The organism is Nonomuraea jiangxiensis, assembly GCF_900099965.1.
GTDB lineage: Bacteria > Actinomycetota > Actinomycetes > Streptosporangiales > Streptosporangiaceae > Nonomuraea > Nonomuraea jiangxiensis.
Genome location: NZ_FNDJ01000017.1, coordinates 171,739 through 228,435 on the forward strand (window position 1 = coordinate 171,739; position 56,697 = coordinate 228,435).

Consider the following 56,697-nt stretch of genomic DNA (forward strand, 5'->3'; position numbering starts at 1 on the left):
CGCCCTGCAGCATGAGGAACGTGCCGAGGGTGACGATGAAGCTGGGCAGCCTGGTCCTGGTCACGATCAGGCCGTTGGCGTACCCGACGCCGAGTGCCACGACGAGCCCGACGAGCATCGCCAGCCAGACGTTGAACCCGTAGCGGGTGGCCAGGGTGACGAGGATCAGCCCGCTGGTGCCGGTCAGCACGCCCGCCGACAGATCGAACTCCCCGCCGATCATCAGCAGTGCGACCGCGACCGCCATGATGCCGAGCGTGGCCGCCGGGTCGAGCCAGTTGGCGATGCCGTCCGGCGAGCGGAACACCGGCGACTGCACGGCGAAGAAGGCGAACACCACGACCAGCCCGACCACCGCGCCCAGCTCCGGCCGGATCAGCAGGCGGCGGGCCGGCCCGACGGGGGCGACCCGCTCGTCGGCCGCCAGGGTCATCGCGTGCCCGCCTCGGCGAGCTTGGCCACCTGCTCGGCGTTGTCCTTGGTGACGAAGCCGGGCCCGGTGTTGACCGGCAACCCGCCGCCGACGGTGTTGAGGTTGTTCTTGTACAGGTTGAGGAAGGTGATCGGCAGGTAGCCCTGCAGGTACTGCTGCTGGTCCACGGCGAACAGGATCTCCCCGTCCTGGATCGCGGTCACCACGTCGGCCGACAGGTCGAAGGTGGCCAGCTTGGCCTGCGAGCCCGCGTCCTTGATCGCGTCCCTGGCGGCCACGGCGACCGCCGGGTTGAGCGCCAGCACGCCGTTGACCTGCTGGTCGGACTGGAGCTTGGCGGTGACCTTGGAGGTCACGTCGGCCAGGTTGCTGATGTCCACCTGCAGCCGCTCGACCGTGCCGCCCAGCGTCTCCTCGGCGCCCTTGCAGCGCTGGTCGAGGCCGACGTTGCCGGCCTCGTGGATGACGCACAGCAGCTTGGTGACGCCGGCGGTCTTGAGCTGCTCGCCCGCGCCGCGCCCGGCCACGTCCTCCGACTGGCCGACGTGCGTGATGGCCCCGAACGCCTTCGAGGAGTCGGCGCCGGAGTTGATCGTCACCACCGGAATCTTCGCGGCGACGGCCTTGCCGACGGCCTCCTTCAGCGCGTCGGGGTTGGCCATGGAGACCACGATGCCGTCCACCTTCTGGGAGACGGCCTGGTCGATGAGCTGCGACTGCTTGGCGGGGTCGCCGTCACCCTGGTACGTGACGGTCACGCCGTACTGTTTGCCCGCGGCCTCGGCGCCGTTCTTGACCACGTCCCAGAAGGAGTCACCGGGGGCTCCGTGGGTGATGACGGCGAAACTGGCTCCGCTCGCGGCGGAAGCGGAGCCGGCCGCCGAGGTCTGTGTGCTCTGTCCTCCCGAGGAGGAGCAGCCGGTCATCATCAGCGCGCCGAGCAGGGCCAGCACGATCGGGGTACGTCTCACAGGACACCTCCAGGACCAACGGGCTAGCCCTGGTTGTACCTCAACGTCAACTCTTTGTATAGACATGCGGACCAATGCCCTGCCCCGACCGGGCTGACCAGGGCAGGGACCGCCCGGTCAGGAGCCGGAGGCGAGGCGGTGGGCGAGCTCCACGGTGCGGCGGGCCCTGGCGACCACGGGGGCGTCCACGAACCGGCCGTCGGGCAGCGCGACCGCGCCGGCCCCTGCCCGCTCCGCCGCTTCGGCGGCCACGACGATCTCGGCGGCCCTGGCCGCCTCCTCCTCCGTCGGGCGGAACGCCCGCCTGATCACGGGGATCTGGCGGGGGTGAATCGCGGTCCTGCCGAACAGGCCGAGCGCCCGCCCCGCCCGGCAGGAGGCCAGCAGCCCCTCCTCGTCCTTGACGTTGGGGTGCACGGACATGGGCACCGGCGGCAGGCCCGCCGCGGCGGCGGCCAGCACGACCTGGACCCGGAGCTGGTTCATCGCGCCCTCGTCGGTGATCGCCAGCTCGGCGGCCAGGTCCTGCTCGCCGAGCGCGACCCCGGCGACGTGCGGGTGCGCGGCGATCTCGCGTGCGGCGAGGATCCCGGCCGCCGACTCCAGCAGCGCGTACGCGGGCGCCCCGCGAACGGCGTCGAGCGTCTCCGGCGACTCGACCTTGGGCACCCGTACGCCGTCGGCCAGGTCGCCGACCGCCTCGAGGTCGGCCCGCCCGCGCCCGCCGGCCAGGTCGTTGATCCGCACGTGCACCGTGCCACCGGCGGGGCGCTCGCGCAGGTAGGCGACGGCGTTGGCGCGGGCCTCGTCCTTGCGCGCGGGCACGACCGCGTCCTCCAGGTCGATGATGACCACGTCCGCCCCGGAGGCCGCCGCCTTGGCGAAGCGCTCGGGCCGGTCGCCGGGCACGTACAGCCAGGTCACGGGGAGGTTCATCCGATCACCCCGGCCTCGCGCAGCTCGGCGATCCGCTCGCCGGTGTAGTCGAGCTCGCCGAGCACCTCGTCAGTGTCCCGGCCGAGCGGCCGGCCCGGCCAGCGGATCTCGCCCGGGGTGTCCGACATGCGGAACAGCACGTTCTGCATGGTGACCGAGCCCAGCTCCGCGTCCGGCACCTCCACGAACGTGTCCAGCGCCGCGTACTGCGGGTCTGTGGCCAGGTCGGAGACGTCGTAGATGGGCGCGACCGCGGCCTGCGCCTCCTCGAAGCGGGCGACGACCTCCGCGGCGTCCCGCTCGGCGATCCACCCGGCGACCGCCTCGTCCAGCTCGTCCACGTGCTCGACCCGGCCCGCCCCGCTGCCGAACCACGGCTGCTCGACCAGGTCCGGCCGCCCGACCAGGGTGACCACCCGCTCGGCGATCGCCTGGGCGCTGGTGGAGATCGCCAGCCAGCGGCCGTCCCGGGTGCGGTAGGCGTTGCGCGGCGCGTTGCTGCTCGACCGGTTCCCGGTGCGCCGCGGCACCACCCCGAGCGCCTTGTACGCGCTCATCTGCGGCCCGAGCAGGCCCAGGATGGGCTCGATGATCGCCACGTCGATGACCTGCCCGCGGCCCGTCCGCTCGCGGGCGTGCAGCGCCACCATGATCGCGTACGACAGGGCCAGGCCCGCGATGCCGTCGGCGAGGGCCAGCGGCGGCAGCGTGGGCGGCCCGTCCGGCTCCCCGGTCATGGCCGCGAACCCGCTCATGGCCTCGGCCAGCGTGCCGAACCCCGGCCGCCCGGCCATCGGCCCGAACTGTCCGAACCCGGTCATCCGCGCCACGATCAGCCGCGGGTTGCGCGCCATCAGGTCGGCCGGGTCCAGGTTCCAGCGTTCCAGGGTGCCGGGACGGAAGTTCTCGATCAGCACGTCGGAACGGTCGGCCAGGCGGCGCAGGATCTCCTGGCCCTCCTCGCGCGACAGGTCCACGGCCGCGGCGCGCTTGTTGCGCGAGAGCGTCTTCCACCACAGCCCCACCCCGTCCACGGCGGCCCCGTGGCCGCGCGAGGGGTCGCCGCGCCGCGGGTGTTCGATCTTGATCACGTCGGCGCCGAAGTCGCCCAGCATCATCGCGGCGGAGGGGCCGGCGAACAATGTGGCCGCGTCGATGACCCGCAGGTCGGCGAGGCTCGTCATGGGTATGTAACTTATAAGAAATATGTGATAGGTCAAGACTCAGCCTGATCAACCACGAGATTGCGGGACACTTAGCGACATGTCCACCAGCGGACCGCGGCCGCCCATGAGCAAGGCCGAATACGTCTACAGCGTGCTCCTCGACGAGATCCGCACCTCGCGCATCCCCGGCGGCACGGCGCTGCGGGCCGGGGAGGTGGCCAGGCGGCTCGGGGTGTCGGTCACGCCCGTGCGCGAGGCGCTGCGCAGGCTGGAGAAGGACCGGCTGATCAGTTACGAGGCGCACCACGGCGCGACGGTGGTGGACCTGGGCGAGGAGGCGGTGGCTGAGTACTACGGGCTGCGCGCGGTCGTCGAGGGCCTGGGCGCGCGGCTGGCGGCGGCCCGGATCACCGCCGCCGACCTGGCCTGGCTGCGCGAGCTGCACGCCGCGATGGCCGACGACGCCGCGCGGGGCCGCCACGACCGGCTGGGCGAGCAGAGCAGGCGCTTCCACCTGCGCATCGTGGACATCGGCGGGCCCGCGTTCCTGGGCGGGCACGCCAGGTCGGTACGCGACAACTTCCCGGTGCCCGCCGAGGCGTCGTTGTGGCTGGACGGGGCCCAGGTCGAGATCCAGCTCAAGGCGCACGAGGGCATCCTGGCCGCGCTCGAGTCGGGCGACGCCGACACCGCCGAGCGCATCATGATCGACCACATCCGGCAGGCCGGCGCCTACCGCGCCCGCCACTGACCCATCCCGCCGACCGCCCCGCCAACCGCCGACGACCCCGCCGGCCGGTACCGGCCCGCATGTGCCCGCCACCGGCCGCGCCCGGTCACCCCACCCGGGCGACGCCGCACAGCCAGGCCGTGCGCTCGGGCGGCAGGTCCACCCCGATCCCGTCCGGCCGCCACCGCGGCGCCCACACCAGCCCCGGCTCGACCAGCTCCGTCCCCTCGAACAGGGCCAGCACCTGATCCCGGGTCCGGAAGTGCAGGTCCAACCCCAGGGCCCGGCACATGACCACGGCGGCCGCCCGGGTGCGCCGGTCGTAGGCGTCCAGGCTGAGCGCCGTCAGCCACAGGCGGCTGCCCGCGGCCATGACCCGCCGCAGCCGCGCCACCCAGGAGGCGTCCGCGACCGGGATCTCGTGCACCGCCAGCACACCCACCGCCACGGGCTCGGCCCAGTCCACGAACGTGCGCACGATCGGGTCGTCCAGCACGTCCGCCGGGCGCCGCAGGTCGCAGGGCACGATCCTGACCCGGTCGCCGGCCTTCCCGGTGGTGGCGTGGGCGTGGGCCAGCATGTACGGATCCTGCTCGGCGTAGACGACCCTGGCCGCCGGGGCCACCGCGTGGATGGTCTCGTGGGCCTGGCCGGTGCTCGGCAGGCCGGTGCCGTACAGCACGAACTGGGCCAGGCCGCGCCCGGCCAGGTGCCGCACCACCCGGTGCACGTGCTGGTGGTGGGCGACGAGCGAGGCGGCGGCGTCGGCACGGAGGCGCCCGGTCAGGTGCCGCATCGCCGCGCGGTCGGCGCTGAAGTTCTGCTTGCCGCCCTGCGCGGCGTCGTACATGCGGGCGGTGCTGACGCCCCCGAGGGACGCGACCGGGCTGTCGCTCTCCGGCACCTGGTTACCTCCGTCCCGATCGACCCGGTTCATCCTGTCAGCCGGGGCGGGCCGCCAGAAGCCCTCAGCCCGGAAGCAGCGCGCGGATGCCGTCCAGCACGCCGGGGGTGGCGTCCACGGCGAACGACGTCAGCGACAGTCGCGCGAACGCCTGCTGGTGGTCCTCGACCCGCCGCCGGTCCTCGACCACCATGGGCGCGTGCAGCAGGTGCAGCACCAGCACGTCGGGCCGGGCCGGATCGGCGAAGCGCAGCAGCGTGAACGGCGGCCCCTGGTAGAGGTGGCCGGTTTCGGCGCCCGGCCGGGCGATCTGCACGGCGATGTGCGGCTGCTTGGCGGCCAGCGCGAGCGCGTCGAGCTGGGCCAGCCGGTCGTCCGGGCGGGCCAGCGGCGGGTCGAGCAGCGCCTGCCGGTCGAGCACCGCCCACAGGTGCGGCCCCTCGTGCCGATCGAGCCCCTCCTGCCGGCGCGCCACCAGCTCGACACCGCGCTCCACCTGCTCAAACGGGGTGCCGGGCGGGAGCGCGGAGCGGACGGCCGCCTCGGCGTAGGCCGGGGTCTGCAGCAGCGGGGGCACGGTACGCGGGCCGTAGGTGTAGATCACCTGCGCCCGGCTCTCCAGCTCCAGGAACTCCGACAGCCGGAGCGGCACCCCCGGCGCGTCGTACCACCCGGGCACCCGCTCCTCCCGCAGCAGCGACAGCAGCCGGGGCACGTGCTCGCCCTCGCCGTAGAGGTCCAGCAGGATCCGCACCGTCGACTCGCGCGGCGCCACGAGGCCGTGCTCGATGCGGAAGATCGTGGACGTGTTGAGCCCCGCCGCCTGCGCGGCCGACGCCATCGAAAGCCCGCACTCGGCGCGCAACGCCGCGAGCCGGACCGCCACCACACTCAATTGCATACGTATGTCACAACGCTCGACGATAACGGCGATGACAAAAATCAGCGTTTACACCTGGTCTATTGCAACAGAGTGACGGGTGATGCACGATGGCCACTCTAACGGTTGGACCTTGACGTGCATACGTGATTCCGAAAGGGCCGAAACTGTGGCGGACGCGTGGATCCTGCATCCCGACTACCGAACACCTCAGGTCCCCACAGGCACGTCCGTCGCCCCCGGCCCCTGGCGGCACCCCGACGGCGGCCAGATCATGAACGGCACCTATCGGCGCCCGCTGCCCGAGCACCAGGTCGAGGTCGTCACCGTCTGGTACGGCCACGCGCTGAGCCACTGGTACGGCCCGCGCATGCCCCGCTTCACCAACCCCATGGTCTCGGCCTGGAACCCGGTGCTGGCCCAGGGCCTGACCGTCGATCCCCGCTCCCCCTCGCCCTACCGTGACGAGTTGTGGTGCGACCGGTGGATCGCCGAGGCCCTACTGTACGGGCGCAAGCCGTACGGAACGTTCGCGCTGCCCGCCGAGGACGCGCTGCGCTGGTTCGCCAGGAGCGGCGGCACCGGGCTGGTCTACCACGCGCGGGCGGACGGCGAGCTGATCAGGGTGGTGGCGGGCACGGCGGAGCGCTACGCGCAGCTCTTCGATCTGGACGCGCTGATCTCCGACTACCTGGAGGCGCTGCCGGCCGAGCTGGCCGAACCGCAGGCGGCGGCCCTGGACGCGCACCGGCTCCGCTCCCCCGCGCTGCACTACGTCCTCACCGAGGGCGCCGAGACCCACTTCGCCCAGGCGCCGCTGGCCGTACGCGGTCTCACGCTCGGCTACCCGCCCCACGAGACCGCGGCCCGCATCGCCGCCGAGGCCCGCCCCTCCTGACCGAAGCCACCCCGGAGCCCGGCCCCGCCCCGCGGCCTGACCGGAGCCCGCCTCCTGCGGACGCGGCCTGCCCGGAGACCCCCGCGGAGGCGTCCTGCCCGAGGTCCGCCACGCCCTATCCTGATCGGGACGACCCCCCTTCATCACCACCACCGAGGCGCCGCATGATCAAGGGCATCCTGTTCGACCTCGACGGCACCCTGCTGGACCACCGGGGGGCCGCCGACAGCGCGATCACCGCCTGGTTGTCGGCGCACCATCCGGGCCACCCCCGGCTGGACCGGGCGGCCTCGCTCTGGGCCGAGCTGGAGGACCCCTACCTCGCGATGTGGCGGGCGGGCGAGTGCACGGTCGACGAGCAGCGGCGCCGCCGCCTGCGCGCGTTCTGCCGGGAGCTGGCCGTGTCCGAGCCCGCCGACCTCGACGCCGCCTACACCGACTTCGCCGAGCGCTACCGGCAGAGCTGGGTGCCCTTCCCCGACGCGGCGGGGGCGGTGGCGGCGCTGGCCGGGTTCGCGTTCGGGGTGCTGACGAACGGGGCGCAGCGCATGCAGGAGGCGAAGGTGCGCGCGATCGGCTTCGCCGGCGTGCTCGGGCCGGTGCTGACCGGCGAGGTGCTGGGCGGCCACTTCAAGCCGTCGCCCGCCGCCTACACCGGGGCCGCCGCGGCCCTCGGGCTGACGCCAGAGGAGGTGCTGCTGGTCGGCGACGACGTACTCAACGACGTGACGGGACCGGCGGCGGCGGGGATGCCCTCGGTCTGGCTCGACCGGTTCGGCATCGAGGCGGCGCCCGCGGGCTTTCCCCGCATCACCTCATTGGCCGATCTACCTGCGCTCGTCCGCTGAAACATGCATTTGTCAGGACATTCTGACCTGAGTTAAGCTGATCAGCATGACCGCGAACCTGGCCATCGACCTGGACCGATCCAGCCCCGTGCCACTCTACTTCCAGGTGGCCGAGCAGATCGCCGAGGCGATCCGGCGCGGTGATCTGGCGCCCGGTTCCCGGCTGGACAACGAGATCCTGCTGGCCGACAAGCTGGGCCTGTCGCGGCCGACGATCCGCCAGGCCATCCAGTACCTCGTGGACAAGGGCCTGCTGGTGCGCAAACGCGGCGTCGGCACGCAGGTGGTGCACGGGCAGGTCAAACGCTCGGTCGAGCTGACGAGCCTCTACGACGACCTGCGCCGGGCGGGCCAGGAGCCGGCCACACAGGTGCTGGCCCTGGAGACGCGGCCGGTCGAGGAGGAGGTCGCCGGCATCCTGGGCGTGGAGCCCGGCGCGCAGATGCTCTACCTGGAGCGGCTGCGCTTCGCCGCCGGAGAGCCGCTGGCCGTCCTGCACAACTGGCTGCCGCCGAGCCTGGCCCCGCTCACCGCCGCCGACCTGGAGGGCCGCGGCCTGTACGAGCTGCTGCGCGGCGCGGGCGTACGCATGCGGGTGGCCAACCAGCGCATCGGCGCCCGGGCCGCGACCCAGGCCGAGGCCCGGCTGCTGGCCGAGCGCCGGGGCGCGCCGCTGCTGACCATGGTCCGCACCACCTACGACGACCAGGGCCGGGCCGTCGAGCACGGCTCACACGTCTACCGAGCCTCGCACTACTCCCTCGAGGTCACCCTCATCGAGCGCTGATCCCCCGCGCCCCGCACACCGACACCGCCACATCACGCTCAGCGCCCCGCGACCTACGCCGGGCACCCCCCACACGTTTCCCCGCCACCGGCCCGGCCACCCCCACGGCCGCACTGCCACCGGCCCGGCGACCTCCCCTCCTACCGCTGGCACCGGCCCCCCATCGGCCCGCCAATGGCCGACCTCGATCCGGCACACCGCCGCCGCCGTAGCCGGCCGCGCCCCCTGTCCGGGCCTCGCCTGTCGTGCCTGCGTATCAGCTTGAGTCCCACATTCCGGACACATTACGGTCTTTTTACGTCCGGCCCCAACCCTTGGCAATTCGCCTACCGTGCACCTATGGTTCAGTGCAATGCCACACATTACTGGGAAGGGCCATGACGTCTAAGCAGGTCAAGCCCCGTTTCGGCGCCGTACGCACTGCCTCGGGGGCCGTGCGTCCGCTGTCCGGGGTGCGCATCACCGGCGGATTGCTGCACCACTGGCAGCGCCGGAACAGCCTGGCCACGATCCCGCACACGATCGGGCAACTGCGCGCCGCGGGCAACGTCACGAACCTGAGCCGCCTCCTGGACCAGGACCCCGCTCCCTACCGGGGCCGCTACCCGTTCCTGGACACCGATCTGTACAAGACCCTCGAAGGACTGGCGTACGAACTCGGCGACGACCCCGCCCAGAAGCCGGCCAGGGAGTTCTTCGAGGAGGTCGTCGGCCTGCTGGAGCGGGTGCAGGCCGAGGACGGCTACCTCAACTCCTACTTCCAGGACCCGGCGGCGACCAAACGGCCGTGGGAGGACCCGGCCTGGGGCCACGAGCTCTACACCCTGGGCCACCTCGTCCAGGCCGCCGTCGCCGCCGGCCGGCGGATGGGCGACGACCGGCTGCTCCGCGTGGCCAGGCGCTTCGCCGACCTGGTGGTCCGCACGTTCGCCGCGGACGGCGTGTGCGGGCATCCCGAGGTGGAGATGGCGCTGGTCGAGCTGTACCGGGAGACCGGCGAGCGGGCCTACCTCGACCTGGCGGCGACGTTCGTGGACCGCCGCGGCACGGGCCGGCTCAGGCACAGCATCTTCGCCGGCGACTACTTCCAGGACCACGTCCCGTTCCGGGAGCTGGAGTCGGTGACCGGGCACGCGGTGCGGATGGCGTACCTGGCGGCGGGCGCCGCCGACGTGTTCCTGGAGAACGGCGACCGCTCGCTCCTGGAGACGCTGGAGCGGCTCTGGGACGACATGGTGGCGACCAAGCTGTACATCACCGGCGGGCTCGGCAGCCGCCACGCGGACGAGGCCATCGGCGACCGGTACGAGCTGCCGCCGGAGCGCGCCTACAACGAGACCTGCGCCGCCATCGCCCTCATGCAGTGGGCGTGGCGGATGTTCCTGGCCACCGGCGGCGCCCCCTACCTCGACGTGTTCGAGCGGGTGCTCTACAACGCCTACGCCGTGGGCCTGTCGGCGGACGGCACGGCGTTCTTCTACGACAACCCGCTGCAGCGCCGCCCCGACCACCGGCAGCGCAGCGGCGCGGAGCCGGACGGGGAGCCGCTGCGCCGCGCCTGGTTCGGCTGCGCCTGCTGCCCGCCGAACATCGTGCGCTGGACGGCCCAGCTCGCCGACTACGTGGCGGCCGAGCGGGACGGCGCCGTGCTGGTCGGCCTGTACACCCCGGCCACGATCGAGACGGCCGAGCTGGACCTGGCGATGGAGACCTCCTACCCGTGGGACGGCGAGGTGCGCCTGACGATCGAACGGGCGCCGGACGGCCCGTACGGGCTGGCGCTGCGGGTGCCCGGCTGGGCCCGCGGGGCGACGGTCACCGTCAACGGCGAGCGCCAGGACGTGACGGCCGCCGCCGGCTGGATCACCTTGGAGCGGCGCTGGACGGCCGGCGACACGGTCGTCCTCATCCTGCCCATGCCGGTCCGGGCGCACGGTTCGCACCCCTACCTCGACGCTACCCGGGGCACGGTCAGCCTGGCCCGCGGCCCGCTGGTCTACTGCGTCGAGCAGCAGGACAGCCCGGCCGCCGCCGTGGACGACCTGCTCGTCGCGGTGCCGGACATCGCCGTCGCGCGCACCGGCGGGCTCGACACGCGGCAGGCCCCCGAGGCGGTCCGTACGGCGTTCGGGGAGGCCGTCGTGCTGCACGTGGAGGCCGCCGCGGCGCCCCCTCCGCCCGCCGAGCTCTATCCCAGCATCCCTCCGGAGCAGCCGCTCGAAGAGGCGCTCCCGGAGGCGAGGGTGGCCACGACCTTCGTCCCCTACTTCCTCTGGGGCAACCGCGGCCCCGAAGCCATGCGGGTCTGGGTCAGGACCATGACCCCCCGGAACTGATCGAAAGAAGGCGACATGAGGAGATCGGCGGCGTTCGCGAGCGTCACCATGACCGCCGTACTGGCACTCACCGCGTGCGGCGGGGGCGGTGGCGCGGGACCCGGCTCCGGCGGCGGCCCGGGCGGCCCGTCGGGGACCGCGGCCAAGGGCGGGACCGTGCACTTCCTGAGCAACGCGGACTTCTCCCACCTGGACCCGGCCCGCGGGTGGGACGGCGGCGTGAACAACTTCTACCGGCTCATCTACCGGGGCCTGACGACGGTCGGGGCCGGCCCCGGCGCGGAGAGCACGAAGGTCGTGCCCGACCTGGCCACGGACACCGGCAAACCGTCCGCGGACCACAAGACGTGGACCTACACGCTCAAGGACGGCATCTTCTTCGAGGACGGCACGCCGATCACGAGCGAGGCGGTCAAGTTCGGGTTCTCCCGGTCGTTCGATCCGGAGGCCGGCATCGGCTCGCCCTACGCCAAGCTGCTGCTGGAAGCGCCGAAGGACTACAAGGGCCCGTATCTGTCCGGCGATCTCAACACGATCGAGACGCCCGATGACAAGACGGTCGTCTTCCATCTGAAGAAGTCGTTCCCGGACTTCCCGAGCGCGCTGACGCTGCCGAACTTCGTCCCGTTCCCGAAGGGCACCGGGGCGGCGGCCGCGTTCGACACCAAGCCGATCGCCAGCGGGCCGTACAAGGTGGCGAGCTACCAGCACGGCTCCTCCCTCAAGCTGGTACGCAATCCGTACTGGAAGCCGGAGAGCGACCCCGTGCGGGCGGCCAAGCCGGACGCCTGGGAGTGGACGTTCGGCGTGGACGAGGCCACCATCGACGAGCGCATGCTGGCCGGGCAGGGCACGGACGGCGACGCGATCATGGGCATCATCCAGAGCTCCACCGTGGCGCGGGCGCAGGCGCCGCAGGTCAAGTCGCGCTCACTGAGCGGGCTGACCGGCTGCACCACGTACATGTCCCTGAACACGACCAAGAAGCCCCTGGACGACCTGCGGGTCCGCCAGGCGATCAACTACGCGGTGGACAAGGACACCGTGGTCACGGCGCAGGGCGGCTCGGCGCTGTCCGCCAAGGCCACCGCGATCCAGCCGCCGACGATCGCGGGGCGGGTGGAGTACGACCCGTATCCGCACAACGTCGAGACCGCCAAGAAGCTGCTGGCCGAGGCGGGCCTGTCGGGCGGGTTCTCCCTCACCCTCGACGCCCGCAACGACCCCAAGATGCAGGCGATCGCGGTGGCGATCCAGGAGGCGCTCAAGCAGGTGAACATCGACCTGAAGATCAAGGTCGTCGACGTCTCCACGTTCTACGAGGTGATCGCCACTCCGGCGCAGCAGAACGACGCCGCCGTCACCGGCTGGTGCCCGGACTGGGCGTCCGGGGCGACGTTCCTGCCACCGCTGTTCGACGGGCGGACCATCGTCGACAAGGGCAACCAGAACCTGGCGCAGATCAACGACAAGGCGATCAACGAGCGCATCGACGAGATCGCGGCCATGCCCGACGTGGAGCAGGCCAACGCCGCCTACGGCGAGCTGGACAAGCAGATCATGGAGCAGGCCCCGATCGTGCCGCTCACCTACGAGAAGCACTTCACGATCGCCGGCTCGAACATCGCGGGCGCCTACCTGTCCGACTCGTTCTCCGGTGCCATCGACCTGATCTCGGTCGGCCTGGCGGATCCGAAGAAGTAGATGACCGTCGTAGCTCAGGCAGAGGTGGCGGCCCCGCCCGCCACCTCGGGCCGCCGGATCGCGGGCGTGCTGCTGCACGACAAGGGCGCCGTCATCAGCGCCGCGTTCCTGGCGCTGATCGTGCTCATGGCGATCTGCGCGCCGCTGATCAGCGCGATCACCGGCCACGGCCCGAACGACTTCGATCCCGCCGCGATCGACACCGACCTCGGCGGCCTGCCCCGCGGGGCGCTGGGCGGCATCGGCGCCGAGCACCTGCTGGGCGTCGAACCGCAGAACGGCCGCGACATCCTGGCGCGCGTCGCCTACGGGGCACGCCTGTCGCTGCTCATCGCGGCCGCGGCCACGGTGGTGACGACCCTGCTGGGCGTGGTGCTCGGCATGCTGGCCGGGTTCTACCGGGGCTGGGTGGACCAGGTGATCTGCCGGGTCATGGACTTCCTGATGGCCTTCCCCGCGCTCATCTTCATGATCGCGATCCTGTCCTCGCTGCCGCAGGGCAACAGGCCGGTGCTGCTGGTCGCGGTGATCAGCGGGTTCGGCTGGCCGTACCTGGCCCGGGTGGTGCGCGGGCAGACGATGACCCTGGTCAACCGGGAGTTCGTGGAGGCCGCGCGGGCCTCCGGCGCGTCCACGGGGGCACTGGTGTTCAAGGAGATCCTGCCGAACCTGCGCGGCTCCCTGATCGTCATGACCACCCTGGCCGTGCCCGGATACGTCGGCACCGAGGCGGGCCTGTCCTTCCTCGGGGTGGGCGTGACGCCGCCGACGCCGTCGTGGGGCCAGATGATCGCCGCTTCGGTCGGCTGGTACGCCGTCGACCCGATGTACTTCGTGATCCCCGGCGCCTTCCTGTTCGCGACCGTGCTGTCGCTGACCGTGCTCGGCGACCGGCTGCGCGCCGCCCTCGACGCGGGGGACGCCTCATGATGGCGCGTTACCTGGCCGGACGGCTGGCCGGGATGGTGCTCATCCTCTTCCTGGTGTGCCTGTTCACGTTCCTCATCTTTTTCACGCTGTCGCCGGACCCGGCGGTGCTGATCTGCGGCAAGACGTGCACCCCGGACCGCATCGACCAGATCCGCGGCGTGCTCGGCCTGGACCAGCCGTTCCTGACGCAGTTCTTCGGCTTCCTCGGCGGGATCTTCGCCGGGCGGGACTACGGCCAGGGCGCGAACCTGGTGCACTGCGCGGCCCCGTGCCTGGGCTACAGCTTCCAGACCAACCAGTCCGTGTGGGACATGGTGGTCGAGCGGCTGCCGGTCAGCGCCACCCTGGCGATCGGCGCGGCCGTGCTGTGGCTGCTGTTCGGCATCGCCGCCGGGCTGCTCAGCGCGGTCAAGGAGGGCACCTGGTGGGACCGCGCCGGGATGGGGCTGGCGCTCGGCGGCTCCAGCATCCCCAACTACGTGCTGGCGCTGGCGCTGCAGTACGTGCTGGTGGTGCAGTTGCAGGTGCTGCCGTTCCCGCAGGCCGTGGCGTTCGGCGATGACCCGGTGCTGTGGTTCGAGTCGTACCTGATGCCGTGGATCGTGCTGGCCGCCGGCTACGCCTGCCTGTACGCCCGGCTGACCAGGGCGAACGTGATCGACACGCTGGCGGAGAACTTCATGCGCACGGCCCGGGCCAAGGGCCTGAGCCCGGTGCTGACCATGCGCAGGCACGCCCTGCGCCCGGCGCTGACGCCGATCACCACGATCTTCGGGATGGACTTCGCCGCGCTGCTCGGCGGCGCGCTGATCACCGAGAAGGTCTTCGGGCTGAACGGGGTGGGCAAGATGGCCGCCGACTCGATCGCCAAGAACGACCAGCCGGTGATCATGGCGGTGACGCTGCTGGCGGCGTTCTTCGTGGTGGTCGGGAACCTGGTGGTGGACCTCGTCTACACGGCGCTGGACCCGAGAGTGAGGATCACGGCGAAATGAGCGAGCTGCTGATCGTTGAGGACCTCACCGTCACCTTCCCCACCACGCGCGGCCCGGTGGACGTGGTCAAGGGCGTCTCCTTCACGGTCGGGCGGGACGACACCGTCGGGATCGTCGGCGAGTCGGGCTCCGGCAAGTCGATGACCAGCCTGGCGATCATGGGGCTGCTGCCCAGGGGCGCCAGGACCAGCGGCAGCATCCGGCTGGACGGGGCCGAGCTGCTCGGCGCCGCCGACCGGGACCTGCGCAGGCTGCGCGGTGACCGGATGTCGATGATCTTCCAGGACCCGTTGTCGTCGCTGAACCCGTACTATCCGGTCGGCCTGCAGATCGAGGAGGTCTACCGGGCTCACCGCGGCCGCTCGCGCAGGGCGGCCCGCGAGGTCGCGATCGCGGCCCTGGAGCAGGTGGGGCTGCCGGACGCCGGGCGGCGCGCGGACCACTACCCGCACCAGTTCTCCGGCGGGCAGCGGCAGCGCATCATGATCGCGATGGCGCTGGTGTGCTCGCCCGCGCTGCTCATCGCCGACGAGCCGACGACGGCGCTGGACGTGACCGTGCAGGCGCAGATCCTGCGCCTGCTGGCCGACCTGCGGCGGCAGAGCGGCACCGGGATGATCTTTATCACCCACGACCTGGCCGTGATCAGCTCGATCGCCACCCGGGTGCTGGTGATGCGCCGCGGCGAGCAGGTCGAGTACGGGACCGCCGAGCAGGTCTTCGCCGAGCCGCGCCACGACTACACCCGGATGCTGCTGGAGAGCATCCCGCGCATCGACGATCCCACGAACGACGGGGTGAGCGCATGACCGATCTGCTGCGCGCGAAGGAGCTGACCAAGCACTTCGTCACCCGCGGCCCGCTGGGCGCGAGGACGGAGTTCACCGCGGTGGACCGGGTCAGCTTCGAGGTAGGGCTGGGCGAGACGCTGGCGGTCGTCGGCGAGTCGGGCTCCGGCAAGTCGACGACCGCCCGCATGGCGGCCAAGCTGATGGACCCGAGCGAGGGCACGCTGGAGTTCGACGGCGCGGACGTCACCCACGCCAAGGGCCCGGAGCTGGCCCGCTTCCGCGCCAACGTCCAGGTCGTCTTCCAGGACCCGTTCTCCTCGCTCAACCCCCGGCACACCGTCGAGCGCATTCTCATGGCGCCGCTGGTCTACCAGGGCATCGCGCCCAACGGCAGCCGGCGGGCGCACGCCAAGGAGCTGATGGAGCGGGTCGGGCTGAACCCCGACCACTCGCTGCGCTATCCCGGCCAGTTCTCCGGCGGGCAGGCGCAGCGCATCGGCATCGCCCGCGCGCTGGCCGTCAACCCGAAGCTGGTGATCTGCGACGAGGCGGTCTCCGCGCTGGACGTGTCGGTGCAGGCGCAGGTGATCGAGCTGCTGCGGCGGCTGCAGCGCGAGAGCGGCTTCAGCTACATCTTCATCGCCCACGACCTGGCCGTCGTGCGGCAGATCGCGCACCGGGTCGCGGTGATGAGCAAGGGCAGGATCGTCGAGCTCGGCCCGGTCGAGCAGGTCTTCGACGATCCGCAGGACGAGTACACGCGGACGCTGCTGGCGGCCATCCCCCGGATCAACCCGGAGTGGGACCGCCGCAGGAGGGAACTGCAATGATCACAGCGAGTTACACGATCCCCGGGATGCGGGTGCGTGACCACGTCGTGGAGGTGCCGCTCGACTGGTCCGACCCCGGCTCCGGCGCCACGATCTCGGTGTTCGCCCGGGAGCTGGTCGATCCCGCCCGTGACCGGGACGACCTGCCGTGCCTGCTCTTCCTGCAGGGCGGGCCGGGCGGCAAGGGGCCGCGTCCGGTGGACGCCTCGGGCTGGCTCGGGCAGGCGCTGGAGACGTACCGGGTGATCCTGCTGGACCAGCGGGGCACCGGGCGCAGCTCGCGGATCGACGGGCGGGTGATGAGCGCGCTCGGCCCTGCCGAGGGCGCGGCCTACCTGGCCCGCTTCCGCGCGGACTCGATCGTGGCCGACGCCGAGCACCTGCGCGGGACGGTCTTCGGCGGCAAGCGCTGGTCCACGCTGGGGCAGAGCTACGGCGGCTTCCTCACGCTGACGTACCTGTCCCGTGCGCCCGAGGGGCTGAGCGCCTGCTACGTGGCGGGCGGCCTGCCGTCCCTGGACCCGGACGCGGCCGAGGTCTACCGGCGCACCTATCCGCGGGTCGCCGCCAAGAACGCCGAGTTCTACCGCCGCTACCCGCACCACGAGGAGACCACGGCCCGGCTGGCCGACCGGCTGGCCGAGGGCGACGTACGGCTGCCGGACGGGGACGTGCTGACCGTGCGGCGGCTGCAGTCCCTCGGCATCGACTTCGGCATGAAGCCCGGCTACGAGCGCATGCACTGGCTGCTCGACGAGGCCCTGCCCACGGGGGCGGCCGACCTGTCGGACACGTTCCTGCACCAGGTGCTGGCCCGCTCCTCCTACGCCGACAACCCGCTGTTCGCCGCGCTGCAGGAGAGCATCTACGGCTCCGGCCCCGGCGCGACCGCCTGGGCGGCGCATAGCGAGCGCGCCCGGCATCCGGCCTTCGCCGAGGACGCCAGGCCGCTGCTGTTCACCGGGGAGATGATGTATCCCTGGATGTTCGAGGAGATCCGCGGGCTGCGCCCGTTCCGCGCCGCCGTCGACCTGCTCGCCGAGCGCTCCGACTGGCCGCCGCTCTACGACCTGGACCGGCTGGCGGCCAACGACGTGCCGGTGGCCGCCGCCGTCTACTTCGACGACATGTACGTCGACTCCGGCCTGCAGCTGGACACCGCTTCCCGGGTGGGCAACGCCCAAGCCTGGGTCACCAATGAATATGAGCATGACGGTATAGGCCAGGAACGGGTTTTCGCCCGGCTTACCCGGCTTGTCCGCGACATAGGAGGAGGAATCACCGGTGAGTGACGGCAAGCTGCCCAAGCTGTCGGAGATCCCCGCGTTCACCGAGTTCATCGCCCAGGGCTGGGACTCCCCCACCCGCACCCCCGAGCTGGTGCCGGGGGCGGTCGAGGCCGCCGCCGCGCACCGGGTCCGGCTGGGCGCCGCGCTGCCCGGCCGGACGGTGGTGGTGGCGGCCGGCCGCGCGCCGGTCCGCAGCAACGACACCGCCTACGACTTCCGCGTGGACAGCGACTTCTACTGGCTGACGGGCTGCGCGGTGGAGGAGGCCGTGGTGGTGGTCGGCGATGCCGGCGCCCGCCTGTACCTGCCCGCCCCCGCCCGGCCGGGAGAGACGGGCTTCTTCGCCGACGCCGCCCACGGGGAGTTGTGGGTGGGGCCGTCGCCGTCCCCGGCCGAGTGGTCGGCCGCGCTGGGCATCGAGGTCAGGCCGCTGGCGGACTTCCCCGGCCCGCCTGCCGGCGCCCTGCTGGCCGGGCCGGGCTTCGAGGAGTCCGAGGAGCTGCGGCGGGTGCTGGCCGAGCTGCGCATGATCAAGGACAGGTGGGAGATCGCCCAGCTCCGCGAGGCCGTGGACCGCACGGTCGAGGGCTTCGCCGCGGTGCTGGCCGAGCTGCCCACGGCGATCAAGGGGCCGGGCGAGCGCTGGCTGCAGGGCACGTTCGACCGCTACGCCAGGGCGTACGGCAACGGCCCCGGCTACGCCTCCATCGTGGGCAGCGGCGCGCACGCCCCCACCCTGCACTGGGTGCGCTGCGACGGCCCGGTGCTGCCCGACGAGCTGCTGCTGCTCGACATGGGCGTGGAGACGCGCAGCCACTACACCGCCGACGTCACCCGCACCTTCCCCGCCTCGGGCACCTTCTCCCCCGCCCAGCGGCAGGTGCACGACCTGGTGGAGCGGGCGCACCGGGCCGGGCTGGAGCAGGTCGGCCCCGGCCGCCGCTTCACCGACTTCCACCACGCGGCCATGGAGGTCATCGCCCGCGGGCTGGACGACTGGGGGCTGCTGCCGGTCTCGGTGGACGAGGCCCTGTCCGACCGGGGCCAGCACCACCGCCGCTACCTGATCTGCGGCATCGGCCACCACCTGGGCCTGGACGTGCACGACTGCGCCAAGTCCAGCATGGAGGCCTACCAGGGGGCGCGGATGGCGCCCGGCATGGTGCTGACCGTCGAGCCCGGACTGTACTTCCACGCCCACGACCACACCGTGCCGCCGGAGCTGCGCGGGATCGGCGTACGCATCGAGGACGACCTGCTGGTCACCCAGGACGGCGCCGAGATCCTGTCCGCCGCCCTGCCCATCGACGCGAGCGGGCTGGAGCGCTGGGCCAAGGAGCCCGTCGTGTAGCCCCGGCCCGTGGGATCGCAGGCCACGGGTTACGCCTCATGCGAACCGGGCGGGTTATCGCCGTTCGAGCTGGTTGGGTGCTTTCATGAATATTCTGGTGCTGGGCGGTACGGCCTGGCTGGGACGTGAGGTGGCCAGGCAGGCGGTCGAGCGCGGGCACGCGGTGACCTGCCTGGCGCGCGGCGAGAGCGGGCCGGTGACCGATGGCGCGGTGCTGGTCTCCACCGACCGGTGGGCGTCGGGCGCATATGAGCAGGTGCGGCACCGCGACTGGGACGCGGTGGTCGAGGTGTCGTGGCAGCCGGGAATGGTCCGCGGCGCGCTGGCGGCGCTGGGCGAGCGGGCCGGGCACTGGACGTACGTGTCCTCCATCAACGCCTACGCCTCCTACGGCGTGCCCGGCGCCGACGAGACGACGCCGCTGCTGGCGCCCACCGACCGGGACGAGGTGGACCGGGAGCTCTACGGCGAGGCGAAGGTCGCCTGCGAGCAGTCCTCGGCGGCGGCCGTGGGCGACCGGCTGCTCATCGCGCGGGCCGGGCTGATCGGCGGGCCGGGCGACCACACCGGGCGCTCGGGCTACTGGGTGGCGCGGGCCGCGCGTGATCAGCAGGGACCGCTGCTCGTGCCGGGGCCGCCGGAGGCGCCGTCGCAGGTGATCGACGTCCGCGACCTGGCCGCCTGGGTGCTCGACTGCGCGCAGGACGGGACCGCCGGCACCTTCGACGCGGTGGGTCCGGTGGTGCCGTTCGGCGAGTGGATCGAGCAGTGCCGGGCCGTCGGCTGCCACACCGGGCCGGTCGTCCAGGCGGATTCCGCCTGGCTGCTCGACCAGGGTGTCAGTGAGTGGATGGGCCCCGAGTCGCTGCCGATGTGGCTCGCCGAACCGGGCTGGGAGGGCTGGTCCGCCCGCACGGGGAAGGCGGCGCAGGCCGCGGGGCTGCGCCACCGCCCCCGGGCCGAGCTGCTCACCGACCTGCTGGCCTGGGAACGGGACCAGGGGCTCGACCGGCCCAGGCGGGCCGGCCTCAGCGCCGCCCGCGAGCGCGAACTCCTGGCCCTCCTCGGCTGACCCGCGCCCCGCGCCGGGCCCGTCGCGTCAGCCGGTCACCGCGCGGGCGCAGCCGCGGATGATCTCCAGCGCGGCGCGGGTCTCGGCGGCGTGGGTGCGGTGGCTCGTCGGGTTGATCCGCAGGAAGAACCGCCCCTCGACGACGGTGCTGGACAGGAAGATCCGCTCGCCGGCGTTGACGCGTTCGAGCAGCTCGCGGCCGGCCGCGTCGTCCCCGCGCGGCCGGAAGACCACGACGGTCAGGTCCGGCTCCCAGGGCACCTCGAAGAGCGGGTCGGCGGCCAGCTCCCGGTGGACGAGCGCGGCCAGGTCGAGCTTCTCGTCCAGGGCCGCGCGGAAGGCGGCCACGCCGTGCAGGTGCAGCGGCAGCCACAGCCTCAGCCCGCGGAACTCCCTGGTCAGCTCCACGCCGTAATGGTGGAAGTCCGGCAGCCCGCCCACCGCCCGCCGGTCCTGGAGGTAGTCGCCGCTGTCGGCGTGGGCGGCCGACAGCGTGCCGGGGTCGCGGGCCAGCAGCACCCCGGTCCCGTACGGGAGGAACAGGCTCTTGTGCGGGTCGACGACGACGGAGTCGGCGCGCCCGATCCCGGCCAGCCGCGCCCGGCCGCGCTCGGTCAGCCGCAGCCCGCCCCCGTAGGCGGCGTCCACGTGGAACCACAGGCCCTCCCGCGCGGCCAGCTCGCCCAGCTCCGGCAGCGGGTCCACGGTCCCGGTGCTGGTCGTGCCCGCGGTCGCGGCCAGCAGGAACGGGCGCAGGCCGAGGGCGCGATCCTCCTCGATCATCCGGGCGGCGGCGGCCGGGTCCATGCGCAGCCCGCGGGTCGGCACGATCCGCACCGCCGACGCCGGCAGGCCCGCGATGCGCGCCGACTTGGCCACGCAGTAGTGGGTGTGCTCGGTGACGTACAGCCGGGCGCCGGTCAGGTCCTCGCCGAGCCGGTCGTGGCGGGCGGCGACGACCGCCGTCAGCGTGGCCGCGGACCCGCCCGTGGTGACCAGTCCGCCCGCGCCCTCCGGCAGGTCGAACAGGCCGGCCAGCCAGCGCAGCACGCCGTTCTCCATCGCGACCAGCGCGGGCGCGAGGTCGGCCACGGTGGTGAAGCGGTTGAAGACCTGGGCGAGGGCGTCGGCGAGCGCCGAGGAGACCAGCCCGCCGGCCGGGAAGTAGGCGAGATAGCCGGAGTGGGACGGGTCGAGCCCGTAGGAGGCGGCCTCCTGGAAGTCGTCCAGCAGCCAGTGGAACGTGCCGGGCGTCTCGGGCGGCGGCAGCAGCATGCGCGCCACGGCGTCGCCGGCGCCGCCGAACCGGCTGACGGGCGCCTTGGGCAGGCCCTCGACGTGGTCGGCGATGCGGGAGAGGAGCTCCCGGCCCATCGCCTCGACGGCCTGCCGGTCCGGTTCCAGGCCGTTCCGCTCCATCATGAGACCTCCTCGGGTACGGGTTCGCCCCGCCACCCTACGAAGGCTCCGCCTCCGGCAGCGCCACTCGTGAACAGGGCGTGAATTCTGCCGTACGGTCCGCTTTCCGCTCCTGCGATTCCCACAGGCACCAATCCATAATTTCAGTCATGGGGGTTATTTCGCGAAACGGAGTGCGATGAAGCGGCGGGTCGGCATCATTCTGGCCGTGATTCTCGCCGCGGTGGCGGTGGCGGCGATCGTCCTGGGGAACCGGGAACCCGACCAGCCGCAGGCGACCGTGGTGAGGGGGGTCATCGGCTCGGAGAAGAAGCCGTTCTTCGACGATCCGCGCGTCAAGGCGGCATTCGCCAGGCAAGGGCTGCGGGTCGAGGTGGACACCGCCGGATCGCGGCAGATCGTCACCGATGTGGACCTGAGCCGGTACGCCTTCGCCTTCCCCTCCAGCGTTCCCGCCGCCGAGCAGATCAAGAACGACCGGGGGGCCACGACCACGTACTCGCCGTTCTACTCGCCGATGGCGGTGGCCACCTTCGAGCCGATCGCGGGCCTGCTGGTCAAGGCAGGTCTGCTACGCGACTCCGGCAAAGGCTACCAAATTCTGGATATAAAGAAATATCTCGACATAGTGTCTAAAGGCACTCGATGGGACCAAATTCCGGGTAATTCGGAGTATCCGGCTCGCAAGCGGGTGTTGCTCACCACCACCGACATCCGTACCTCGAACTCCGCCGCCATGTATCTGTCGGCCATCGGCTACGTCGCCAACGGCGACGACGTGCCGACCTCCGACGCGCAGATCTCCAAGATCGCCCCGGTGCTCGCGCCGGCCGTGCTCGACCAGGGCTTCGCCGAGTCCAGCAGCGAGGCGTCGTTCGACGACTACCTGGCGCTCGGCGCGGGCAAGACGCCGATGCTGGTCGTCTACGAGGCGCAGTATCTGGCGCACGTCTTCGCCGGCGACGGCGCGATCAAGCCTGACATGCGGCTGGTCTACCCCTCGCCGACGGTGCTCAGCAAGCACACCCTGGTCCCGCTGGCGGAGCCCGGCAACCGGGTCGGCGAGTTGCTCACGAAGGACCCGGAGCTGCAGGCCCTGGCCGCCGCGTACGGGTTCCGTACCACCGACCCCAAGGCGTTCGACGACCTGGTCGCCAAGACCAAGGCGCCGGCGGCGAGCGGGTTGGTGGACGTGGTCGAGCCGCCCACCTACGAGCGGCTCGACCGGCTCATCACCACGATCGACTCCGCCCGTCCCTGATCCGCCCCGCCCTTTGACAAGGAGAACCCGCACGTGTCCGATCTGGTGCTCACGCCGCCCGAGCCGGTGACCCCGGTCCCGGTCGAGACGGCGGCCACCATGTTGCCGATCGCCGACGAGCGCGCCGCCGAGCTGAACACCAAGGCGCGCGACTTCGCCCGCGAGCTGAGCGGGCTCGACCCGCGTTCCCCGGACTTCTCCCGCAAGGTGCACGACATCGCGTCGATGGGCGACACCGAGATCAGGTCCGCGTCCCAGGTCGCCAACCGCATGCTCAAACGGCCGGTCGCCGCGCTGGACGCGGCCCGGGGTGAGGGCTCCGACGCCCAGGCCAAGGTCGCGAACGAGCTCGTCGCGCTGCGCCGTACGATCGTGGACCTGGATCCGAAGCAGGCCGCGAGCGGCACCCGCAAGCTGCTGGGCCTCATCCCGTTCGGCGACCGGCTGCGCGACTACTTCGCCAAATACCACTCCGCGCAGAAGCACATCGACGACATCATCCGCGCCCTGAAGTCCGGCCAGGACGAGTTGCTGCGCGACAACGCCGCGATCGAGGGCGAGAAGGCCCGCCTGTGGGAGACGATGATCCGGCTGCAGGAGTACGCGGTCATGGCCCAGGCCATGGACGCCGCCCTGGAGGACCGGATCGCCGAGGCCGACGAGCAGCGGGCCACGGCGCTGCGCTCCGACGCCCTGTTCACCGTGCGCCAGCGCCACCAGGACCTGCTCACCCAGCTCGCCGTGTCGGCCCAGGGCTACCTGGCGCTGGACCTGGTCCGCAAGAACAACCTGGAGCTCAGCAAGGGTGTGGACCGCGCCACCACGACCACGGTGGCGGCACTGCGTACGGCGGTGACGGTGGCGCAGGCGCTGGCGAACCAGAAGCTGGTGCTCGACCAGATCACCGCGCTGAACGCCACCACCGGCGACCTGATCCTGGCCACCAGCGAGATGCTGCGCACGCAGGCGGGAGCGATCCAGAACCAGGCGGCGGCCACCACCGTGGACCTGGACACGCTGCGCAAGGCGTTCGACAACGTCTACGCCACGATGGATCTGATCGACTCCTTCCGTGCCAAGGCCGTGGAGAACATGGCGGTCACCGTGGACAGCCTGTCGGCGGAGCTGGGACACGCGCGGACGTACCTGGAGCGGGCCCAGGAGAGCTCCCCATGAGGCGATCACTCGCGGCGGCCTTGCTGGTGCCCGTCCTGCTGCTGGCCGGCTGCGGCTCCGGCGGCGACCCCGGCGGGCAACCCGCCGACGGCCCCGACGTGCTGCGGGTGCTGGCGGGCAGCGAGATCAAGGACCTCGAGCCGCTGCTGCGCCGCGCGGAGGCGGAGGCCGGCGTCAAGGTGCGCCTCACCTACACCGGCACGCTCGACGGCGCCGAGCAGGTCGCCGGGGGCCGCGCCGACGGCAACGTGGACGCGACCTGGTTCTCCTCCAACCGCTACCTGTCCCTGATCGACGGCGCCGCGAGCCGGCTGGCCACCCAGACCAAGATCATGGTCTCGCCCGTGGTGCTGGGGCTGAAGCCCGCCAAGGCGAGCGAGCTCGGCTGGGACGGCAAGCAGGTCACCTGGGCCGACATCGCGCAGGCCGCCAAGGACGGGCGCTTCAGCTTCGGCATGACGAACCCCGCCTCCTCCAACTCCGGCTTCTCCGCGCTGGTGGGCGTGGCCGCGGCGCTGGCGGACGCGGCCGGCGCGCTCACCGCCGAGCAGGTGGAGTCGGTGACGCCGCGGCTGAAGGACTTCTTCTCGGCGCAGCGGCTGACGGCTGGCTCGTCGGGCTGGCTGGCCGACGCCTACGCCCGGGACCAGCGGGTGGACGGCATGGTGAACTACGAGTCGGTCCTGCTCGGCATGCGCGACCCGCTCACGCTGGTCTACCCGGGCGACGGCGTGGTCAGCGCCGACTACCCGCTCACGCTGCTCGCCTCCGCCCCTGACGCCAAGAAGTCCCTGTACGACAAGCTCGCCGCCTGGCTGCGCACCCCCGCCGTGCAGAAGGACATCATGACCGGCACCCACCGGCGGCCGATCGTGCCCGGGATCACCCCCGATTCCCGCTTCGGCGATCACCAGCTGATCGAGCTGCCCTTCCCCAACCGGCGCAGCACCGCGGACGAGCTGATCTCCACCTACCTCAACCGGGTGCGGGTGCCGGCGGAGGCCAGGTTCGTCCTGGACACCTCCGGCTCGATGACGGGCGACCGCATCGCGGGGCTGCGCCAGGCCCTGACCGCGCTGACCGGCGCCGACACCTCCGCCTCCGGCGCGTTCACCCGCTTCAGCAACCGCGAGACGGTCACCATGTTCCCGTTCAACGACACGCCGGGGCGGCCCATCCCGTTCACCGTGCCCGAGCGCGACCCGGCGTCCGTGCTGGCCGACATCAAGCGGTTCGCGCAAGGGCTCGACGCGGCCGGCGGCACCGCGATCTACGACAGCCTGCGCGCCGCCTACGACCTGCCGCCCACGCCCGGCCACTACACCTCGGTCGTCCTCATGACCGACGGCGAGAACACCGACGGCTCCGACTACGCCGCCTTCGAGTCCTACTACCGGGCGCTGCCGCAGGACCGGCGGGCGCCGGCGTTCGTGGTGCTGTTCGGCGAGAGCGACGTCGAGGAGATGCGCCAGGTCGCCGAGCTGACCGGCGGCGCCCTGTTCGACGCCCGGTCCACGTCGTTGAGCAGCGCGTTCAAGGAGATCCGTGGCTATCAGTGAGCGGGTGCTGCGCTACCTGGGCTCGACGAAGAACATCGTCGGGTGCTGTCTGGCGCTGCTCGGCCTGCTGGCCCACTTCCTGGGGCTGGCGGGCACGTTCTGGCCGCTGGTCGTGGTCGCCCTGTACGGGGTGGGCGCGCTGCTCGCCCCGCGCGACCACGTCCGCCTGACGATCTCCCACGCCGAGGTCGAGACCCAGGCGCTGCGCGCCGACCTGGACACGCTGCTGCGGCGCGTCGCCGGGCGGTTCCCCGGCGACGTGCACGCGGCCGTGGACACGCTGGCCGAGGTCCTCAGGGGCGTGCTCGACCGGGCCGAGCAGCTCACCTCCTCCCCCGACCAGCTCCACGTGGTGTCGCAGACGATCCGCCAGTACCTGCCCGCCAGCCTGGAGGCGTACGCGAACCTGCCGCGCGGCTACGCCCTCACCCGCGGCAAGGGGCGCGAGCGCAGCGCGCACGAAGAGCTGCTCGCCCAGCTCGCGCTGCTCGACTCCCAGCTCCGCAAGGTGGCCGAGGCCGTCCACCGGGGCGACGAGCAGGAGCTACGCGATCAGGGACGGTTCCTGCGCGACCGGTTCGGCGGCTCCGAGCTGGATCTCGACTAGCCGGCGCGACCGCCTGGCCGGTCTGAGGCCGCCGCCTGGCCGTCTCAGACCGGCCGGCCGGTGTCAGACCCGCTGGACCCGTTCGACCTCGATCAGCACCACGGACGCGGGCCGCAGCGCCGGGCCCGGCAGGCCCAGCTCGGCCAGTGCCGCGCCGGGCAACCGGATCGGCTCGTCGGCCCAGCCCGGCACCGCGGCGTTCGGGGGCAGCGGGCCCACCCGCCGCACCACGTAGTCGGCCGCCGGGTCCAGGCCGGGCAGCCGCAGCGGCGCCGGACCCGAGTCGACCCGGGTGGTGAGCTGCGCGAACGCGTAGAGCGCGCGCTCGGGCAGCACCACCCCGTGCAGCAGCGCCGTCGGGTCGGGGTGGTCGGCGCGCACCACCCGGCCCGTGTGCAGCAGCGGCCTGAACCGCTTGTGCAGCGCGATCCAGCCGGCCAGCTCCGTCAGCTCGGCCTCGCTCGCCGTGGTCAGGTCCCACTCCACGCCCATGTGCCCGAACATCGCGGTCGCGGCGCGGAAGGCCAGCGGCAGCGACCGTCCGGTGATGTGGTCGTGCGGCGCGCCGACGTGGCTGCCCATCCGCTCCGGCGGCACCAGCAGCCCGGTCCAGCGCTGGATCGATTGCCGGTCGAGGGCGTCGTTGGCGTCGGAGGTCCACACCCGCTCGGTGCGGGCCAGCACGCCGAAGTCGATGCGCGCGCCACCCGACGAGCACGACTCGATCTCCAGCCGGGGGTGACGGCGGTGCAGCTCGTCCAGCAGCCGGTAGGTGGCCAGGGTCTGCGCGTGCACACCGGGCACACCGGCGTGTACGGGCTCGGCGATGTCGCGGTTGTGGTCCCACTTGATGTAGTCCAGCGCGTATTCGGTGACCAGCGCGTCCAGCCGGCCCAGCACATAGTCGTACGCCTCGGGCCGGGCCAGGTCGAGCACCTGCTGGTGGCGCTGCGGCGGCGGCAGGCGTCCGGGCACGCCGAGGATCCAGAAGGGGTGCTCGCGGGCCAGGTCGGAGTCCGGGTTGACCATCTCCGGCTCGAACCACAGACCGAACTGCATGCCCAGCTCGCGCACCCTGTCGGCCAGCGGGTGCAGGCCCCGCGGCCACACGTCCTCGTCGACGTACCAGTCGCCGAGCCCGGCCCGGTCGTCGCGGCGGTGCCGGAACCAGCCGTCGTCCAGCACGAACCGCTCGATCCCGGCCGTCGCCGCCCTGTCGGCCAGGGCGAGCAGCCGGTCGAGGCTGTGGTCGAAGTAGGTGGCCTCCCAGTTGTTCAGCGTGACGGGCCGTACCGGCAGCGGGCGGGTCTCGCGCAGATGGTCGTGCAGCCGGCCGCTCGCCTCGTCGAGCCCGCCGCCCGACCAGGTGAAGTACACCAGCGGCGTCCGGTAGCTCTCCCCCTGCTCCAGGGTGATCTCGCCCGATTCGAGCAGCTCGCCGCCGGCCAGCAGCGCCGTGCCCTCGTGCAGCCGCTCGGCGTAGTGGAGGTGGTCGCCGCTCCACGCTGTGTGCACCGCCCACACCTCGCCGGTGCGGAAGCCGAACCCCTCGGTGCCCGCCACCAGCAGTCCGGTGCCGTCGTGCCCGGTGCGGCCACGCCGGTTCTCCCTGGACCACACGCCGTGCTCGAACACCCTGCGCTGCGGCACCTTCTCCAGCGACCAGCGGCCGGTGAAGTCCAGCAACTCCCGGGCCCGCGCCGGCACCGGGATCGCGCACGTCAGCCCGGCCAGCCGGTAGAGGGTCGCGGCGACGTTGAGCAGCGTGTGCCGCATCGTCACCAGGCCCCGCACGTCCATGGCGATCTCGCTGACCAGCTCCAGCCCCGCCTCCCGGTCGGAGCAGGTGACGGTGACCGTGCCGCCGGAACCGGGCGTCGCCTTCACGACGAGGTCCTCCAGGTTCCATCTTACCGGCCAGTGCTCGCCCGCCCGGCTGCCCGACAGGCCCGGCCTGCCGTACCAGGCGTCGGCCTGCGCCGGCACCAGCCGCGGCACCGCGACCACGGACTCCAGCACGGGCATCAGCTCCGTCACGTCGGCGGGACCGAGGTCGCGGCCGAAGTGACGGATCCGGGGCAGTCCGGGTCCGGAACGGTCGAGCACCAGGGCGACGCCCGCGGCGGAGAGGATAAGGGGGGACAAGAAGGCGCTCCTTACTCGCGCAGGCACGGACCTGCGCCTTTGTCATGGCTCTGCTCGGCGTGGACTTCCTCCCGGCCCCGAGGGACCGGTTCCCGCCGTGACACGAGCGTGCCATGCCGCCGCACCCGCTGCCCCGGTGGTGGACGCCTGCCGCGCCAGTTCCCTCTCATCCTCGCCACCGCCCGTCGGCGGGACCCCCGGTTCCGCCCCACCGCACGACAAGGCCCCTCCGGCGGCAGCCGGAGGGGCCGGTCGGGAGCCACGGGATCAGCCCCGCGGCCTCGTCGGGTCGTCGATCAGACGGAGATCCGTCCCGCGCCCGCGCCCGCGGTCACGATGGACTTGACGCTGGAGGCGGTGTCGAGCTGGTAGGAGTAGGGGATGGAGGCGACGCTGCCGCCGGTCTGGCCGGTGCCGGAGTTGACGAAGTGGTTGCTGCGCGCGACGAGGGTGCCGGGGCCGGAGTCGGCCTCGCCGAGGTGGAACGGGTCCTCGGTGTTCTCGAAGTAGTTGCCCTCGACCAGCACGCCCGCGCCTTCCGTGGAGGCCACGCCGTAGCCGGAGACGCCGCCGTAGAAGTTGTTGAAGACGTGCACCGGGTTGCCGAACCGCACGCGCGGGTGCCGCTGGTTGGTGCCGTCGAACCAGTTGTGGTGGTACGTCACCCGCAGGTGACCGCGGTCCTCGCTGCCGTTGCCGTCGTCGTGGCCGAGCAGCATGGTCTTGTCGTGGTCGTAGACCCTGTTCCAGGAGATGGTGACGTAGTCGCTGGCCCGCTTGACGTCCACGGCGCCGTCATTGCCGTTGCTGAAGGTGTTGTGGTCGATGAACACCCGGGTCGAATACTGGACGTTGATGGCGTCGTCGTTCCAGTTGCGGAACGTGAGGTTGCGGACGATCACGTTGGAGGCCTCGGAGATGTTGAACCCGCAGCCGGTGATGGTCGCGCCCGAGTTGCCCAGCACGGTCTTGTTGGAGCCCACGCGGAGCATGCCGGAGCAGGAGATGTTGCCCGACACCCGGATCACCGAGGCGCCGCTCGCCGACAGGGCGCTGGTCAGCGCGGAGGCGCTGTTGACGGTCACCGGGGAGGCGTTGCCGCCGCCGGTGGTGCCGCCGCCCTGCGTGGCCCAGCCGACCAGGCCGGTGGGGTTGCCGCCAGGAGGCGGCGTGACGGTGGGCGTCACGGTCGGGGTCGGGTCGGGGCCGCCGCCGGCGGGGACGAGCCGCCACTGCTTGGTGGCCACCGAGTCACAGGAGTTCTGCTGCACCAGGGCGCCCGACGAGGTCGCGTTGTCCTGGGTGTTGAGGCACTTGCCGCCGTTGGCGTTGACGATCCGGACGGTGGCGCCCGACTCGGGCAGCGTCCAGTTCTGCGACGACGCGCCGGTGCAGCTCTCCTGCTGTACGGCCTTGCCCGCGGAGGTGCTCGCGTCCCGCACCCCGGCGCACTTGCCGCTGTGGGTCGCCCTGAGCGTGTAGCCGCCGCCACTGGCGGCCAGGGTCCAGGTCTGCGCGGCGCCGCCGCAGCCGGTCTGCGTGAGCTGGACGCCGTCGGACGAGCTGGATCCCGGTACAGTCAGGCACAGGCCGCTGCCGTTGTTGACCACGGAGTAGTTGCCCGGCGCCGGTGCGGCGGCCTGGGCCGCCGAGACGCCGGCCACCGCCGTGGCCGACAGGGCGATGACGCCCGCGATGACCGCAGCCGTTCTGCCGTTGATTCTGAGTCGCACGATTCAAGCTCCTTGCTGGCCCAGGCGGGCCCTGTGCGGGCCTGCGACGTGGTGTCCCCCCAGCGAGCACTCGTTCACATATGTGATCGCCATACGTGTGAGCGAACAGCGCCAACATAGGTAAGCGCTTTCCCGCTGTCAATCAACCGTGAAACTTTCATCACGACCCAGATTTCCCACCGTGCAATCCCCCGCCGACCTGCACATATCCGAAATATCGCATCCACCCGGCAACCCAGAGCAACAATCCACGGCCGACCACCCTCCACCGCCCAAACTGCGGCCGCCACGGTCGATGTGGTGGGCTTTCCAGCGGCACTGTTGGTCGGTGCGACGGTCTGAGGCACCGGCGCCTGGCCCCTGCAAGGTCTGCACACACCGCCCCTCGCCGGGCAGCTCTCGGCTCGGATCAAGTCCGTCCGGCCGGGCGCCGATAGCTGGCGTCGGCGTCGGCGTCGGCGTCGGGGCCGATGTCGGAGGCCCGTGTCGGAGGCTCGTGTCGACGTCGGCGTCGGCGCAGCGGTGACGCTGATGCTGGCCGACGCCTGCTACCTCGACGGGCACGGCGGCTTGGAGTTCCGCCCGCCCGCCGGGACCAGCGCCGGGTGCTGATCGCGGGCGACAAGACCGCCGTGCCCGCGACCCGCGCCGTCCTCCAACGCCTCCCGGCCGACCTGGCAGGGCACGCGCTGATGGAGGTGCCCGGCGCGGACGACGTCCTGCCGGTGGACGGGCGCGGCCCGGTCGAGGTCGCCTGGCCGGCCAGGAACGGCGCGGCACGCGGCAGCCTGCTTGCGCCCGCCGCCCGGGCCACCGCTGGCAGCCTGCTGGTGCCCGCCGTTCGGGCCGCCGCCGGACGCCTGCTGCCGCCGCTGCCCGTGCCCGAGGCGTTCGACGAGGTGGACGTGGACGTCGCGGAGCTATGGGAGGTGCCGAAGGAGGACGCGCCCGAGCCCGGCCCGCTGTATGCGTGGCCGACCGGGGAGGCGTCCGTGATCAGGGCCCTGCGCCGGTTCCTGGTGGCCGAGCGCGGCATTAACCGCCGCGCAGTGGCCTTCATGGCTACTGGCGGCAGGGCCGCTCGGAGCAGAACGCCTGACCCCGCTGTGGGCCCCTTGTCCGCCTGACCCCCTGTGGGCGCCTGTCCCGCCTGCCCCGGCAGCCGGTCAGCGCGGCTGGAGCGAGCCCGTGAGCACCGCCTGCAGTTCCTCCTCCGTGGGGGGTTTTGTCCAGGTCAGGCCCGGGCCGCCGGCCGTGACCAGGGCCGGCGCGACCTCGCGCAGCAGCGCCTCCGCTGCGGCGTCCGGGCTGGCGGCGCGGGCCTCGCGGTAGCGGTCGAGCACCCGGGCCAGGTCCAGCATCAGCGTGGCGGCCTCGGTCGCAGGGCGCGCGCCGGTGACGGTGACGTGCATCGCTCCCACGGCCTCGTCGCCCGCCCAGTCGCCCTCGGCGTACAGGGCCTCGCGTACGGCGGCGGCGAAGCGCGCCCTGTCCAGGCCGTCCACCTCGCCGTCCAGCCAGTCCCCGCGCAGGTGCAGCACGCCGGGCCGCTCGCTTCCGGCCAGGCGTTCCACCACCGCCGCGACCGTGCCCTCGGGATCGTGCAGCGCGGCGTCGCCCCGGGCCGCGAAGGCGTCCGCGAGCAGGTGGAGCGAGATCAGCCGCGGCGGGTCGTACGTCGTGAGCACCCCCCGCTCCGCGCCGGCCGGCAGCGCCTCCCCGGCGCGGGACCAGGCCCGCAGGCCCTCCATGAACGCGGCCCCCACCTCGGGCGTGAGCCCGAGCTCCCAGCCCTGCCGGTCCTCAGCCTCCGGGCCCGGACCGGTCTCCCGCCCCGGCCCCGCCTCCGCCGTGGCCCGGCCCCGGCGGAGCCACCAGATCGCCGCGCCGGCGACGGCGGCGGCCAGCACTGCGACTACGACTGCGATCCACACGATGCGCTGCTTCTCCCTTTCGTTCCTGACAGGCGGTAGCAGCGTAGTGTGATCTCCCCCTGCGAATCCGCATATTTCCGTAAAAAGGCCGTAGCCAACCGCCACCCACCGAAAGTCCCCGGCCCGGCGCACCCTCCCGACGCCCCTTTCGGACGGCCCGGACCGCCGATACCGTGAACCCGCCCGGCTCCCATCGAACGCGGAACACACCGACGCGCTCCGGCCCCCGTCGACGGCAAAGCCACCCCGCCCCCGACCGGCCCGTAGCTCGCGAGACACGCATTTCCAACTACGGGTGTGCTTTTTCCCAACTGCAATTCGGAAATGTTTTCCGGAGTAATCCTCCTGTCTACCGAACAGCTCGCTCACCCTCGGTCACGATCCCGCGGGCGGGTAAACTTCATTTCCAGATGTACACAGGCGCTCAAAGTCCCCGAGCCCGACTTCTGGTGCCCACAGCAAGGGCCGGTTCGCATCGTCGGCAACATGCCCGGCCCCTGCCTCAGCGCGGAGCAGGAATGGACCCACTGCACCTGACCACCACCCACCATGACGGGACCACGACCGTCCGGGTGGCCGGAGAGCTCGACATCGCCACCACCGAGCTGCTCCGCGGCCACCTGCTTGCCCTGTTGCAGGAGGACGGACGCGCCCGCCGCACGCCGACCACGCTGGTCATCGAGGTGAGCCGGCTGTCCTTCATCGACGCTGCCGGCCTCGGCGCCCTGGTCTCCGTGCGGAACCACGCCCTGCGCCAGAGCACCCCGCTGCGGATCTCGGGCGTGCCGCCGCGCATGCGGCTGCTGCTGCGGATCACCGGCCTGGACCGCCACCTCACCTGATTGCGGGCGCCTGTAAGTTGTCAGGCGTGCCCAGGATTCAGGTTCCCGATGAGATACCCCTCAAGCTCGAAGACGGGTTCGCCCGGATCAGGCGGGAGTTCCAGCTCCCCGGTGACTTCCCCCGCCCGGTGCTCGACGAGGCCGCGTGGGTGGCGCTGGTGCCCAAGCTCGACGCCAGGGACCTGACGGACGTGCCGTTCGTGACCATCGACCCGCCCGGCTCGATGGACCTCGACCAGGCCGTGCACCTGGAGCGGCTGCGCGCCGGCTACCGCGTCTGGTACGCCGTCGCCGACGTCGGCGCGTTCGTCCGCCCCGGCGGCGTGATCGACACCGAGGCCCACGCCAGGGGCGCGACCGTCTATCTGCCGGCCGGCAAGGTCCCGCTGCACCCCAGGGTGCTGTCGGAGGACGCGGCCAGCCTGCTGCCCGGCGCGTTGCGGCCCGCCGCGGTGTGGCGCGTCGACCTCGACGCCGACGGCCGCACGGTCGGCGCCGACGTGCAGCGCGGCCTCGTACGCAGCCGCGAGCGCCTCGACTACGCCTACGTGCAGGCGGCCGTCGACACCGGCACCGCCGACGGCGTCCTGGGCCTGCTGGCCGAGATCGGCGAGCTGCGACTGGCCCTCGAACGCGAGCGCGGCGGCGTCACCCTGCCCACGCCGGAGCAGGAGGTGGTGCCCGCCGGCGACGGCGCCTACCGGCTGGAGTTCCGGCTGCCGCTGCCCGCCGAGGCGTGGAACGCGCAGATCTCGCTGCTGACCGGCATGGCCGCGGCCGCGATGATGCTCGACGCCGAGATCGGGGTCCTGCGGGTGCTGCCCCGGCCGCATGCCGACGCCCTGGCGAAGGTGCGCAGGGTGGCGGCGGCGCTGGACGTGCCGTGGCCCGACGGGGCCGGTTACGGCTCGGTGGTGCACGATCTGGACGCGAAGAACCCGCAGCAGGCGGCGTTCCTGCACGAGTCGAAGGTGCTGCTGCGCGGCGCCGGATACGTGGCCTTCGACGGTGCGCCGCCCCGGCTGGCCGAGCACTCCGCGGTGGCGGCCCCGTACACGCACGTCACCGCGCCGCTGCGGCGGCTGGTCGACCGCTACGCGACGGAGGTGTGCCTGGCGATCGCGGCCGGCGAGCCGGTCCCCTCCGACGTGCGGGCCGGGCTGGCGGGCCTGCCGGACATCATGTCCGTGACCGGGCGGCGCGAGAGGGCGGTGGAACGGGCGGCGGTGGATCTGGTGGAGGCGTTCCTGCTGCGGGACCGGATCGGGCAGGCGTTCAAGGCCGTCGTGATCGACGTGGACGAGCACCGCGGCGGCGGGCAGGTGCAGCTCTCCGACCCGGCCGTGATCGCCCGCTGCGACGGCGACCTCCCCCTCGGGGAGCAGGTCACCGTACGCCTGACGCAGGCCGACCCGGCCACCCGCGAGGTCCGCTTCGCCCTCGCCTGACCACCCCCGCACCCTCGCCCAACAGGCGCCCAGCCTCGCCTGACCACCCCCGCACCCTCGCTCACCAGGCCCCCAGCCTCGCCCGCCCCTCCCGCCAGGCCCGCCACCCCACGCCCGATCAGCCCGGCCGCCGCCCCCCGTGCCGGGGGCGTCACCGGGGCCGCATCCCGTCGCAGACCACCTTCGCCATCCGGCCGCCCGCACCCCTGGCACGCGCCCGCCGTTCGGCCGTCAGGCAGCCCCGCAGCAGGTCGTGCACGTCCTGCGGGCCGAGATCGCGGCGCACCGCGCCGGCCCGCTGCGCCCTGGCCAGCAGCCGGCCGAGGGCCTGGACGAAGTCGGCCTCCAGGGTCGAGGCCGGCCGGAACCCCATCCCGGAGCCGCTGTCCAGCATGTCGCAGAGCGCCTGGTTGGCCGAGGCCTGCTCGACCACTCCGGCGAACCAGCCGAAGAACGCCTCGCCCGCGTCCTCAGCGGTGGCCTTGGCGCGGGCGTCGGCCACGAACCGCTCGATCCGCCCCAGCAGCACCGCCTCGAACAGCGCCTCCTTGGTCGGGAAGTGCCGGTAGACCGTGCCCACCCCGAACCCCGCCCGCCGGGCGATCTCGTCGAAGGAGATGGTCAGCCCGTCGGCGGCCAGGGCCTCCTGGGCGATCCGCAGGACCCGCTCGCGGTTGCGCCGGGCGTCGGCGCGCAACGGCCGGGCCGAGGTGTGGTCATCCCCCATGACATGCACCTGCCTTACCTGACTGCACCGGCGCCAAGCGGAGAGAACTCTCCGATTCTATCGAGAACATGTCATGACATACACCCCTAAACAGCGGCACCCGCCCCGGTGAGGGCGGGTGCCGGCCGCGCCCGCCGTCCCAGTCCGGGCGGACGGTACGCGGCCCCTGGAGGGGGCCGGTCATGGCGGGGCGCCACGCGGCGCCCGGGAGGTCCGGCCGCGTCGCCCCTGGCGGTCAGGGCGGCGTGGACAGGCGGGGCGGGCGCGCGTGCACCCCGCAGCGCTTGAGCCGTACGCGGTCGGTCCTGGTGGGCTGCTCCAGCACGATCGTGCGCGCCCCCTCCGGCACGTGCCGCAGGTCGTGCGTGATCAGCAGCGTCGTACGCCCGGCCATGAGCCGCCGCAACGGCCCCATGATCTGCCGGGCGGTGATCTCGTCCAGCCCCGTCATGGGCTCGTCGAGCACCAGCACCGGCGCGTCGCGCAGGATGGCCCTGGCGATCGCGAGGCGCTGCCGCTGCCCGCCGGACAGCAGCCGGCCGCGCTGCCCCACCGGCGTGTCGTATCCCTGGGGCAGCTGCGTGGCGAAGCCGTGCACCCCGGCCGCCTCCGCCGCCCTGACGATCTCGTCGAGCGTGGCGTCCGGGCGGCCGTAGGCGATGTTGTCGCGTACGGACCCGGAGAACAGCAGCGTCTCCTGGTGCAGGATCGTGACGTTCTCGCGCAGCGACTCGCGGGTCAGGTCCCGCAGGTCGACGTCGTCCAGCAGGATGCGCCCGGCGTCCGGGTCGTAGAAGCGCAGCAGCAGCTTGGCCAGGGTCGACTTGCCGGCGCCGCTTGCTCCGGTGAACACGACGACCTCGCCGGGCTCGGCGGTGAACGACAGGTCCTGCAGCACCGCCCGTGACCGCCCCGGATAGGTGAAGCCGACGCCGTCGAACCGTATCCGGCCGCTGCTCGTGCCCGCGGAGACCGCGCCGGGCGCGTCGGTGACGACGGGCTTGGACCGCAGGATCTCGATGACCCGGTCGGAGCCCGCGCCCGCCTCGGACGCGACCAGGGCCAGCTCGCCCAGTCCCTGAACGGCGGGGTACAGCAGCGCCAGGTAGGCCGCGAAGGCCAGCAGGCCGCCGAGCGTCAACCGGCCGGCGGCGATCTCCCACGCGCCGACGCCGAGGATGATGATCAGGCAGACGGTCTCGATGACCTGGACGGCGGGGCCGTACAGGCCCGACAGCCAGGCCTGGGCCATGTTGGCGCGCAGCCACCCGCGGCCCTCCCGGTGCAGGCGCCGCGACTCGGCTCCCTGCCGGTTGTAGGCCTGCACGAGCGGCTGGTTGGCCAGGCCCTCCTCCAGGACGCTGTTCATGGCCCCGTTGCTGGCGCGCTCGCGCGCCGCGGCCGTCCTGAACCGGCCCGCGAACAGCTTGGAGACCACCAGGAACGCCGGGACCAGCGCCATCGTGATGAGCGCGAGGTCCCAGCGGATGAAGAAGGCCGCCCCGGCGAAGAACACCACGCTGGCGGCGGTGGTGATGGCCTTGACCAGGCCGGAGCCGACGAGCTCCTCGATGGCCTGGATGTCGTCGGTGAGACGGGCCATCAGGTCGCCCAGCCGCCGCTTCTCCGAGAAGTCCGGCGCCAGCGTCTGCAGGTGCGCGAACACGCGGTCGCGCAGGACCAGCAGGAAGCGTTCGCCGCCGAGCGCGGTGACGTACGCGCCGGCGAAGGAGGCCAGCCCGGCGACCGCCGCGAGCCCGAGCCAGCTGAACGCGGGAACCCAGAACTGCTCCAGGTTCTTGGTCGCCAGCACCTGGTCGGTGATGTGGCCGAACAGGCGGATCGCGGCGACCTCGCAGAGCGCGGCCAGGACGGCGAAGATCACCCCGGCCACGAACAGCATCCGCAGCCCGCGGGTGTCCGGCCAGAACTCGCGGAAGGTACGGCGGAGCGTCACCGTCGGCGCGAGTTCCGGCCCGGGGACGTTCAGGGAGAGCCGGCGGCTGGGCCGCCGGCTCTCAAGTGGCTGACTTACCACCACCACCCCCCACGGCAGCAGCAGCAACAACAGCAACGGCGACGCCGGCGGCAGCCACCCCGTCCCTGCTTGAAGCCGATCCGAGACAGTTGCGTGCTAGCCATGTGTCCTCCCCCGTTGGCTGACAGCGCACAAATCGGACGCTAGCATCCGAATTGCAACAAAGCACGCGATATTCTTCGATTTCAAAGAGACTTGACCGGTGATTCCAGCGGGGAAAGGCATTCCGGCACCTTCGCTAGATCGCTTTGAGCACCGGGTAAAGCCACGGGTTAAGGTCTGGTAATCGTCAAAGTTGCTCCTGGCGACCAGTCCCAAGGTGTATGCCGGACGATACTTTGGACGGATGCCGCCGGGCGCCCGCGCCCCGGATCATCGAAGCATGGCATTTCTCGGCATCCTGCTCATGATCCAGGGCTTCGGAAATCTCGTGGCCAACGTCTTCTTCGACCGAAATTTCGGCCTCCTGCACCGGATCCTGGAGGGCGGCGCACTGACGGCCGCGAGCGCCGTGGTGGGCCTCGCGGGCCTGGCCATGCTGATCCTCAGCGCTCGCGCCGAGGACCGCTGACCACCCCGCTCAGGTGAGCGACGAGTACGCCACCACGCCCCGGCGCATCGCGTCCATGGCCTTGCCCGCCGTCTGCTTGATCTTGCTACCGGCCGGCGCGGCGTTCCCGAGCTGGCCCAGCAGGTCCATGAGCTGCTTGACCCAGCGGACGAAGTCACCGGCCGCCAGCTCGTTGCCGTTGATCCCCTCCATGAGCACGGCGTCCAGGCTGTGCCCCTTCGTCCAGCGGAACGCCGCCCAGGCGAACCCCAGATCCGGCTCCCTGATCGTGGACAGCCCGTGGTCGGACTCGATGCCCTCCAGCTCCCCCCACAGCCGCGTCATGGCCGTCAGCGCGTCCTGCGCCCGCCCGGCCGGGATCTTCGGCCGGCGCGTGTCGTCGGACGCCCGTGACTCGAACACCAGCGCCGACACGCACGCCGCCAGCTCGGCCGGGTCGAGCTCCTCCCACAGCCCGCCCCGCAGGCACTCGGCGGTCAGCAGGTCGAGCTCGGTGTAGAGGCGGCCGAGCCGGCGGCCCTCGTCGGTGACCGTCTCGCCGTCCAGGTAGCCGAGCTGCTCCAGCACCGAGCAGATGCGGTCGAACGTGCGGGAGATGACGTGCGAGCGGCCCTCGACGCGGCGGCGCAGCCCCTCGGTCTCGCGCAGCAGCTTGTAGTAGCGCTCGGCCCAGCGGGCGTGGTCCTCCCGCTCGTCGCAGCCGTGGCACGGATGCTGGCGGATGCGCCGGCGCAGCTCGTTGACCTCCTCGTCCTCCACCGTGTGGTCGCGCGCCCTGGCCGGCTTGCCGAGGTCGCGGTCGCCCATCTTGGCCAGCAGCGTGGAGACGAGGTTGGCGCGTTCCTTGGGGGAGCGGCCGTTGAAGTTCTTCGGGATGCGCAGCTTCTCCAGCGGCTCGACCGGCACCGGGAAGTCGGCCGGGTCGAGCTTTTTGACCTGCTTGCCGATCGTCAGCACGAGCGGGCTGGGGCCCTGCCCGCGCGGGTTGCGGCCGGGGTCCAGCACGATCGCCAGGCCCGCCCGGCGCCCGCCGGGCACCCGGATCACGTCGCCCGGCTGCAGCGCCTCCAGCGACCGCACGGCGGCGGCCCGGCGCGCCGCCCCGCGCTGCTTGGCCAGCTCCGCCTCACGGTCGGACAGGCGGCGGCGCAGCGCCGCGTAGTCGGCGAAGTCTCCCAGGTGGCACGTCATGGCCTCCTGGTAGCCCTCCAGCGCCTCCTCGTGCTTGCGCAGCTGCTTGGCCAGCCCGACCACCGCCCGGTCGGCCTGGAACTGCGCGAACGACTCCTCCAGCAGCGACCTGGCGCGTTCGCGGCCGAACTGGCCGACCAGGTTGACCGCCATGTTGTAGGAGGGCTGGAAGCTGGAACGCAGCGGGTAGGTGCGAGTGCCCGCCAGCCCCGCCACCGACAGCGGGTCCATGCCCGGCTGCCACAGCACCACGGCGTGGCCCTCGACGTCGATGCCGCGCCGCCCGGCCCGCCCGGTGAGCTGGGTGTATTCGCCGGGGGTCAGGTCGGCGTGGGTCTCGCCGTTCCACTTGTCGAGCTTTTCGATCACCACGCTGCGGGCCGGCATGTTGATGCCCAGGGCCAGCGTCTCCGTCGCGAACACGGCCTTGACCAGCCCGCGCGTGAACAGCTCCTCCACGACCTCCTTGAAGGCCGGCAGCATGCCCGCGTGGTGGGCCGCCAGCCCGCGCTCAAGGCAGTCTCGCCACTCCAGGTAGCCCAGCACCGCCAGGTCCTCGTCGGGCAGGTGGGCGGTGCGCTCGTCGACGAGCTGCCTGATCTCGTGGCGCTCGCGGTCGGTGGTGAGGCGGATGCCGGCGTACAGGCACTGCTGCACGGCCGCGTCGCAGCCGGCGCGGGAGAAGATGAACGTGATCGCCGGCAGCAGCCCCTCGGCGTCGAGCTTCTCGATCACCTGCACCCGGTCCGCCGGCCGGGAACGCTGCGGCCGGCCGTAGCCGCGCCGGCCCCGCCCGCTCATCAGCCGCTCGGCGTCGCGCGTCACCCGCATCAGCGTGGGGTTGATGCGCGGGGTCAGGTCGTCGGTCACGAAGATGTCGTAGATGCGGTTGCCGACCATCATGTGCTGCCACAGCGGCACCGGCCGGTGCTCGTCGACGATCACCGTGGTGTCGCCGCGCACGTCGCCCAGCCACTCGCCGAACTCCTCGGCGTTGCTCACGGTCGCCGACAGCGCCACCAGCCGCACCGACTCCGGCAGGTGGATGATCACTTCCTCCCACACCGCGCCCCGGAAGCGGTCGGCCAGGTAGTGGACCTCGTCCATGACGGCGAACCCGAGCCCGGCCAGCGTGGCCGAGCCGGCGTAGAGCATGTTGCGCAGCACCTCGGTGGTCATGACCACGATGGGGGCCTCGCCGTTGACGCTGTTGTCGCCGGTCAGCAGGCCGACCTTGGCGGTGCCGTAGCGCTTGACCAGATCGTTGTACTTCTGGTTGGACAGCGCCTTGATGGGGGTGGTGTAGAAGCACTTGCGGCCCTGCTCCAGGGCGAGGTGCACGGCGAACTCGCCGACCACCGTCTTGCCCGATCCCGTGGGCGCCGCCACCAGCACACCGTCCCCGGCCTCCAGCGCGCGGCAGGCATCAAGCTGGAAGTCGTCCAGCGCGAAGTCGTAGTGACCTCGGAACGATCTCAGAGCGGCCCCGTCGTCTGCGTGCTTCTGGCGGAAGGCCGCATAGCGTTCCGCTGGCGTTGTCATACCCGCCAGCCTACCGAAATCGCCATTCCGGTCCGTCCCGGCCATTCCACCATCCGGACCACGTCGACTTCCGGACGCCTTTACGTTGTAGATCTCAGTTGTGGATCTCAGACGATGACCCGCAACGCTCCCGGCATCACCTCGCAGTGCACCGGCGCCGGCCCCACCCGCTCGCCGTCGGCGTACGCCACCGCGTCCTGCGGGAGCGCCTCCAGGCGCACGCTGCGGACCCGCCGCACCGTCACGGCCCGGTGTCCCACGTGCCGCCCCCGGTAGACGCTCGGGAACACCCGCAGGAACTCGGCCTTGGACAGCGCGTCCAGCATCACCACGTCCAGCAGCCCGTCGTCCGGCCGCGCGTCCGGGCTCACCCGCATGCCCGCGCCGTACGAGCTGGTGTTGGCCACGGCCACCAGCATGGCCTCCCGCTCGACCACCTCCGCGTCGTCGAGGGTGATCCGGAACGGGATGGGCCGGAAGGAGCGCAGCTCCTCCAGCGTGGCCACCAGGTAGCGGGCCATGCCCGGCGGCCAGGTGCGCCGGTTGGCGCGCTCGTTGACCCGCGAGTCGAACCCGCAGCACATCACCCCGGCGAACACCTCGTCGGCGCTCCCGGCCCGGATGCGGGCGGCGTCCACGGCGCGCGACCTCATGCGCAGCACGGTGCGGGCCGCCGCGAGGGGGTCCTTGCACGGCACGCCGAGCGCGCCGGCGATGTCGTTGCCGGTCCCGGCGGGGATGATGCCGAGCGGCACGTCGGTGCCGGCCACGGCCTGCACGGCCAGGTGCACCAGCCCGTCACCGCCGAAGGCCACCAGCGCGTCGGGGCGCTCGGACACGGCGGTGCAGGCACGTTCGAGGGCGTCGGCGGGATCGTCGCCGACGATCACCGACAGCTCGGCGCCTCCCGCGCGCAGCCGGCGCGCCACGGGTTCGAGCAGGCGCAGCGTACGGCCGCCACGGGCGGCGGGATTGACCAGCAGCACTAATTGAGGGGACACGCCCGGAACTTATCGCCTAACGGCTGGAACCGGAATCCTCCCCGGGGCGTTCGGGAGCGGAGTCGTCCAGCGGCGTGGCCGCCTCGGGCAGCGGCGGTTCCTCGGCCAGCGGCGAGGCCTCGTCATCGGACAGATGCGAGAAGTCCTCCGCGGCGGGCATGCGCCTCTCGCGCAGGAACATGAACAGCTCGGCCACGAAGTAGAGCAGGATCATCGGCATGGCCAGGGCCAGCATCGTCAGCGGATCGCCGCCGGGCGTGATGACCGCGCCGAAGACGAACATGACGAACACGACCGTACGGCGGTGCTTCTTCACCGTGGCGTGCGGCAGGACGCCGATGATGTTCAGGAACACCAGCAGCAACGGCAGCTCGAACGAGACGCCGAAGATGACGAGCATGATCAGCACATAGTTGAGATACTCGTCGATCTGGATGATGGCCACGGTGTCGCTCGGCGCGAACCCCAGCAGGATCGCCAGACTGGTGTCCATGATGAAGTAGGCCAGCCCGGCGCCGAACAGGAAGAGCGGGACCGCCAGCCCGAGAAAGACGAAAGAGTAGCGCTTCTCGGTGCGGTAAAGGGCGGGCGTGACGAACGCGAAGATCTGGTACAGCCAGACAGGTGAGGAGACCACCACCCCGACCAGCGCCGAGACCTTCAGCGTCAGGAAGAACGACTGGAAGATGCCGCCGTAGGTGAGCGTGCACTCCCCCACGCGCAGCTGCTGGGCCTGCGGCGTCTCGCAGAACGGCTCCTTGAGGAAGGCCCACACCGGATCGAAGACGATCCAGCCGATGATGATGCCCACCACCACGGCCAGCACCGCGACGAGCAGCCGGTTGCGCAGCTCACGCAGGTGCTCCATGAGGGGCATCCGACCTTCGGGGTCAGGTGCGGGTTTGCTCGACCGTTTCAGCAGCGCCATCTACGCGGTCCAGGTGAGGAGGAGGGACGGGGGGTCAGACGCGCTTGTCGGCCTGGGAGGCGGCGCTGGCGCGCAGCCTGGCGGCCTGCTCCTCAAGCTGGCGGGCCTGCTCCTCGACCGACGGCGCGGGGGCCGGAGCCGGGGCCGGAGCGGACTGGATCTGCTGCGGCTGCACGGGCTGCGGCTGCGGCTGGGCCGGAGCCTGCGCCTGGGTCTGGACCGTGTGCGTGGGGTGGTCGTCGTCCTCCTCGCGGAGCTTGGCGGTCTCCGACTTGAAGATGCGCAGCGACCTGCCGACGCCCCGAGCCATCTCGGGCAGCTTCTTCGCACCGAACAGCAGAACGAGCACCAGCGCGATGATCAGAAGTTCCGGAACTCCGAGTTGCGACATGAAACGCCCTTTTCTAGCGAGTGCCTCTTTTCAGCCACGATCGTACGCTGCCGGGGACGCGGACTCATCCCCCTGGCCCGCCAATCTGGCACGCCGCGGCTGAAGTTGCTCATTCGCCTCGGCGATTTCACTTCTCAGACTACGTGCGGCCACCACCAGTCGCGCACCCGCCACCCCCAGTACGACCAGCCCGGCCACGCCCATCGCCGCGCTCAGGTATATCCACGTCATGACTGGTGAGCGTAGCGGGCCAGGGCGCGCTCGGCCTCCTGGCGGACGGTCTCGGCCATCTCCGGCGGCGAGACGACCCGGCCGGTGTCGCCCAGGCGCAGCGCCAGCTTGAGGATCCAGTCCTCGTCACGGGCCCGCAGCGTCACCCGCAGCCGGCCCTCGCCGAGCTCGGTCACCTCCTCGCACGGGTAGTACTCGGCCACCCACCGGCCGGCGGCGCTGACCTCCAGCTCCACCAGCTCGTCGGTCGGCGAGGGCCGGAAGACGCCCCGGGTGACGTCGATCGGCTCGGCCTCGGCGGGCGGGTCGGCGGGCACGTCCAGCACGTCCACGCCGAGCACCCGGTCCAGCCGGAACAGCCGCATCGCCTCGGCGCGGTAGCACCAGCCCTCCAGGTAGGCGCGGCCGTCGACGACCACGACCCGCATCGGGTCCACCTCGCGCGGCGTCACCTCGTCACGGCCGGGCACGTAGTAGCGCAGCGACAGCCGGCGGCCCCTGGTCAGCCCCTCGCGCACCCGGGGCAGCGCGTCGGGGGCGGCGTCCACGTCGACCGCGACCTGGCTGCTGACGGTCGCGGCGCCCTCCCCCGCGGCCCGCTCCAGCTTGGCCATCACCCGCGGCAGGGCGTCGCTCGCGCCCTCCCCCGCCGCCAGCTCCGGGGTGGCGGACAGGACGCGCAGCGCGACCAGCAGGGCGCTGGCCTCGTCGATGCCGAGCCGCAGCGGCCTGGCGATGGTGTCGGCGTTGTCGATGAGGATCTCGCCACCGTCCCAGGACACGTCGATGAGGTCGCCGGGGGTGTGCCCGGGCAGCCCGCACATCCACACCAGCTGCAGGTCGTCGATGAGCTGCTTCTCGCTCAGCCCGAACACCGCGGCCACCTCGTCGACCTGCGCCCCCGGATGGGACATCAGGTACGGCACCAGTGCCAGCAACCTGGGCAGCCGGTCAGCCGACCCACTCATGCGATCGCCCCCTTCAGTCTGCGGATGACGGCCTCGCGGGCGTCCGGCGGCTCGACCACCTCGACGTCGGCGCCGAGGCTGGCCATCCAGCCGGCGAGGCGCTCGGGATCGGTGAAGGCCAGCTCGGCCTCGTCCCACCCGTCGGTGCCCGGGTGCACGGCCCTGGCCAGCCGGCGCAGCCCCTCGCACGCCCCCTGGCGTACGCGGACCACGGCAACGCGCTCGTCGGCCGGCTCGTCCGGGAAGCCGACCATGGCCCGCAGGTCGAGCCCCTCCGGCACCTCGACCGCGCCCGCCTTGCCGACGGCGGTGACCTGCCCGGTGATGCGGCTGACCCGGAAGGCGCGCGGCGCCTCCCGGTCGCGGTCGTAGCCCGCCAGATACCAGCGGCCGCGGCGGCTGACCACGCCCCACGGCTCGACGGTGCGGCTGCGCACGCTCTCGCTGCCGGCGCCGCGGTAGTCGAAGCGCACCACCCGCCGGTCGCGCACGGCGTTCCACAGCGCGGGGAAGGCCGGGTCGCGGGTGTCGACGCGCAGCTCCAGCGCGCCCCCGCCGATGGAGGCGCCGATGGACCCGCCGACCGGCTGGTCGGTGGCCACGCCGCCGGCCCGCAGCTTCAGCAGCGCCCCCGAGGCGGCCTCGGCCAGGCTGGCGCGCTGCCACACCTGGGCGGCCAGCCCCAGCACGGCTGCCTCGTCGGGCTCCAGGGTGATCTCCGGCAGCTCGTACGACTCCCGCTCGATCCGGTAGCCCGGCTCGTCCTCCCACGGGTCGCGCACCACGTCGATGGGGATGCCGATCTCACGCAACTCGTTCTTGTCCCGCTCGAACATGCGCTGGAACGCCTCGTCGCCGTCCCGGTCGTAGCCCGGCACGGCCTGGCGGATCTGCTCGGCCGACAGCGGGCGCCCGGTGGCGAGCAGGCAGATCACCAGATTGAGCAACCGTTCAGTCTTCCGGCGCGACATCTGCCTCACTCCTCCTTCATCGACGCTACCCTGCCCCCGTGATCAGATGGCGCAAGGGCGAAGTTCTCCGGATCCGACGCGAGTGGCCGGGAGCGGTCGAGCTGGACGTCACCGTCCCCGAGGGGGAGTGCCGGGCACTGGCGTATCCGCCACTGGTGGGCCGCCCGGAACCCGGCGATGAAGTGCTGCTCAACACGACCGCGCTCGCGATGGGTCTCGGTACGGGAGGTTACGCCATGGTGGTGGCCGTCCCGAACCGTTTGCCGCAAGATCCGGCCGGCCCCGGCCACCTCGTCAAGGCCAGGTACACGCCGCTGCAGGCCACGGTGCTCGGCGCGGACGAGCAGGACTCCCCGCACCACGACGTGTTGCGCGAGGCCGACTCCCTGGACGGCATGCCGGTGGTGGTGGCGGATCTGCACTCGGCGCTGCCGCCGATCCTGTGCGGCCTGTACGCCGCCCGGCCCCTCGGGACGCCGGGTACCCGGGTGGCGTACGTGATGCAGGACGGAGGCGCGCTGCCCGCCTGGTTCTCGATGGCGGCCGCCCGGCTGCGCGAGATCGGCTGGCTGGCGGGCGTGGTGACGGTGGGCCAGTCGTTCGGCGGCGACGTCGAGGCGGTCACCGTCCACACCGGCCTGCTGGCGGCCAGGCACGTGCTGGAGGCCGACGTGGCGATCGTCGCGCAGGGCCCGGGCAACCTGGGCACCGGCACCCGGTGGGGCTTCTCGGGGGTGTCGGCCGGCGAGGCGGTGAACGCGGCCGGCGTGCTGCGCGGGCGGCCGGTGGCGGCCCTGCGGGTCAGCGAGGGCGACCGGCGCGAGCGCCACTACGGGGTCTCGCACCACTCGCTGACCGCCTACGGCCGGGTCGCGCTCACCCCGGCGGACGTGCCGGTGCCGGTGCTGCCGGGCGAGTTCGGCGTGCGGGTCAAGGACCAGGCCGAGCTGCTGGCCGTCCGGCACCGGCTGGTCCCCGTCCCGGTGGAGGGCCTGCACGAGGCGCTGCGGGAGTCGCCCGTCCGGCTCTCGACGATGGGCAGGGGGCTGGAGGAGGACCTGCCCTACTTCCTGGCCTCGGCGGCGGCGGGCCGGCTGGCCGCCTCGCTGCTGTCGTAGGAGTCCTTGAACGTGAACGCCTCGGGGCTCGGCCCCTGCGTCCTGAGGCGTTCGAGTCGCTCCATCCCCTCCGCCAGCGAGGGGATGTGGCCCTCGGGGATCCACCACATCACCATGTACGGCTCCGCCATGCGCAGGAACCACTCCCTGCGCCGCCTCAGCGAGGCCAGGTGGCCGCTGCGGTAGACGTAGTTCCAGAGCGACTCCAGCGACTCCCACACCGAGAAGTTGAGCAGCAGGTGGTCGCCGTAGTCGTGCACGACGGTGGCGGTGGGGTCGGTCTCGCTCTCCTTGAGCCGCCACACGAACCCGGGCGCCGCGTCGGCGATGGCGTTGACGGGTTCGAGGTCGGCGACGAAATCGGCGAGTTCGGGGCTGTCGATGGGCGCGCGCAGGTGGGCGATGTTGAGCTCGGCGAGGTGCATGGGGCTCAGCTCACCATCACTCCCCTTCTATGTCAATATCCGTTTGTTTTAGAGTGACGCAGCACTCCCCTGGCCGCGGGTCCAGCGTGGCCCTGGCAGGGTCCTCGCCGAGCCCTTCGAGCAGCCCCTGGCACAGCGCCAGGTTCACGGAGCACACGAGCAGCGGCTGCTCCTCGGCCAGCACGTGGAACGGGCAGTTGCGCAGCCGCAGCACCCCGCCCTCGGCGTAGGGCTCGTAGCCGCGGGCGTCCAGCACCCGCTCGACCGGCTCGCCCGCGTGCCCGGCCGCCATCCCGGCGCCCGCGGCCCGCGCCGCCCGCTCGGCCCGCTCCTCGGCGCCCAGTTCGGCCACCACGTCGGCCAGCACGGAGGCGAGCGTGGTGTAGTCGCGCGGCGGCAGGCTCACCGACCGCTCCCCCTGGGCCCTGCGGTAGACCTTGGCGGGCCGGCCGCTGCCCGGGCCCTTCCTGTCCTGCGGCCGGAAGCCGCTCTCCAGCAGGCCGGCCTCGACCAGCTTGTCCAGGTGGTGCCCGGCGAGCGTCCTGGACACGCCCGCCGCCTCGGCCGCCTCGCCCCTGCCCACGTCGCCGCCGCCGGCCACGACGACGGCATACAGGCTGCGGCGGACGGGGTCGTGCAGCAGGGCCAGCGCCTCCAGGTCGTCACTCCTCACAGCGGCGAGTCTATGAGAGCTTCTTGCGCACGTGCGCGTACGTGCACGAGCGGCTGGGCGGGCGCTGGCCGTACTCGCGCCAGCAGGCGCCCTTCTTGATCACGTAGATGTTGATCCACTGCGGCGCCCCGTAGTCGCGGTGGACGGCCCTGGCGTTAGGCGGCGCAAATAGCCACAAAAGCACGGATTATGGTTCCATGGTGCCTCAGTAGGCGGCGATCACGTCCACCACGAACACGAGCGTGTCCGCGGGCCTGATGCCGAACGCCGCGTTGCCCGCGGTCCCGTACCCGTAGGCGGGCGGGACGATCATCACCACCCGGCTGCCCACAGGCACGCCCACCAGCGCCCTGTCCCAGCCCTTGATCACACTGCCGTCGCCGATCCGGAACGCCTTGGGCCGCCCGGCCGGCCAGGTCGTGTCGAACATCCCGCGGCGGCCCCACACGGCGCCCTCGTACTGGGTGACCACGAGCTGCCCCGCCTGCGTCCTGCGCCCGTCGCCCCTGGCCAGCACCTTGGCCGCGAACCTGGCCGGCGGAGCCCCGGCCGGCACGGCCAGCCCGGGCCGCGCGCCGCCGGTGACGCGCACGCCCGCCAGCGAGCCGCCGCGCCCCGCGACCGTGACGCCCTTGGCGTGCGCGCCCAGGATGTCCACGACGTAGAACAGCTCCTCGCCGGCGCCGATGCCGCGCGGCGGGTTGGCCCCGAAACCGTCGCGCGGCGGGATGGCCGCGATGACCCGGCTGCCCACCGTCCGGCCCTGCAGCGCCCGGTCCAGGCCCGGCAGCAGCTCCCCCACCGGGAACGCCGCCGGGGTGCCGCGGTTGAAGCTGGAGTCGACCAGGCGGTTCTCGCCGCCGTCCCACACGTGCGCGGTGTACTGCACGATCGCCACGTCGTCCTTGGCCAGCCGCCGGCCCCGGCCCGTGGCCAGCTCGTCCACCTGCAGCCCCGCCGCCGGCTTGCCGCCGGGGAACACGATCGTCGGCCGGGCGCCGAACGCCCCGCCCACCTTCAGGTCGAGCGGGTCCGCAGCCCCGCCCGTGCAGCCGCCCGCCGGCAGCCCGGCCAGCACGGCGGCCAGGAGCGGCAACACTGCGATTCGGCGGCGCATCGGCGGTCCTCCCCACGCGGAGCGGGGCCCGGCCTTCCGCCGGGCCCCGCGATGCTACCGCGCCGCCGGATCGCGCGTCAGGAAGCCGCCAGAACGTCCACCACGAACACCAGCGTGCTGTTGGCCGGGATGCCGTTCTGCTCCTGGGAGCCGTAGCCCAGGTCCGGCGGGATGCTCATCACGACCCGGCTGCCCACCGGCACCCCGGCCAGGCCCTGCTGCCAGCCCTGGATCACGCCGTTGAGCGGGAACTCGGCCGGCTCGCCCCGCTCCCAGCTGGAGTCGAACTGCTTGTCGCTGCCCCAGATCTTGCCCGTGTAATGCACGGTCAGCGTCTGGTTGGCGGTCACCTTCGGGCCCGTGCCCTCGATGAGGGTCTTGACGACGAGCTCCTTGCCGGGCTTCTCGTCCGTCTTCGTGGTCAGCGTGGGCGCCTTCTCGCCGCCGGGGCTGACGACCTTGACGCCCTTGAGGCTCTCGCCGGTCTCCTTGCCGGTGGCGGCCTTCAGCGGCGCCGGCCGGGTGCCGACGACGTCGAGCACGAACACCTTGGTCGGCTCGCTCGGGTTGGTCTGCTGCCCCGGCGCGACCGAGTCGTTGGCCAGCACCGCCAGCAGCCGGCCGCCGTGCTTGACCTTGGTGAAGCCCTCCTGCAGCACCTGCGGCAACTGCGCGTCGACGGGGATCGTCTCGGGCGTCTTGGTGTCGTACGAGGAGCCCTGGACGGCGTTGCCCTTGCCGTCCCAGTTGTAGACGGTCAGGTTGACGACGAGCCGGTCACCCGACTTGACCGCCGGGCCGCTGCCCGGCTGGATCACCTCGTAGGACGACTTCGTCGCGGGCGAGCCGGCGGGGAAGGTCACCGTGGGCTTGGCGCCCACGTTTCCGGCGACCTTGAGCCCCGAGGACCCGCCGGTCGTGGCGCCGGTGGTCGAGCCGTCGTCGGAGCCGCAGGCGGCGGCGAACAAGATCAAAGGCACGGCGGCCAGTACGGCCAGAGCGCGGCGCATGAGTTTCCCTCGGAAAGACATCAGATTCGCGTCACACTACCCGAGAACCTGGTAGCGCCGAGGTAAACGCCCTCCGGCGCGGCGCGGCGGCACGGTGAGGCGGCGCGGCGGGGCGGGCACGCGCCCGCCCCTGCGCCGTACTACATTCCCGCGATGAGCTTGTCCACCCGCTCGTCCACGCTGCGGAACGGGTCCTTGCACAGCACCGTGCGCTGCGCCTGGTCGTTGAGCTTGAGGTGCACCCAGTCGACGGTGAAGTCGCGCCGCTTCTCCTGCGCCTTGCGGATGAACTCCCCGCGCAGCCGCGCCCTGGTCGTCTGCGGCGGCACCGACTTGGCCTCGAAGATCCGCAGGTCGGAGGCCACCCGCTCCACCGAGCCGCGCTTCTGCAGCAGGTAGAACAGGCCCCGCTTGCGGTGCACGTCGTGGTAGGCCAGGTCGAGCTGCGCCACCCGCGGCGACGACAGCGGCAGGTCGTACTTCTTGCGGTAACGCTCGATCAGCTGGTATTTCGTCACCCAGTCGATCTCCCGCGACACCAGGTCCAGGTTGCCGGTGTCGACCGCGGTCAGCGTGCGCTCCCACAGCTCCAGCACCCGGTGCGCGATGGCGTCGCCGCCGCGGCGGTCGACGAAGTCCTTCGCCTTCGACAGGTATTCCTGCTGGATCTCCAGGCTGGACGCCTCGCGCCCGTTGGCCAGGCGCACCCGGCGCCGGCCCGTCATGTCGTGGGAGACCTCGCGGATCGCCCTGATCGGGTTTTCCAGCGACAGGTCCCGCATCACGGTGCCCGACTCGATCATCCGCAGCACCAGGTCGGTGGCGCCGACCTTGAGCAGCATCGTGGTCTCGCTCATGTTGGAGTCGCCCACGATGACGTGCAGGCGGCGGAACCGCTCGGCGTCGGCGTGCGGCTCGTCCCTGGTGTTGATGATGGGCCTGGACCGCGTGGTGGCGCTGGAGACGCCCTCCCAGATGTGCTCGGCCCGCTGCGAGACGCAGTAGACCGCGCCGCGCGGCGTCTGCAGCACCTTGCCCGCGCCGCACACGATCTGCCGCGTCACCAGGAACGGGATCAGCACGTCCGCCAGCCGCCCGAACTCGCCGTGCCGGCCGACCAGGTAGTTCTCGTGACAGCCGTAGGAGTTGCCGGCCGAATCGGTGTTGTTCTTGAACAGGTAGATGTCACCCGCGATGCCCTCCTCGCGCAGCCGCTTCTCGGCGTCCACGAGCAGGCCTTCGAGGATGCGCTCGCCCGCCTTGTCGTGGGTGACGAGCTCGATGACGTTGTCACACTCGGGTGTTGCGTATTCAGGATGGCTGCCCACGTCCAGGTAGAGACGTGCGCCATTACGGAGGAAGACGTTGCTCGATCGGCCCCAGGACACGACCCGCCGGAACAAGTAGCGCGCGACCTCGTCCGGGGACAGCCTGCGCTGGCCCCTGAACGTGCAGGTCACGCCGTACTCGTTCTCCAGCCCGAAGATGCGACGATCCATCACCTCACACTATGCCCACGGATCGGGTAGCGGGAGAGATCTTCCACGTGTTTTCCCGCGCGGCCCCTCCGGGCGCTCCGCTGTACCCCGTTTTCACCATATTCACACCCGCGCCCGCCCACGGGGCTCAGACCATGGAGTCACGCCCGGAAAAGGCTCCGGGACATCCCCGGAAACCCGATACGCATCCGGGACAGCCCCGGAAACCCCGAAACGAACGCGCCCGAGGGAAACCCCGGGAAACGTCTGCGGGGGCCGCCGTAGCGACCCCCGCGGGCGATCCAAGCCGAAACCCTACACAGCGCCTACAGCGGCGAGGACCCGTCGTCCACGTCTCCCTCAGGCCCCGTAGGCGGCGGCGTGTCGCCGCTCGGCGGCGTCGCCGGGGGCGGGGGCTCCGCGGGAGCGGCCGGCGGGGTGGAGGTCTGGGCGAGCAGCCGCTCCAGCCGCGCGCCCGTCAGCCGCAGGAACTTGCGGTGCTCCCGGTTGCGGTCGAGCACCGCCACCTCCAGCTGCGCCACCGGCGGCCGCTCCCCGCCCGGCTCGGTCAGCGCCGTCAGCGCCACCTCCAGCGCGTCGGCCAGCGACATCGACTCCCGGTAACGCTCCTTCAGCCGCCCCGCGACCGCCTCCGCCTGCCCGCCCATCGCGGCGAAGCCGTGCTCGTCGAACACCGACCCGTCGAACGTCAGCCGGTAGATCGCGTCGCCGTCCTTGGTCTCGCCCACCTCGGCGACGACGACCTCCACCTCCAGCGACTTGATCGACTCGGTGAAGATGCGGCCCAGGTTGGAGGCGTAGAGGTTGGCCAGCCCGCGCCCGGTCACGTCGGAGCGGTCGTAGGTGTAGCCGTTGATGTCGGCGTAGCGGATGCCGCCCAGCCGCAGCTCCTCGAACTCGTTGTAGCGCCCGACGGCCGCGAACCCGATGCGGTCGTAGATCTCGCTGATCTTGTGCAGGGCCCGCGACGGGTTGGGCGCGACGAACAGGATGCCGTCGACATACTGCAGGACGACGACGGAGCGGCCGCGCGCGATGCCCTTGCGCGCGTAGTCGGCCTTGTCCCGCATGATCTGCTCAGGGGAGGCATATCCAAAAGGCATGGACACCTGTGGTGGTCCTTTCTAGCGCAGCGGGGCGATGGGGCCGTCGGGAGAGCTCAGGCGGGCTTCGAGGATCTGCTCGACGAAGCCGGACACCTGATCCTCCGGCAAGCGACGGTAGCCGTCGGCGTCGATCACCGCCACGATCGGCCAGATCTTCCTCGTCACGTCGGGCCCGCCGGTCGCCGAGTCGTCGTCGGCGGCGTCGTAGAGGGCCTGGATCAACGTCATCACCATGTCGTCGGCCGACGACCCGTCGCGGTAGAGCTTCTTCAGCGCCCCGCGCGCGAAGATCGAGCCGGACCCGATCGCGTCGAACCTCTCCCGCTCGTAGGGGCCGCCCGCCACGTCGTAGCTGAAGATGCGCCCCTCGTCCTTGTCAGGGTCGTACGCGGCGAACAGCGGCACCACCACGAGCCCCTGCATCGCCATGGCGAGGTTGCCCCTGATCATGGTGGCCAGCCGGTTGGCCTTGCCCGCCACCGACATCGTGCGGCCCTCGAGCTTCTCGTAGTGCTCCAGCTCCACCCGGTAGAGGCGGGCGAACTCGATGCCCGTGCTGGCCGTGCCCGCGATGCCCATGCACGAGTAGTCGTCGGCGCGGAACACCTTCTCCACGTCGCGCTGCGAGATGATGTTGCCGGACGTCGCCCGCCGGTCACCCGCCATGACGACCCCGCCGGCGAAGGTGGCGGCCACGATCGTGGTCGCGTGCGGAACCTGGTCGCCGATCGGGGTGGCCAGCACCTCATCCCGCTGCGGCAGCAACTCGGGCGCATACGAGCTGACAAACTCTGTGAACGAGGAACTTCCGGTGTTCCGGAAAAACTGGCTCACCAAGCCGACGGGCAGATCCCTGTGCGATGCCACGCGACTCCCTCCAAACGTCAGTGTTCCTAGGGCGACCCTACTCATGTTGCGTTGCTGTCTGCACTTCCCACGATCAGCTCACGGCGAACCATCCCCGGCAGGACGGGCTCAGAGCTCGTGTTCAGATCGTTTCTTTACGCCCGGCACCGGCCATGCGATTGTCGGTATGTCTGCACGTCCTGAACAGGGAGGCCGACATGCGATCCCCCAGCCGACCTGCGGTGATCGGGGCCATCACCGTCCTGGCGCTCACCTCCTGCGGCACCGGCACGGACTCCGGCGGAGGAAGCGTCACCCTCACGATCGCGGCCAACTCCATCTCCGGCGGCAAGAACTCGGAGTCGGCCGACTGGATCACCAAGTGGGTGATCCCCGAGTTCCAGAAGGCCCACCCGAACGTCAAGGTGACGTTCCAGCCGAGCGGCGTCGACGACGAGCAGTACAAGACGAAGATCTCGCTCGACCTCAAGTCGAAGACCGGCGCCGACGTCATCGACCTCGACGGCATCTGGGTCGGCGAGTTCGCCCAGGCGGGCTACATCAAGCCGCTGGCCGAGGTCGGCGGCGCCGCCGTCGAGCAGTGGGAGGGCTGGTCGCAGATCCCGCAGGCCGTGCAGGGCCTGGGCATCTTCGACGGCAAGAAGTACGGCCTGCCGCAGGGCACCGACGGACGCGTGCTGTTCTACAACAAAACCCTGTTCAAGAAAGCCGGCCTGCCCGAGCCATGGCAGCCCACGAGCTGGCAGGAGATCATCGACGCCGGCACCAGGCTGAAGGCCGCCGGCGTGCCCGTCCCGATCCAGCTCAACGCCGGCACCGCCATGGGCGAGGCCACCACCATGCAGGGCGTGCTGCCCCTGCTCGCCGGCGCCGGATCGGAGATCTACACCGCCGGCAAGTGGACCGGCGACTCCCAGGCCATGAGGGACGCCCTCGGCCTCTACCAGCAGATCTACGGCGGCAGCGGACTCGGCGACCCCAAGCTGCAGCAGGAGGCCAAGGGCCGCGACAAGTCCTTCGCCCGGTTCGCCGAGGGCGAGATCGGCATCCTCGCCGAGAGCGACTACTTCTGGCGCTCCGTCGTCGAGCCCACCGCCGGGGTCGCCCCCATGAAGGACCGCGACCAGGTCGTCGGCTACACCAAGATCCCCGCCAAGCGGCCCGGCGGCGGCATCCGCGGCCAGGACCACGTCAGCATGTCCGGCGGCGCCGTACGCGTGCTCAACCCGTTCTCCAAGAACCCCGGGCCGGCCTGGGAGCTGCTGGCGTTCATGCACTCGGCGGCGGCGACGAAGTCCGAGCTCGCCGGGCAGGTGCGGATCAGCTCGCGCACCGACGTCAACGACGAGGTGCTCACCGCCGACCCCATGCTCCGCTACATCGCCGAAGAGGTCCTCCCCATCACCGCCTACCGCCCCGGCGTGGCCGTCTACCCGCAGGTGTCCACCGCGCTGCAGGAGGCCACCGCCGCCGTCGTCAGCGGCGGCAGCGCCGCCGAGGCGTCGGCCGCCTACCAGACCAAACTGGAAGGACTCGTCGGTGGCGCCGCCAACATCGGCGGGTGAGGGAAGACCCAGGCCCCCATCGCGATCCGAGGGGCGGCGGCGGCATGAGCGGTGACGCCGCGGGACTCGGGAAGGGCAGGGCGACCGCGTTCGTCCTGCCCGCCCTCGTCCTCATCACCGTCTTCCTGATCTTCCCCGCGCTGTGGACCATCTACCTCGGTCTCACCGACTACCGCCTCACCGGCCTGTCCGCCGCCAACCCGCGGATCGTCGGGCTCGACAACTACACCGGCGCGCTCGGCGACCCCCGCTTCCGCACCTCACTCTGGCTCACCCTGCTGTACGTCGGCGGCTCGGCCATCGTCGGCCAGGCCGGGCTCGGCTTCGCCCTCGCCTGGATCCTGCGCTCCCGCACCGGCGCCGTCAGCCGCCTCGTCGAGGGCGTGGTGCTGCTGTCGTGGATCCTGCCCAGCACCGTCGTCGGATTCCTCTGGTTCGCGCTCCTCGACCGCGACGACGGCACCCTCAACGCGCTGCTGCACACCCCCGGCTTCGCCTGGCTGCTCGACCATCCGCTGCTGTCGATCATCGTCTTCAACGTGTGGCGCGGCACCGCGTTCTCCATGATGCTCTACTCCGCGGCCCTGGAGAACGTGCCGCCGTCCCACCTGGAGACCGCCCGGCTCGCCGACGCCGGCGTGCCGCAACAGCTGCGCGACGTCGTCTTCCCCCGCATCCGCCGCCACGTCCTGACGAACCTGCTGCTCATCAGCCTGTGGACGTTCAACGACTTCACGCCGTTCGTGCTCACCGGCGGCGGGCCCGAGGGGCGCTCAGAGATCCTGCCCGTCTACGTCTACCGCGTCGCCCTGCGGGACGGGGAGCTCGGCGTCGGGGCCGCCATCTCCTTCCTCATCCTGCTGATCAACCTCGTCTTCGCGCTGGCGTACCTGCGGCTGCTGCGCGGCAGGAACGGGCGGCGCGAGATCGCCGCGGCGGGAGGACCGCACACATGATCCGGCACACCCTCGGCAGGCTCACCGCCACCGTCTTCCTCGCCCTCGTACTGGCCTTCTTCACGCTGCCCATGCTCTGGCTGGCCAGCGCCCCCTTCGACGACACCCCCCGGATCACCACCTCCGTCCCCGAGTTCACGCTGAACAACTTCGCCGCCATCCTCGACAACCCCTACGCCCTCGGCTCCATCCGCAACTCCCTCATCCAGGGCGGCGGCGCCGCCGTCCTCGTCGTCGTGCTGGCCGCGCTCGCCGCGTACGCCCTGTCCCGGGTCCGCGTGCCCGGCCGGGACGTGCTGCTCTACCTGCTCCTGCTGCTGTCCTCCGTGGTCACCGGCACCGCCGCCATGGTGCCCGTCTTCGAGCTGGCCACCCGGCTCGACCTCATCGACACCCACCTCGGCGTCATCCTCGTGGTCTCCGGCGGCCTGCTACCCGCCGCGATCTTCATCCTCAAGGACTTCATGGACGAGACGCCCACCACGTACGAGGAGTCCGCCCGCGTCTTCGGCGCCACCCCCCTGCAGATCATGCGCCACATCGTCGTCCCCCTGGTACGGCCCGGCCTGGCCACCATCGCCGTGTGGGCGCTGGCCAGCGTGTGGGGCGGGTTCCTGTTCCAGTTCATCCTGCTGCGCGACCCCGAAAAGGCCCCCGGATCGGTCATCCTCTACACCCTCTACACCGAGGGCGGCGCGCCCCGGCTCGACCTCATCTCCACCTTCTCGCTGCTGTACTCGCTGCCGGTGGTGGCGATGTACCTGTTCGTCTCCCAGCGCTACGGCTTCCGCTTCCACGGAGGGATCAAGGCATGACCGAACTGGAACGCAGGGGGCCGGCGAAGGAGGCCCCATGATCTCCCTGCACGACCTGACCAAGATCTTCCCCGGCGGGGTACGCGCACTCGACGGCATCGACCTCACCGTCGCCGACGGCGAGTTCTTCGCCCTGCTCGGCCCGTCAGGCTGCGGCAAGACCACGCTGCTGCGCACCATCGCCGGCCTCGAAACCCCCACCTCCGGAAAGATCAGCATCAACGACACCGACGTCACCGCACTCCCCCCGGGCAACCGCGACCTCGCCATGGTCTTCCAGGACTACGCGATCTTCCCCCACATGGACGTCACCACCAACATCGCCTACCCGCTGCGCATCAAGAAGGTCCCCCGCGCCCAGCGCACCGCCAAGGCCGCCGAAGTCGCCGCCCGCCTCAGCCTCACCGAACTCCTCCACCGCCGCCCCGCCGAACTCTCCGGCGGCCAGCAACAACGCGTCGCCCTCGCCCGCGCCATCGCCTGCCACCCCGCCGCCTTCCTCTTCGACGAACCCCTGTCCAACCTCGACGCCCGCCTCCGGCTCGAAGCCCGCACCTTCCTCAAACGCCTGCAGCGCGAACTCGCCGTCACCACCGTCTTCGTCACCCACGACCAGGCCGAAGCCCTCGCCCTGGCCGACCGCATCGCCGTCATGTCCCACGGCCGCATGGTCCAGGTCGGCACCCCCACCGAGATCTTCCACCGCCCCGCCACCACCTTCGTCGCCTCCTTCATCGGCTCCACCCCCATGAACCTCCTGCCCGCCCGCCTGGCCGGCGCCGCCCTCCACGTCGCCGGCGCCACCCTCCCCGCCCCCGCCGGGCTCACCCCCGCCGACCACCTCACCTACGGCGTACGCCCCGAATACATGGACCTGTCCCTCACCGAACGCCCCGACGCCTTCCCCGGCGTCATCTCCGTCCTGGAGAACCTCGGCACCCACACCCTCGTCACCCTCGAAACCCCCGGCACCCTCATCCAGCTCGTCGTCCCCGAAGGCGACGAACCCCCC

53 protein-coding genes (2 of these 53 cut by a window edge) are annotated in these 56,697 nt (G+C 71.9%); 27 read left to right on the forward strand and 26 right to left on the reverse strand.

What is annotated here, in order from left to right:
* From BLS95_RS33780 to BLS95_RS33795, 4 genes are all read right to left on the reverse strand, one after another.
* On the reverse strand, positions 1–433 hold the beginning of the coding sequence (locus BLS95_RS33780; protein ID WP_090940863.1) for an ABC transporter permease. It extends 599 nt beyond the left edge of the window; 433 of the gene's 1,032 nt are visible here — the first part of the coding sequence; the start codon lies at positions 431–433; the stop codon falls past the left edge of the window.
* Positions 430–1,404, reverse strand: coding sequence for a sugar ABC transporter substrate-binding protein (locus tag BLS95_RS33785; protein WP_218136109.1), 975 nt, complete (start codon positions 1,402–1,404; stop codon positions 430–432). Before BLS95_RS33785 ends, BLS95_RS33780 begins: the two co-directional genes overlap by 4 nt.
* A 117-nt stretch (positions 1,405–1,521) precedes the next feature.
* Positions 1,522–2,340, reverse strand: coding sequence for an HpcH/HpaI aldolase/citrate lyase family protein (locus BLS95_RS33790; RefSeq protein ID WP_090940871.1), 819 nt, complete (start codon positions 2,338–2,340; stop codon positions 1,522–1,524).
* A complete protein-coding gene (locus BLS95_RS33795) occupies positions 2,337–3,524 on the reverse strand; it encodes a CaiB/BaiF CoA transferase family protein (RefSeq protein WP_090940874.1) in 1,188 nt (395 codons plus the stop codon). Before BLS95_RS33795 ends, BLS95_RS33790 begins: the two co-directional genes overlap by 4 nt.
* Positions 3,525–3,603: 79 nt before the next feature.
* On the opposite strand from BLS95_RS33795, the gene BLS95_RS33800 reads away from it, so the two are divergent.
* The gene (locus tag BLS95_RS33800) at positions 3,604–4,257 is read left to right on the forward strand and encodes a GntR family transcriptional regulator (RefSeq protein ID WP_245765449.1); all 654 of its coding nucleotides are present in this window, start codon (positions 3,604–3,606) and stop codon (positions 4,255–4,257) included.
* 85 nt (positions 4,258–4,342) lie between these two features.
* Here the strand turns inward: BLS95_RS33800 and BLS95_RS33805 are convergent, their stop codons facing one another.
* Together BLS95_RS33805 and BLS95_RS33810 are read right to left on the reverse strand one after the other, a co-directional pair.
* Positions 4,343–5,173: an SAM-dependent methyltransferase gene (locus BLS95_RS33805; RefSeq protein ID WP_090940877.1), complete on the reverse strand. Its 831-nt coding sequence runs from the start codon at positions 5,171–5,173 to the stop codon at positions 4,343–4,345.
* A gap of 31 nt (positions 5,174–5,204) precedes the next feature.
* Positions 5,205–6,041, reverse strand: coding sequence for a Scr1 family TA system antitoxin-like transcriptional regulator (locus tag BLS95_RS33810; RefSeq protein WP_090940880.1), 837 nt, complete (start codon positions 6,039–6,041; stop codon positions 5,205–5,207).
* A gap of 148 nt (positions 6,042–6,189) precedes the next feature.
* On the opposite strand from BLS95_RS33810, the gene BLS95_RS33815 reads away from it, so the two are divergent.
* From BLS95_RS33815 to BLS95_RS33870, 12 genes are all read left to right on the forward strand, one after another.
* Positions 6,190–6,918: a hypothetical protein gene (locus BLS95_RS33815; RefSeq protein ID WP_090940882.1), complete on the forward strand. Its 729-nt coding sequence runs from the start codon at positions 6,190–6,192 to the stop codon at positions 6,916–6,918.
* A gap of 164 nt (positions 6,919–7,082) precedes the next feature.
* Positions 7,083–7,766 carry an HAD family hydrolase gene (locus tag BLS95_RS33820; RefSeq protein ID WP_090940885.1) on the forward strand — a complete coding sequence of 228 codons (684 nt, stop codon included), beginning with the start codon at positions 7,083–7,085 and terminating at the stop codon, positions 7,764–7,766.
* Between the two features lie 46 nt (positions 7,767–7,812).
* The gene (locus tag BLS95_RS33825) at positions 7,813–8,553 is read left to right on the forward strand and encodes a GntR family transcriptional regulator (RefSeq protein WP_090940888.1); all 741 of its coding nucleotides are present in this window, start codon (positions 7,813–7,815) and stop codon (positions 8,551–8,553) included.
* A gap of 377 nt (positions 8,554–8,930) precedes the next feature.
* Positions 8,931–10,889 carry a glycoside hydrolase family 127 protein gene (locus BLS95_RS33830; RefSeq protein WP_090940892.1) on the forward strand — a complete coding sequence of 653 codons (1,959 nt, stop codon included), beginning with the start codon at positions 8,931–8,933 and terminating at the stop codon, positions 10,887–10,889.
* Positions 10,890–10,904: 15 nt separating this feature from the next.
* On the forward strand, positions 10,905–12,593 hold the full coding sequence (locus BLS95_RS33835; protein ID WP_090940895.1) for an ABC transporter substrate-binding protein: 1,689 nt from the start codon (positions 10,905–10,907) through the stop codon (positions 12,591–12,593).
* Positions 12,594–13,523 (forward strand): ABC transporter permease, encoded by a 930-nt coding sequence (locus tag BLS95_RS33840; protein WP_090940899.1) that lies wholly within the window; start codon positions 12,594–12,596, stop codon positions 13,521–13,523. It abuts the gene before it with no gap.
* Positions 13,520–14,518, forward strand: a complete 999-nt coding sequence (locus tag BLS95_RS33845) for an ABC transporter permease (protein WP_245765450.1) — start codon at positions 13,520–13,522, stop codon at positions 14,516–14,518. Before BLS95_RS33840 ends, BLS95_RS33845 begins: the two co-directional genes overlap by 4 nt.
* Positions 14,515–15,327, forward strand: coding sequence for an ABC transporter ATP-binding protein (locus BLS95_RS59615; protein WP_090940905.1), 813 nt, complete (start codon positions 14,515–14,517; stop codon positions 15,325–15,327). The genes BLS95_RS33845 and BLS95_RS59615 overlap by 4 nt, the downstream gene beginning before the upstream one ends.
* Positions 15,324–16,139, forward strand: a complete 816-nt coding sequence (locus BLS95_RS59620) for an ATP-binding cassette domain-containing protein (RefSeq protein ID WP_090940908.1) — start codon at positions 15,324–15,326, stop codon at positions 16,137–16,139. Before BLS95_RS59615 ends, BLS95_RS59620 begins: the two co-directional genes overlap by 4 nt.
* The gene (locus BLS95_RS33860; RefSeq protein ID WP_090940911.1) at positions 16,136–17,431 is read left to right on the forward strand and encodes an alpha/beta fold hydrolase; all 1,296 of its coding nucleotides are present in this window, start codon (positions 16,136–16,138) and stop codon (positions 17,429–17,431) included. The genes BLS95_RS59620 and BLS95_RS33860 overlap by 4 nt, the downstream gene beginning before the upstream one ends.
* Positions 17,424–18,779, forward strand: a complete 1,356-nt coding sequence (locus tag BLS95_RS33865) for an aminopeptidase P family protein (protein ID WP_090940914.1) — start codon at positions 17,424–17,426, stop codon at positions 18,777–18,779. The genes BLS95_RS33860 and BLS95_RS33865 overlap by 8 nt, the downstream gene beginning before the upstream one ends.
* 85 nt (positions 18,780–18,864) lie before the next feature.
* Positions 18,865–19,851, forward strand: coding sequence for a Rossmann-fold NAD(P)-binding domain-containing protein (locus BLS95_RS33870; RefSeq protein WP_090940916.1), 987 nt, complete (start codon positions 18,865–18,867; stop codon positions 19,849–19,851).
* Between the two features lie 27 nt (positions 19,852–19,878).
* Here BLS95_RS33870 and BLS95_RS33875 read toward each other — a convergent pair whose 3' ends face one another.
* Positions 19,879–21,273, reverse strand: coding sequence for a pyridoxal phosphate-dependent decarboxylase family protein (locus tag BLS95_RS33875; RefSeq protein ID WP_218136110.1), 1,395 nt, complete (start codon positions 21,271–21,273; stop codon positions 19,879–19,881).
* A 175-nt stretch (positions 21,274–21,448) separates the two neighbouring features.
* Here BLS95_RS33875 and BLS95_RS33880 point away from each other — a divergent pair, with 175 nt between their 5' ends.
* The 4 genes from BLS95_RS33880 to BLS95_RS33895 are packed head-to-tail and all read left to right on the forward strand — an operon-like array spanning position 21,449 to position 25,873.
* Entirely contained in the window at positions 21,449–22,531 is a 1,083-nt protein-coding gene (locus tag BLS95_RS33880) for a hypothetical protein (protein ID WP_090940919.1), read from the forward strand.
* 33 nt (positions 22,532–22,564) lie between these two features.
* On the forward strand, positions 22,565–23,707 hold the full coding sequence (locus BLS95_RS33885; RefSeq protein ID WP_090940922.1) for a toxic anion resistance protein: 1,143 nt from the start codon (positions 22,565–22,567) through the stop codon (positions 23,705–23,707).
* A complete protein-coding gene (locus BLS95_RS33890) occupies positions 23,704–25,266 on the forward strand; it encodes a substrate-binding domain-containing protein (RefSeq protein ID WP_090940925.1) in 1,563 nt (520 codons plus the stop codon). Before BLS95_RS33885 ends, BLS95_RS33890 begins: the two co-directional genes overlap by 4 nt.
* Positions 25,253–25,873: a hypothetical protein gene (locus BLS95_RS33895; protein WP_143043969.1), complete on the forward strand. Its 621-nt coding sequence runs from the start codon at positions 25,253–25,255 to the stop codon at positions 25,871–25,873. Before BLS95_RS33890 ends, BLS95_RS33895 begins: the two co-directional genes overlap by 14 nt.
* A 63-nt stretch (positions 25,874–25,936) precedes the next feature.
* Here BLS95_RS33895 and BLS95_RS33900 read toward each other — a convergent pair whose 3' ends face one another.
* The gene (locus BLS95_RS33900) at positions 25,937–28,018 is read right to left on the reverse strand and encodes an alpha-galactosidase (protein WP_090940931.1); all 2,082 of its coding nucleotides are present in this window, start codon (positions 28,016–28,018) and stop codon (positions 25,937–25,939) included.
* A 296-nt stretch (positions 28,019–28,314) separates the two neighbouring features.
* Positions 28,315–29,751 carry a pectate lyase family protein gene (locus tag BLS95_RS33905; RefSeq protein WP_090940934.1) on the reverse strand — a complete coding sequence of 479 codons (1,437 nt, stop codon included), beginning with the start codon at positions 29,749–29,751 and terminating at the stop codon, positions 28,315–28,317.
* Between the two features lie 483 nt (positions 29,752–30,234).
* Between BLS95_RS33905 and BLS95_RS59185 the strand changes: the two genes are divergently transcribed.
* Both BLS95_RS59185 and BLS95_RS33910 read left to right on the forward strand, forming a co-directional pair.
* Positions 30,235–30,363, forward strand: coding sequence for a hypothetical protein (locus BLS95_RS59185; protein WP_281250058.1), 129 nt, complete (start codon positions 30,235–30,237; stop codon positions 30,361–30,363).
* A complete protein-coding gene (locus BLS95_RS33910) occupies positions 30,357–30,878 on the forward strand; it encodes a siderophore-interacting protein (RefSeq protein ID WP_176993525.1) in 522 nt (173 codons plus the stop codon). The genes BLS95_RS59185 and BLS95_RS33910 overlap by 7 nt, the downstream gene beginning before the upstream one ends.
* Before the next feature lie 39 nt (positions 30,879–30,917).
* Here the strand turns inward: BLS95_RS33910 and BLS95_RS33915 are convergent, their stop codons facing one another.
* Positions 30,918–31,685 (reverse strand): hypothetical protein, encoded by a 768-nt coding sequence (locus BLS95_RS33915; protein ID WP_143043970.1) that lies wholly within the window; start codon positions 31,683–31,685, stop codon positions 30,918–30,920.
* 518 nt (positions 31,686–32,203) lie between these two features.
* Between BLS95_RS33915 and BLS95_RS33920 the strand changes: the two genes are divergently transcribed.
* Together BLS95_RS33920 and BLS95_RS33925 are read left to right on the forward strand one after the other, a co-directional pair.
* A complete protein-coding gene (locus BLS95_RS33920; protein WP_176993526.1) occupies positions 32,204–32,527 on the forward strand; it encodes an STAS domain-containing protein in 324 nt (107 codons plus the stop codon).
* 26 nt (positions 32,528–32,553) lie between these two features.
* A complete protein-coding gene (locus BLS95_RS33925) occupies positions 32,554–33,975 on the forward strand; it encodes an RNB domain-containing ribonuclease (protein WP_245765451.1) in 1,422 nt (473 codons plus the stop codon).
* A 151-nt stretch (positions 33,976–34,126) separates the two neighbouring features.
* Here BLS95_RS33925 and BLS95_RS33930 read toward each other — a convergent pair whose 3' ends face one another.
* Both BLS95_RS33930 and BLS95_RS33935 read right to left on the reverse strand, forming a co-directional pair.
* Positions 34,127–34,702, reverse strand: a complete 576-nt coding sequence (locus BLS95_RS33930; RefSeq protein WP_090940945.1) for a TetR/AcrR family transcriptional regulator — start codon at positions 34,700–34,702, stop codon at positions 34,127–34,129.
* 235 nt (positions 34,703–34,937) lie between these two features.
* Complete coding sequence (locus BLS95_RS33935) at positions 34,938–36,776, reverse strand: ABC transporter ATP-binding protein (protein WP_090940947.1); 1,839 nt, start codon at positions 36,774–36,776, stop codon at positions 34,938–34,940.
* Positions 36,777–37,122: 346 nt separating this feature from the next.
* Here BLS95_RS33935 and BLS95_RS33940 point away from each other — a divergent pair, with 346 nt between their 5' ends.
* Positions 37,123–37,311 carry a hypothetical protein gene (locus BLS95_RS33940; RefSeq protein WP_090940950.1) on the forward strand — a complete coding sequence of 63 codons (189 nt, stop codon included), beginning with the start codon at positions 37,123–37,125 and terminating at the stop codon, positions 37,309–37,311.
* Between the two features lie 9 nt (positions 37,312–37,320).
* On the opposite strand, the gene BLS95_RS33945 is transcribed toward BLS95_RS33940, so the two are convergent.
* The 6 genes from BLS95_RS33945 to BLS95_RS33970 all read right to left on the reverse strand — a co-directional run bounded on the left by BLS95_RS33945 (position 37,321) and on the right by BLS95_RS33970 (position 44,534).
* Positions 37,321–40,044: a DEAD/DEAH box helicase gene (locus tag BLS95_RS33945; RefSeq protein ID WP_090940953.1), complete on the reverse strand. Its 2,724-nt coding sequence runs from the start codon at positions 40,042–40,044 to the stop codon at positions 37,321–37,323.
* Between the two features lie 107 nt (positions 40,045–40,151).
* Positions 40,152–41,045: a diacylglycerol/lipid kinase family protein gene (locus BLS95_RS33950; protein WP_090940956.1), complete on the reverse strand. Its 894-nt coding sequence runs from the start codon at positions 41,043–41,045 to the stop codon at positions 40,152–40,154.
* 16 nt (positions 41,046–41,061) lie between these two features.
* Positions 41,062–41,913 carry a twin-arginine translocase subunit TatC gene (tatC, locus tag BLS95_RS33955; protein ID WP_245765452.1) on the reverse strand — a complete coding sequence of 284 codons (852 nt, stop codon included), beginning with the start codon at positions 41,911–41,913 and terminating at the stop codon, positions 41,062–41,064.
* A 94-nt stretch (positions 41,914–42,007) separates the two neighbouring features.
* On the reverse strand, positions 42,008–42,364 hold the full coding sequence (tatA, locus tag BLS95_RS33960) for a Sec-independent protein translocase subunit TatA (RefSeq protein WP_090940962.1): 357 nt from the start codon (positions 42,362–42,364) through the stop codon (positions 42,008–42,010).
* Between the two features lie 227 nt (positions 42,365–42,591).
* Positions 42,592–43,563 (reverse strand): helix-turn-helix transcriptional regulator, encoded by a 972-nt coding sequence (locus tag BLS95_RS33965; RefSeq protein ID WP_090940965.1) that lies wholly within the window; start codon positions 43,561–43,563, stop codon positions 42,592–42,594.
* Positions 43,560–44,534, reverse strand: a complete 975-nt coding sequence (locus BLS95_RS33970; RefSeq protein ID WP_090941098.1) for a helix-turn-helix transcriptional regulator — start codon at positions 44,532–44,534, stop codon at positions 43,560–43,562. Before BLS95_RS33970 ends, BLS95_RS33965 begins: the two co-directional genes overlap by 4 nt.
* 38 nt (positions 44,535–44,572) lie before the next feature.
* Between BLS95_RS33970 and BLS95_RS33975 the strand changes: the two genes are divergently transcribed.
* A complete protein-coding gene (locus BLS95_RS33975; RefSeq protein WP_090940968.1) occupies positions 44,573–45,652 on the forward strand; it encodes a DUF3866 family protein in 1,080 nt (359 codons plus the stop codon).
* Here BLS95_RS33975 and BLS95_RS33980 read toward each other — a convergent pair.
* From BLS95_RS33980 to prcB, 8 genes are all read right to left on the reverse strand, one after another.
* A complete protein-coding gene (locus BLS95_RS33980) occupies positions 45,598–46,077 on the reverse strand; it encodes a DUF3291 domain-containing protein (RefSeq protein WP_090940971.1) in 480 nt (159 codons plus the stop codon). The two genes, BLS95_RS33975 and BLS95_RS33980, sit on opposite strands and share 55 nt — an antisense overlap.
* Positions 46,078–46,093: 16 nt before the next feature.
* The gene (locus BLS95_RS33985) at positions 46,094–46,750 is read right to left on the reverse strand and encodes a helix-turn-helix transcriptional regulator (protein WP_090940974.1); all 657 of its coding nucleotides are present in this window, start codon (positions 46,748–46,750) and stop codon (positions 46,094–46,096) included.
* 10 nt (positions 46,751–46,760) lie between these two features.
* Complete coding sequence (locus BLS95_RS56040) at positions 46,761–46,928, reverse strand: hypothetical protein (RefSeq protein ID WP_176993527.1); 168 nt, start codon at positions 46,926–46,928, stop codon at positions 46,761–46,763.
* Between the two features lie 27 nt (positions 46,929–46,955).
* Entirely contained in the window at positions 46,956–47,867 is a 912-nt protein-coding gene (locus BLS95_RS33990) for an FKBP-type peptidyl-prolyl cis-trans isomerase (RefSeq protein ID WP_090940977.1), read from the reverse strand.
* A gap of 77 nt (positions 47,868–47,944) precedes the next feature.
* Complete coding sequence (locus BLS95_RS57115) at positions 47,945–48,877, reverse strand: FKBP-type peptidyl-prolyl cis-trans isomerase (protein WP_090940978.1); 933 nt, start codon at positions 48,875–48,877, stop codon at positions 47,945–47,947.
* Positions 48,878–49,017: 140 nt separating this feature from the next.
* Positions 49,018–50,376: a Pup--protein ligase gene (pafA, locus tag BLS95_RS34000; RefSeq protein WP_090940980.1), complete on the reverse strand. Its 1,359-nt coding sequence runs from the start codon at positions 50,374–50,376 to the stop codon at positions 49,018–49,020.
* 305 nt (positions 50,377–50,681) lie between these two features.
* Positions 50,682–51,479 carry a proteasome subunit alpha gene (gene prcA, locus BLS95_RS34005; RefSeq protein ID WP_090940983.1) on the reverse strand — a complete coding sequence of 266 codons (798 nt, stop codon included), beginning with the start codon at positions 51,477–51,479 and terminating at the stop codon, positions 50,682–50,684.
* A gap of 21 nt (positions 51,480–51,500) precedes the next feature.
* Positions 51,501–52,349, reverse strand: a complete 849-nt coding sequence (gene prcB, locus BLS95_RS34010) for a proteasome subunit beta (protein WP_090940985.1) — start codon at positions 52,347–52,349, stop codon at positions 51,501–51,503.
* 197 nt (positions 52,350–52,546) lie between these two features.
* Between prcB and BLS95_RS34015 the strand changes: the two genes are divergently transcribed.
* The 4 genes in view from BLS95_RS34015 to BLS95_RS34030 are tightly spaced (at most 44 nt apart) and all read left to right on the forward strand, a layout consistent with a single transcriptional unit that may run on beyond the window.
* The gene (locus BLS95_RS34015; protein WP_090940987.1) at positions 52,547–53,914 is read left to right on the forward strand and encodes an extracellular solute-binding protein; all 1,368 of its coding nucleotides are present in this window, start codon (positions 52,547–52,549) and stop codon (positions 53,912–53,914) included.
* 44 nt (positions 53,915–53,958) lie between these two features.
* Positions 53,959–54,870 carry a carbohydrate ABC transporter permease gene (locus tag BLS95_RS34020; RefSeq protein WP_090940989.1) on the forward strand — a complete coding sequence of 304 codons (912 nt, stop codon included), beginning with the start codon at positions 53,959–53,961 and terminating at the stop codon, positions 54,868–54,870.
* Positions 54,867–55,685 carry a carbohydrate ABC transporter permease gene (locus BLS95_RS34025; protein WP_090940991.1) on the forward strand — a complete coding sequence of 273 codons (819 nt, stop codon included), beginning with the start codon at positions 54,867–54,869 and terminating at the stop codon, positions 55,683–55,685. The genes BLS95_RS34020 and BLS95_RS34025 overlap by 4 nt, the downstream gene beginning before the upstream one ends.
* 37 nt (positions 55,686–55,722) lie before the next feature.
* On the forward strand, positions 55,723–56,697 hold the 5' portion of the coding sequence (locus tag BLS95_RS34030; RefSeq protein ID WP_090940993.1) for an ABC transporter ATP-binding protein. The gene runs 72 nt beyond the window's last position; only the first 975 of its 1,047 coding nucleotides appear in the window; the start codon lies at positions 55,723–55,725; its stop codon lies off the right edge, out of view.

Excerpts from the sequence above, each read along its gene's own strand:
- BLS95_RS33790 (WP_090940871.1), bottom strand. The coding sequence starts at position 2,340 with ATGAACCTCCCCGTGACCTGGCTGTACGTGCCCGGCGACCGGCCCGAG.
- BLS95_RS33795 (WP_090940874.1), bottom strand. The coding sequence starts at position 3,524 with ATGACGAGCCTCGCCGACCTGCGGGTCATCGACGCGGCCACATTGTTC.
- BLS95_RS33800 (WP_245765449.1), top strand. The coding sequence starts at position 3,604 with ATGTCCACCAGCGGACCGCGGCCGCCCATGAGCAAGGCCGAATACGTC.
- BLS95_RS33805 (WP_090940877.1), bottom strand. The coding sequence starts at position 5,173 with ATGAACCGGGTCGATCGGGACGGAGGTAACCAGGTGCCGGAGAGCGAC.
- BLS95_RS33810 (WP_090940880.1), bottom strand. The coding sequence starts at position 6,041 with ATGCAATTGAGTGTGGTGGCGGTCCGGCTCGCGGCGTTGCGCGCCGAG.
- BLS95_RS33820 (WP_090940885.1), top strand. The coding sequence starts at position 7,083 with ATGATCAAGGGCATCCTGTTCGACCTCGACGGCACCCTGCTGGACCAC.
- BLS95_RS33825 (WP_090940888.1), top strand. The coding sequence starts at position 7,813 with ATGACCGCGAACCTGGCCATCGACCTGGACCGATCCAGCCCCGTGCCA.
- BLS95_RS33830 (WP_090940892.1), top strand. The coding sequence starts at position 8,931 with ATGACGTCTAAGCAGGTCAAGCCCCGTTTCGGCGCCGTACGCACTGCC.
- BLS95_RS33835 (WP_090940895.1), top strand. The coding sequence starts at position 10,905 with ATGAGGAGATCGGCGGCGTTCGCGAGCGTCACCATGACCGCCGTACTG.
- BLS95_RS33840 (WP_090940899.1), top strand. The coding sequence starts at position 12,594 with ATGACCGTCGTAGCTCAGGCAGAGGTGGCGGCCCCGCCCGCCACCTCG.
- BLS95_RS33845 (WP_245765450.1), top strand. The coding sequence starts at position 13,520 with ATGATGGCGCGTTACCTGGCCGGACGGCTGGCCGGGATGGTGCTCATC.
- BLS95_RS59615 (WP_090940905.1), top strand. The coding sequence starts at position 14,515 with ATGAGCGAGCTGCTGATCGTTGAGGACCTCACCGTCACCTTCCCCACC.
- BLS95_RS59620 (WP_090940908.1), top strand. The coding sequence starts at position 15,324 with ATGACCGATCTGCTGCGCGCGAAGGAGCTGACCAAGCACTTCGTCACC.
- BLS95_RS33860 (WP_090940911.1), top strand. The coding sequence starts at position 16,136 with ATGATCACAGCGAGTTACACGATCCCCGGGATGCGGGTGCGTGACCAC.
- BLS95_RS33870 (WP_090940916.1), top strand. The coding sequence starts at position 18,865 with ATGAATATTCTGGTGCTGGGCGGTACGGCCTGGCTGGGACGTGAGGTG.
- BLS95_RS33875 (WP_218136110.1), bottom strand. The coding sequence starts at position 21,273 with ATGATGGAGCGGAACGGCCTGGAACCGGACCGGCAGGCCGTCGAGGCG.
- BLS95_RS33880 (WP_090940919.1), top strand. The coding sequence starts at position 21,449 with ATGAAGCGGCGGGTCGGCATCATTCTGGCCGTGATTCTCGCCGCGGTG.
- BLS95_RS33890 (WP_090940925.1), top strand. The coding sequence starts at position 23,704 with ATGAGGCGATCACTCGCGGCGGCCTTGCTGGTGCCCGTCCTGCTGCTG.
- BLS95_RS33920 (WP_176993526.1), top strand. The coding sequence starts at position 32,204 with ATGGACCCACTGCACCTGACCACCACCCACCATGACGGGACCACGACC.
- BLS95_RS33930 (WP_090940945.1), bottom strand. The coding sequence starts at position 34,702 with ATGGGGGATGACCACACCTCGGCCCGGCCGTTGCGCGCCGACGCCCGG.
- BLS95_RS33940 (WP_090940950.1), top strand. The coding sequence starts at position 37,123 with ATGGCATTTCTCGGCATCCTGCTCATGATCCAGGGCTTCGGAAATCTC.
- BLS95_RS33945 (WP_090940953.1), bottom strand. The coding sequence starts at position 40,044 with ATGACAACGCCAGCGGAACGCTATGCGGCCTTCCGCCAGAAGCACGCA.
- tatC (WP_245765452.1), bottom strand. The coding sequence starts at position 41,913 with ATGGAGCACCTGCGTGAGCTGCGCAACCGGCTGCTCGTCGCGGTGCTG.
- tatA (WP_090940962.1), bottom strand. The coding sequence starts at position 42,364 with ATGTCGCAACTCGGAGTTCCGGAACTTCTGATCATCGCGCTGGTGCTC.
- BLS95_RS33965 (WP_090940965.1), bottom strand. The coding sequence starts at position 43,563 with ATGAGTGGGTCGGCTGACCGGCTGCCCAGGTTGCTGGCACTGGTGCCG.
- BLS95_RS33970 (WP_090941098.1), bottom strand. The coding sequence starts at position 44,534 with ATGTCGCGCCGGAAGACTGAACGGTTGCTCAATCTGGTGATCTGCCTG.
- BLS95_RS33980 (WP_090940971.1), bottom strand. The coding sequence starts at position 46,077 with ATGCACCTCGCCGAGCTCAACATCGCCCACCTGCGCGCGCCCATCGAC.
- BLS95_RS33990 (WP_090940977.1), bottom strand. The coding sequence starts at position 47,867 with ATGCGCCGCCGAATCGCAGTGTTGCCGCTCCTGGCCGCCGTGCTGGCC.
- BLS95_RS57115 (WP_090940978.1), bottom strand. The coding sequence starts at position 48,877 with ATGCGCCGCGCTCTGGCCGTACTGGCCGCCGTGCCTTTGATCTTGTTC.
- pafA (WP_090940980.1), bottom strand. The coding sequence starts at position 50,376 with ATGGATCGTCGCATCTTCGGGCTGGAGAACGAGTACGGCGTGACCTGC.
- prcA (WP_090940983.1), bottom strand. The coding sequence starts at position 51,479 with ATGCCTTTTGGATATGCCTCCCCTGAGCAGATCATGCGGGACAAGGCC.
- BLS95_RS34015 (WP_090940987.1), top strand. The coding sequence starts at position 52,547 with ATGCGATCCCCCAGCCGACCTGCGGTGATCGGGGCCATCACCGTCCTG.
- BLS95_RS34020 (WP_090940989.1), top strand. The coding sequence starts at position 53,959 with ATGAGCGGTGACGCCGCGGGACTCGGGAAGGGCAGGGCGACCGCGTTC.
- BLS95_RS34025 (WP_090940991.1), top strand. The coding sequence starts at position 54,867 with ATGATCCGGCACACCCTCGGCAGGCTCACCGCCACCGTCTTCCTCGCC.